Below are 57,101 nucleotides of genomic sequence, written 5' to 3'. Positions count from 1 at the left end.
ACTTCATCACCGGCCAGACGCGCGAGGGCCGGGTCAGCTTTGTCGGCGCCGCTGCCGCCTCGGAGACCCGCACCTTCCTGACCGAGATCGAGGTCGAAAATCCCGGCGGCGAGGTGCCCGCAGGTGTGTCGGCGCAAGTGACGATCCCCACCGGCGAGGCCACGGCCCATCGCATCGCCCCGTCGATCATCTCGCTGGACGAGGCCGGGCAGATCGGCCTCAAGACGGTCGAGGACGGGCGCGTCGCCTTCCACCCCATCCAGATCGTGAAAACCGAGATCGACAGCGTCTGGGCCACCGGGCTCGACGACGACGTCACGATCATCACCGTGGGCCAAGGCTTTGTGCGCGACGGCGAGGAGGTCCGCGCCGAGCCTCAGGAACAGACCGAGCAGGTGTCGGATGCAGCCGCGGGCGTCCCGCTCGAGATCGCGGAGGACAAGCCGTGAACAGCCTGATCGACGCCGCCTTCTCCCGTGGCCGGGCGATGATGATCCTGCTGGGGATGATCCTCGTTTTCGGTGCCGTGGCCTATATCTCGATTCCCAAGGAAGCGAACCCCGAGGTTCCGCTGCCGCTGGTCTATGTCAGCACCACGCTCGACGGCATCAGCCCGTCCGACGCCGAACGCCTGCTGATCGAGCCGATGGAGGCCGAGTTCGGCGCCATCGAAGGGCTCGAGAAAATGTCCGCCGAGGCCACCGAAGGCTTTGCCAGCGTGCAGCTCGAATTTGCCGCTGGCGGCGATATCGACGAAGCGCTCGACAAGGTGCGCGAGGCCGCCGACACGGTGCAGAGCGACCTGCCCGAAGATGCCACCACGCTCAACGTCACCGAGATCAACACCGCGCTCTTTCCGATCATCACCGCCGTGCTGTCCGGCCCCCTGCCCGAGCGCACCCTCAATGACGTCGCCGAGGCGGTGCAGGACAAGCTCGAAGCGCTGCCCGGTGTGCTGGAAGTGGATATCGGCGGCGCGCGCGAGGAATTCCTCGAGGTGCTGATCGACCCGACCGTCTTCCAGACCTACAACCTCAGCTTCGAGACGCTGACCAGCCAGCTGCAGCGCAACAACCAACTCATCGCCGCAGGCGCCATCGAGACCGGCGGCGGGCGCATCGTGCTGAAGGTGCCCGGGCTGATCGAAGACCTCGAGGACGTGATGGCCATGCCGGTGAAGGTCGATGGCACCACCGTCGTCACCTTTGGCGACGTTGCCACCGTGCGCCGCACCTTCGAAGACCCCACCGGCTACGCGCGCATCGACGGCCAGCCCTCGCTGGCGCTGGAGGTCACCAAACGCTCGGGCGCCAATATCATCGACACCGTCGCGGCCACCAAAGCGGTCATCGACGAGATGAGCGCCGACTGGCCCGAAAGCCTGCGCGTCACCTACCTGCAGGACCAGTCCGAGCAGGTGAAGACGCTGCTTTCCGATCTCGAGGCCAACGTCATGGCCGCCGTCATGCTGGTGATGATCGTCATCGTCTTCGCTCTCGGGCTGCGCTCGGCGATCCTTGTCGGTCTGTCCATTCCGGGCGCGTTCCTCGCCGGGGTCGCCATCATCTGGGCGATGGGGTTCACCATGAATATCGTGGTGCTTTTCGCGCTGATCCTCGTGGTGGGCATGCTGGTCGATGGTGCCATTGTCACCGTCGAGCTTGCCGACCGCCGCCTGCAGGAGGGCGACAGCCCCAAGGCCGCCTATGCCCATGCCGCCAAGCGCATGGCTTGGGCGATCATCGCCTCCACCGCCACCACGCTTTCGGTGTTCTTCCCGCTGCTGTTCTGGACCGGGCTCATCGGGCAGTTCATGAAATATCTGCCGATCACCGTGATCCTGACGCTGGGCGCCTCGCTCTTCATGGCGCTGATCTTCATCCCCGTGCTCGGCGGTATGATCGGGCGCAACCAGCCGCAGACCGCACAGGCAAAGGCCACGTTGCACGCCGCCGAGCGCGGCGACCCGCGCCGCATTCCCGGTTTCACAGGTGCCTACGTGCGCCTCTTGGAGCGCGCGATCCTGCGGCCCTGGACCACCGTGGTTCTGGCGCTGGCGCTGCTGCTCGGCGGGTTTGCCCTCTATGGTCAGTTCGGGCGTGGTATCTCGTTCTTCCCCTCGGTCGAGCCGGAATTCATGCAGGTGCAGGTGCGCGCCCGCGACAACCTGTCGATCTACGAGCGCGACGATCTGGTCCGCAAAGTCGAGGACAGGCTCACTGGCACCGAAGGCATCGAGAGCGTCTACGCTCGCTCGACCATGAGCGCGGGTGGCGGCGAGGAAGACGTGATCGGCACTCTGCAGCTCGATCTGGTGGACTGGCAGGCGCGCCGCACCGCCGCCGAGATCGGCGAGGACATCCGCGCCAAGATGGCCGACATCGCGGGCATCGACGTGCAGGTGGAGACCGAAAGCGGCGGCCCGTCCAGCGGCAAGCCGGTGAACCTGCGCGTCTCGGCCGAAGATTTCACTCAGCAGAGCGCGGCGGTCGATAAGGTGCTGGCTGCGATGGAGCGTGTCGGCGGCTTCACCGATGTGACCGACACCCGCCCGCTGCCCGGCGTCGAGGTGGCGATCAACGTCGACCGCGCCGAGGCCGCGCGCTTCGGTGCCGATGTCAGCCTGCTGGGACAGGCGGTGCAACTGCTCACCCAAGGCATCACCGTCACCGACTATCGCCCGCCGGACGCCGACGGCGAGCTGGACGTCCGGGTGCGCTTCCCGAACGACTCGCGCTCGCTGTCGGAACTGACCAACCTGCGCGTACCCACTTCGGCGGGGCTCGTGCCGATCTCCAACTTCGTGACCTTCGAGCCGGTGGAGCGCGTCGGCGTCATCCGCCGCATCGACGAGCAGCGCGTCACCACCATCGAGGCCAATGCCGCCCCGGGGCTGCTGGTCAACGATCAGGTCACCGCCCTGCGCGCCGCACTTGATCAGGCCGATCTGCCAGACAGCGCAAGTTATGAGTTCGCGGGCGAGGCCGAGGACCAGCAGGAGTCGATGACCTTTCTGGCGCTCGCCTTCGTCGCCGCCATCGTGCTGATGTTCCTGATCCTCGTGGTCCAGTTCAACAGCTTCTACCAGTCCTTCGTGGTGATGAGCGCCATCGTCTTTTCCATCGGCGGCGTGCTGCTGGGGCTGGTCGTCACCGGGCGCCCCTTCGGCATCGTCATGGGAGGGGTCGGCGTGATCGCCCTTGCGGGCATCGTGGTGAACAACAACATCGTGCTGATCGACGCCTATAACGACCTGCGCAAAGATGGGCTTTCGCCGCTGGAAGCGGCGCTGCGCACCGGCGCGCAACGTCTGCGCCCTGTTGTGCTCACCTCGATCACCACGGCGCTGGGGCTGATGCCGATGGTGCTGGGAATGAACATCAATTTCATCTCGCGCGAGATCGTCTTCGGCGCCCCCTCGACGCAATATTGGACCGAGCTGTCGAGCGCCATTGCCGGCGGGCTGGTGATCGCCACCGTGCTCACCCTCGTGGTGACCCCGGCGATGCTGATGCTGCGGGAAAAGCGCGAGACACGTTCGATCCCGCGCAGCCCTCAAGAGGAGCGGGCAGTCACCTGACAAACGGCAGGGCGCGTCTCACCTGTGACGCAGCGCAAGTGGCACGGGCGGGACCGCCTCCGGCGGGCGTATTTTCAAAGAGAAGAAGCGAAAGGCGAGGCGCTGGCTTTCATGCGCGGCCTGTGCACGGGCTCAGCGCAGGGCAAACACCGTATGCAGCGCGCGGCCCACGGCCACCGACAGCACGGACATATGGGTCTCGCCCGCGTATTCCTCGAAGCGCAGGGTGAGTTCGGGAAATCGCGCCAGTGCCGCATGCATCTCTCGGGCCGCCTCGAGCGTGCGGTGCCGCAGCAGGGCGGCGCGGCGCGCTTCGGCCTCTTGTGCATCTTCGGGGCGGGCCAGAAACGGCGCCAGCCGCGATCCCTCCCATTCCCCGGCCGAAAGGTGAACCGTCAGCGACCGCCCCGCCGGCGCAAAGCGCTCGAGATGGCGCAGCAGAAAGCTGTCTTCCCAAGTGATCGACGGGCTGGCGGCGATCCAGTGACTGAAGGCCTCGGGCCGGGTGAACATCAGCCACAGCGCAAAGAGCCCGCCAAAGGAATGCCCAAAGAGACCGCGGCGGCTGGGATCGAGGATCACCCCCTGCTCCGTCAGGAAGTCGCGCAGGTCTTCGAGAAGAAAGCGCGCCATCTCGGCGCCGCCGCCGGTCCGGACCTCGGGCGTGCCCGGCCAGAACGGCGGATAGGTGGCGCCCGGCGGCGGACCGAGGTCCCAGCTGCGCCGCAGCGGATCAAAGGCCGCTTCTGTCGGATAGCCCACCGCGATCAGCACGCCCGGCCCAAGGTTGCTTGCGGCGGGATAGGCCGATTGCGCCCGCATCGCGTCGACCGCCGTGGCGATGACCGCATTGCCATCGGTCAACACCAGCGAAGGCCAGCCGCGTTTTGGCATCTCTCCGGGCGGGACCCAGAGGAACACCCGGCGCAGCGCGCCGCTCACCCTGTCGCGCAGGTCGTACCAGCGCGTCCCAGCCACAAGGGCCTGCCCCTCGGCAACCAGCGCGCCGGTCATCGCCGCGCCCCCCGAACCGCCGGTTTGCGCATTTTGCGCGAAATGAGCTTAAAATCGTGTCTTTCTGGCATCGCCAGAAGCGTGCCGAGAGGTGTTTCACGCATTTTCGGCCACTGAGCCCTTCCGCTTGAAATTTTAACTTAGTAATATAGTAAGAAATAGCTATGCCAAGACCCAGAGCGCGCGTCAGCCGCGCGCTCCAACCTCAGCCAGCCGACCTTCCCACCAAAGACCGATAGGTACCGCTGGATGACCCCCTTCTCCCTCACCCGCGCCGGTGCGGCTGCGCGCCGCAATGTTCTTCGCGCAAATCCCCGGGTTCTGCTGCTGGCCAGCACCGCGCTGATGCTGCCGATTGCCGCCGTCGCACAGGATGGCGACACCCCCTTTGAGCTGCGCCCGATCCAGCTTGGCATCGCCGATGATGACGCGGCGACGACGGTGGCGCAGCAGACCACCGCCAGCACCAAGACCACCGCCGATATTCTCGACACCCCCGCCTCGGTCTCGGTGGTCACCTCTGCCGAGATCGCCAAACGCGGCGCGCAGAACCTCGAGCAGGTGATTGGCTACACCGCAGGCGTGTCGGTCAACGAATGGGGCGGCGACGACCGCTACGACGGCTTCCGCATCCGGGGCTTCGATCTCACGTCGCTTGGTCTGCTCTACCGCGATGGCCTGCCGCAGCGCGGCGCTGGCTGGACCTACGCGCGCCGCGAGCCCTATGGCATGGAGCGGGTCGAGGTGCTTAAGGGTGCCAACTCCTCGCTCTTTGGTCTCAGCGCGCCGGGCGGGCTGATCAACGCCGTCTCGAAGACCCCGAAGAGCTATCGCTTTGGCGAGATTTACAGCACCCTCGGCGCGGATCATGCGGAGCTCGGCTTCGACATGGGCGACACGCTGACCGAAGACAGCACCCTGTCCTACCGGCTGACCGGCAAATGGCAGGACAGCGAATATTCCTACGACCACTCCAACGACGACCGCGCCTATCTGCAGGGCGGGCTCACCTGGCGTCCGACCGAGGCGACCACGCTCACCCTGCTTGCGGAGTACAACAAACGCGAGGGCGTGCCGGGCAACGGCATCCCCTCGGGCTATGGCATCGACCGCGACACTTTCCTTGGCGAGCCCGAGTTCAACGAGATGGACTCGGTTGAACGCAGCATCGCGCTGCAGTTCAGCCATGACTTCGGCGGCGGGCTGAGCCTGCGCTCCAATGCGCGCTACAGCCTGTTTGATCTCGATTACGAGCAGGTCTACGGCGCCAGCCCCACGGACCCGGATGCGGCGCGCTCTGCCTTTGCCGTCTACAGCGACAGCGCGCAATTCGCGATGGACACCGCGTTGCAGTATGAGACCGAGCTCGGCGGCGCGCAGAGCCGCACGCTGCTGGGTGTCGAATACAGCCATATCACCGTCGACGAGGATGATTTCTTCGGCACCGTTGAGGGCATCGACGTGAACGATCCCGATTACTGCGACAGCGCCTGCACCATCTCGCTCGTGCCCTATTACGACTGGACCCCCGAGCAGACCAACAGCGCGCTTTACCTGCAGGAAGAGCTGACCTGGGGCCAGTGGATCGCCACCGCCGGACTGCGCAAGGACTGGATCGATTTTGACGTCGAGGATCACCTCGCGGATACGACCACCGAGGAAAGCTATGAGCATGTCTCGGGGCGTTTTGGTCTGACCTATAAGATCACCCCCGAACTGGCGATCTACGGCAATTACTCCGAGAGCTTCTCGCAGGATGTCTGGGGCCTTGGCAGCGAGCCAACCGAGGGGACGCAATATGAGGTCGGGGTGAAATACCGCCCCGAGGGCACCAATGCGCTGTTCACCGCCGCGCTGTTTGATCTGACGCAGACCAATGTGTCGACCGCCGTAAGCCCGACCGAATACCGGCAGATCGGCGAGATCGGCGTGCGCGGCCTCGAGTTGGAGGCCAAGCTGGACGTCACCGAACGCTTTGGCCTGCTCGCGTCCTACTCCTACTGGGATGCCGAGATCCGCGAAGACGGGATCGTCGGCAATGAGGGCAACCGCCCTGCCCGCACGCCCGAGCATCTTGCCTCGATCTGGGCCGACTACACGATCCCCGGCAGCGGCGCGCGCGGCGACATCGATCTCGGCGCTGGCATCCGCTACGTCGGCAGCACATGGGGCGATGACGCCAACACCGTCGAGAATGACGCCTACACGCTGGTCGACGCATCGGTTGGCTACGCGCTGACCGAGGATCTCGACCTCAACCTCAACGTCAGCAACCTCTTCGACGAGGATTATGTGACCACCACCTACTATGGCACCGACTATTACGGCGATGGCCGTACGGTGACCGCGACGCTGAAATACAGCTGGTAAGCGTCACGGCCGGACCGCCCCACAAACGCCGGGCGGTCCCGATCCTGCGCCCCCTTTGCAAGGAGCCCTCATGACCCGGCCACGCGCTCTTCTGTCCCGACGCGGCTTTCTGTCCTCAAGCGCCTGCCTGCTCGCCACGCCCGCGCTTGCGGCCACCGGATCCGGGCTGCGGTTCGACAATGTCTACGGCGAGACGCAGCTGCCCGCCCCGGCAAAGCGCGTCGTCTCGCTTGGCTACAACACCCATGATGCGCTGCTGGCGCTTGGCGTCGTCCCCGTCGGCATCCGCTATTGGTACGGCGACTATCCCTATGGCGTCTGGCCTTGGGCACAGGACTTGCTGGGCAGCGCGCAGCCCACGGTGATGACCGGCGAGGTTTCGATCGAGACCGTGGCCAGCCTCACCCCGGATCTCATCGTCGCCAGCGGCTCGGGCATCTCGCAGGACGAATACGCGCTCCTGTCGCAGATCGCCCCGGTACTGATGCAGGATCCGGCCTATTCCACCTACGGCAGCCCTTGGGACGTGGAACTGCAGCGGATCGCCCGCGCCACCGGAACCGAAGATCGGGCGAAACAGCTCCTCGCGCAGGTCCGTGAACGGTTCACGACTTTCCGCGAGGCGCATCCCGACTGGCAGGGCCAGAGCGCGGTCTGCGCGTGGCATGACGGTGGCCAGACCGGCGCCTTCATGGGCGGCGACACCCGCGCGCAATTCCTTGCAGAGCTGGGGTTCCGCCCGCCCGAGCGCCTGCAGCAGATGCAGGTGATCGACGGGTTCTACACCGCGCTCTCGCCCGAGGATCTGTCGCCCATCGACGCCGATCTGCTGATCTGGATTTCCTCGGACGAGCGCGCCTCTGACATCGCCAGCCTCGCCATGCGCCGCACGCTCAGCGCCTATGCCGAAGGCCGCGAGGTGTTTTGCAACGAGCTTTTGGCCGGGGCGCTGTCCTTCGGCAGCGTGCTGTCGATGCCCTTCGCCCTCGATCGGCTCGGCCCGGAATTCGCCGCCGCCCTCGACGGCGACCCAACGACCGCCGTGCCGACGGCACAGGCGGCGGGTCTGCTGCCCTAGCCCTTGCGGTCTGTCTCCGGAAACTTCGGGCATTCGCGGAAAATCCGCGCCTTGCAGGTCCGGCAGATCTCGGGATCAACATCCGGCACCACGCGTGCCAGCGCGTCGCGTTTGGACAGATGGATGTGGTCGCGCCCGAGCGATTTGAAGACCTCGAACCGCGCGAGCTTCTCGAAAGAGGTCAGCGTCAGCAGCTTGATGTGCAGCGCCCCGCCAAGCGCCTTGCGCCGCTCGGACTGCTCGACCAGCAGTTCGGCGGCGGGAAGGTCTATCTCGCCGCTGCCCGCTATGCTGAACAGCACGTGCTTCTGGCTTGGCCGTTCCAGTTCGAAGCGGCGGAATTCGCGGCGGATCGCCTCGACCGTGCCAAAGTAAAACGGCCCCTCAAGCATGGCGATCATCAACTGCGGGCATTCGTCGAGATGATACAGGCGCGCCGAGCGGATCACCCGCCCTTCGGTCGAGGGGTCGGGGGCGGAAATGGCGATGATCGGGCTGGCCGTGCGGCGCAGGAACAGAAACAGCGACATCATCACGCCGACGTAGATCGAGAACTCCAGATCGACGATCACCGTGGTCGCGAAAGTGACCAGCGCAATGGCCGTCTCAGAGGTTGAATGGCGGATCAGATGCGCGATTTCCCTCAGGTTTATCAGCCGCCAAGCAACCAGCATGATCACCCCGGCCATGCCCGCGATTGGCACTTCGGCAAAATAGGGCGCGACAAGCAGCAGGATCGCCGCAAGGAAGGCCACGCAAAACAACATGGACAGCGGCGTCTTGGCCCCAGCCTCAAAGTTCACACCAGAGCGCGTGAAGGAAAAAGTCGAAGGGTAGCACTGGAAAAACGCGCCGCCGATATTCGAAAGCCCCTGCCCCACGAACTCGCGGTTGCCGTCGATCATCTGACCGCTTTTCGAGGCCAACGCACGCGCCACAGACATCGCCTCAAGCAGTCCCACCACGCCGATGGCCAGCGCGCCCGGCGCGGCGCAGCGGCCAGCGCGGGGCGACGGGCCCGGTCGCATAGAAGAAACTTTCCAGCGCGATACAGGCGGCCCCATAGGCACCGGCGGGATCGGTAAAGCGCGCACGCTCGATCCGCAGGTTGTTGCGCTGCTGCGGCATCACCCTGCCGGGCAGCTCTTCGCGCAGCCGCGAGACGAAGGCCTCTGGCGCGCCGCTGAGATCGCCACCAAGGACGATCATTTCAGGTCCCAGCAATGTCACCGTGGTTCCCAGCGCCAGCAGAAACGCCTCGCTCACCTTGTCCCACTCCGGGTGGTTCATGGCCGCCGACAGCAGGGCGCTGCGCGACAGCTCCGGATTGCCGACCAGCGCGCGCAGCGGCTCTTCGGAAAAGAACCGCTCAAGACAGCCCCGCCCGCCACAGCGGCACGGACGTCCGCCCGGCTCCACCACCACATGCCCGATCTCGACGGCGCTGCGCCGGCCCATAGGGCCGGTCTGCGCATAGCCCGCGCCGATGCCTTTGCCGAGCAGCAGGTAAAGCAGGCTCTCCGCCTCTTTGCCCACGCCATAGCAGCATTCGGCCAGCGCCAGCGCGGTGGCGTTATGTTCAACGACCGCTGGCAGGCCAAGCTCGGCCTCGAACGCATCGGCAAAATGCACATCGTGCCATCCGGTCAGAATGGAATGGGTGTTCACCCGCCTGGTTTCATCGACACTGCCGGGCACGCCGATGCCAACGCCAAGGATCCGGTCAGCGGGCACCGCGCTCCGGGCGATCAGCCCCCGCGCAAGTTCTGCGATCCGCGCCACAAGCGCGTCGGTCGGCTCGCTCAGATCATAGGCAAGCGTCTCGGTCAGGCTCAGAGACAGCGACACATCCGACAGGGCCACATGCACCTGCCTTGCCCCAAGGTGAATGGCGAGCACATAGCGGCACTCTGAATTGATTTCGACGGTGACCGGCGGGCGCCCGATGGCCGCAGCCTCCGAGGCACTGCCCTCGCGGATGATCCCTTCGAGACGCATCTGCGCAGTGATCTTTGTGACACCCGCCGACGAGAGCCCGGTCTCGCGCGTCAGGTCGGCCCGTGACATCGGGCCTGCGTCTCGAAGACGGGTCAGAATCTCTCCGGCGGCGGTGCGTGTCATGTCTCTCTCCCTTACTTATCTTACTAAGTAAACTAACTACCACGCGTCAATGACTATCTCTGACTCTGTTTGTGTCAAAAGCGTGATTTACGCCTGCAAAAAACTTCTTAAGTCATTGTCTGGAAATGGAATTGTTGGTTGTTTTGGGAATCTGGGGGGATTTCGGAAGGTCAGCGCCGCGTTTCAGTCCCACAGACCGCGCTGACGGAGCCTTGCCCAGCGTCTTGCCCTGCGTATTGCCCCGCGATCAGCCACCCTGCCCAAGGACGTCCGGTCACCCTGCCCTGCGCTGATCGCCGGTCGTCCAACGCTCTCGGCGGCTTTCTGGCTTTGTACTGTCAGTGTGAGGCGCGGTCTCGTCGTAGCCGCTCAGGCCAGACCCAGACAAAATCATCAGCGGCGCCAGAGGCGCGGATGATCGGACACAGAGCAGGCATCACCCGTTCGACGCCTGCGCATTTGGTATGCGAGCCCATGGCCCGGCTTAGGCTCGCTTGCGGATCAGGACCAGACCGTCCAGCCGTCGCGCGCTCCGTGGCCGAAAAGTTCAAGGAACGGCCCCCAGCTGCAACGCTCGATGATATGGTATTGCGCGTCGGGCTTGCCGCTCTCTCCGGTTTGGCCAACAGCCGCAGGCGGAATGAAATTCACCGTGCTGCGCGCCGGCGCCAAGGTGCGAACGTTCTTGCCGCGAATACCGAAAAGCAAAAGCGCCGTCGTGTCGGCGAAGACCTCGCCGTCGTCGATCTGAAGCTGGGCCTCGTCGGTGGCCGACTTTTGCCACACGATGTTGCTCGTGTATTTGAAGCCCCAGGACTGCAGCACTTTCATGCCCTCGGGCAGACGTGCATTCGGAACCCAAAGATAGCAATGCGCCCGATCTTCCATATGGTCAGCGACCGGCAGAGCGCAGATTTCTTCAAACCTTTGCGCTAGAGGCTTGCCCGCCGGATTGGCCCGAAATGGGTCCGCAAGGACGCAACCAAATTTCTGGCCGTCAAGGAAAGCGTTCAGGTCTGCGGCGGCACTGGCGCTGGCGGTCTCGGTCATTGTCGTATCCTTGTTTCGCGGGTTGGGTATCTGCGGAATCGCGGTGGAAGTCGACCCATCAATCCAATTGCCTTGCGTCGCGAGAGTTCACAGCTGTGAACCTTCACGCGGCGCGGCGATCGAGGGCCATGACCATGCGGCTTGCCGAGAACGTCCCTTCGCGCGCCTTGCGGGTCAGATGGCGAAGGTAGCCGCCGGGATTGCGAATGTCTGAGAACCTCTGAAGCATCGCACAAAGCGTCGCCGCGGCCTGTTCCGGGCCCATGGCTTTCTTGGCGTCGGTCCAAGCAGAGTCTGAAATGCCTGTCATGGGTCTGATCTTCTCGGCAGCTCTGACCAGACTGTGCCAGTCGTGGATGGGATCTGGGGTGAATACCGCGATTTCAGAGCAGGTGTTCAGGATCAGGCGCAACGGTGGCGGAGGCACTTCCCGTTTCTCGGCAGAGTCGGGTGCATCGTCAGAGGTGGCGCAAGGCTCTTCTGCAGTCGAAGTCTCGATTACAGGGGATTCAGAGTCATAAGAGTCTTCTTGTGACTTCTGTTGATGCTGCTCATTCTGGGCGGCACTGGTGCTCATTTCGGGCGTTTCGAAGTCCAACAGACGGGTCGCGCGGGTGACGGCCTCGTGCAGAGTCTGGCCGATTTTTTCGAGCTCTTCGCGGTCGAGTTGGCGGCGCAGGTCGCGGGCGGTCAGCCGCGCAAGGTCAGAGAAGGCATCCCAAGGGCCTTGGACCTGTTCGGCTCTGCCAAGGTCGGCAAGCGCGGCAAGGTCACGGCGCAGCAGGCTGGCGGTGTCGCGGAGGGCTTTGATCTGCGCGGCGTGCTCGCGGGCTTCGGAGGCGCGTTCCGCGATTTCGGCGGCACGGTGGAGCAGGGGGCTGAGATCAAAGCCGAAAGCGATCTTTTGACCGGAAACGCGGCGCGCGTACCGTTTACCGTTGGGGCTGTCGCGGCGGATGAGGAGCCCGGCCGCAACCAGCCGCGCGAGATGCCGCCGCATGGTGGAGTTCGGCATACCGTTCGCGCGGGCGCAGATCGTCTCGTTGGAGGGATGAATGACCAACCCCTGCGCGGCGTCGAGCCGGGCCTCGGGATGAAAGCTCAGAAGCGCCTGCAGCAAGGTGATGTCACGGTCCGACAAATCGAAGCTTTTGCGCGCGGTGGTCAGATCGCGAAGGATTTGCCACTTGTCGATGGCGCAGGGGGCATTGCTGGCCGAGGGCCGCGCTCGGACAGAGGCCAGAACAGCCTCTGCCGATCGCCCAAAAGGCGTGATGGGGTGATAACCCATGTTTTCTATTCACGAAGACAAAAAATACCCGTGCCGCGAATCGATTTCGACTTGCGGACAATGGCTCCGGACACTACCTTGAGGGTGCTAAGAACAAGTCAGGGTCTCGTGGAGCAAATGCTTTGCGGGGCTCTTTCTTTGTCGGCTCGTGCCTCCTATCTCTTTGTCATCGTTGACTGCTCAGTCTTCCGCGCGGTTTTTCCAGCGCGCGTGAAGCTCTTCGAAGACGCCCTGCGCTTCGGACTCGATCCAGTCCGCGAAACGGGGGTCATCCAATTCCATGTTCAGCCCTTTGGCGGTGCGCTTGAGCGTTCCGGCCTTGCGCCCATCGGCCACCAGCGTCTGACGGCGTGGTTTTTCGGCCACTTTGGGTTTTGCTGCGGCGGGACGGGCAGGGGCGGGGGCCAGATGGCCCATCACCGCCTCGAAGGCGGCGACAGAGACATCTTCGGGCGGGGTCCGGCCATGGACCACATCGACCTGAGCCCGGGTGTGTATGTCATCGGCGAGCTTGGCCAATTCGTCGCGGTCCGCACCGGTCTCTTCGATGGCGCGCGCCATCGCCTCCCAGCGGGGACGGCCGATGCCATGGGCGGCACCGATGGCGGTCGCCAGATCGCGGCCGATCATCTCGGCCACGGACAGGGCCATGGAGACCGACGATTTGGTGACGGTCAGCACTTCGGCCACTTGGCTTTGGTTGCCGAACCCGCTTTCGACCAGTTCGCGGGCAAAGAGCGCCTTTTCGATGAACGACAGATCGCGCCGCGCCATGTTCTCGGAGATCTGCGCGGTCATGGCGTCGCGCTCGTCGAGCGAGGCCACCAATGCGCGGACCTTGGTGACCTTGTCAGAGGCGCGGATCGCTTCGAGGCGGCGGCGGCCATAGACGAGCAGATAGCGCCCGTCTTTTTCAGGGTCGCGGCGCACGAGGATCGGCACGGTCTGGCCATTGGCCTCGATCGCGTCGCGCAGATCATGCACATCCGACGGGTCGAGACGGTCGCGGGTGCGGGTGTCTTCGATCTGCGTCGGATCAAGCTCCCAGACGCGATGGCTGTCGACCGCATCGCGGGCCGAGCGAAGCGCCCGGTTGGTGGTCATCATCGGCGAGCCGGTCCCCGCCTGTTTGCCCGCAGCCGCAAGGCTGTCGAGCATGGACATGCGTTTTTTGCGTGTGTCGCTCATCGGTCAGATCCTCAATTTCCCCACATCGTCCGCAGCGCGGCGCCTCAGCGTCCCCATGTTTTCTGGATCAGCGCGGCGATCTCGTCGTTGACCGCGTTGAGGCTTTCGAGCGCGCGGTCGTAGGTGGCGCGGGTGAAGGCGCTGCGGTCGACCTCGTAAAGCGTCTGCTTGGTGAGGCCCGCGTCAGAGATGGCGGTGGATTTCAGCATTGGTGCGTTCAGCACCTTCTCGGCGTACATGGTGCGCAGGAAGGCGACGATGCGGTTCTGCGGCGCGTCGGTCGGCTCGTAGCGGGTGAGCAGGTAGCGCATCCAGTCGTGTTTCATGTTGGCGCCGCTTTCCGCGATCACATCCATGAGGTCGGCGGTCATGCGCAGGAACTGCGACATGGACATCACGTCGAGCATCTCGGGGTGGATGGTGACCAGCACGCCGGTGGCGGCGGAGAGCGCCGACATGGTCAGGAAGCCCAGCTGCGGCGGGCAGTCGATCACCACCACGTCGTAGCGGTCGTCGACCTGCTCGAGCGCTTCCTTGACCCGGAAGAAGAAGAGCCCGGCATTGCCCTGCGCCAGCGCGCGGGGGGTTTCATGCTCGAATTCCATCAGCTCGAGGTTGCCCGGAATCAAATCGAGGCCGGGGATATAGGTCGGGCGGATGATCTCGGTGATCGGCACCGGATCGTCATAGCGGATGGCGTCATAGAGCGTGCCGCCGTCGGTCAGGTCAAACTCGGGCTGGACGCCGTGCAGGGCAGTGAAAGACGCCTGCGGGTCGAGGTCGATGGCCAGAACGCGGTAGCCCAGAAGGGCAAGGCGCTGCGCGAGATGCGCACTGGAGGTCGTCTTTCCCGAGCCGCCTTTGAAGTTCATCACGCCGATGACCTGCAGGTGATCGCCATCGCGGCGTCCGGGCAGGTAGTCGCCGGGCTTGCGGGCGGTTTTCTCTAGCAGGATGCGCAGCGCGTGGATGTCATGCACCGAATAGAGCCGGCGGTTGCCGGGGGTCAGCTCGGGCGAGGGGCCCTTGCCGTCCAGATGCAGTTTGCGCAGGTAAGAATCATTTACCCCGAGGAGCGCGGCGGCTTCCCCGGAGGTGAATTTGCGCATTTCCTTCGACGCGTCGGGCGGAAACAGGCTTTCGGCCTGAGCATGGAGCTGCGCCGTAAGCCGTTCGGAATGCTCACGAATAACCGAGTTCAGGTCTTCGTCTTCTGTGGTATCGTGCATAGGCGCGGTATCCTGCTCACTGTCTTGCCTCGATGCCTCGCGCTGCCCCGTTGGACGTCTTCGGCGTCCTATCGTGTTCACGGTTTTTGGCGTGTTCCGGCTCTTTTTCGTGACTATTGCCGAAGGGACGCGAGTCGCGCAAGAAGTTTTCCACAATGATCAGTGGCATGGCCCTTGTTGTGCGGCGAGATTGACCGAGGTCTGTGCGGCGAGATTGACCGAGGTCTGCGCGGCGGGACTGACTGCGGCAGGGGAGGGGGCTCCACCGCGGCGGGTCCCTGTGGATAACTTGCAACATCCGCTTTCAGAAAGATCGCGCAACCTGAATACCTTTTCGTGAACGCCGGGACGCGCCTTAGCCTTGGTGGATGGGGAACAGGTGAGACAGGGAGTGTAGTATGAAGAGGATCGTGGCACTTTCGATGATCCTGGCGCTTGGCGCGTGTGAGAATGCATCGTTCAGCGACCGGACATTGTCGACGAAGGACACCTCGAGCCTGAGCTTTTATCCGGATGATCAGCTTTTGGTGTCGGCCAAGATGCAGTTCCGGGACGGCAATTATGGTAAATCTTACAAGATGTTCAAAGAGGCGCTGGACGTGGTGCCCGACGACACGGCGGCGTGGCTGGGCTTTGCCGCAAGCTCGGATATGCTGCGGCAGTTCGAACGTTCGGATTACGCCTACCGCCGCCTTCAGCCGGTGATCGGCCATCGCGTCGAGTTCCTGAACAACTACGGCTACTCGATGCTGCTGCGCGGCGAGCTGGTGGCTGCGCGGAAGTACTTCCTTGCCGCCTACGAGAAGGATCCCTCCAACCCGGTCACGGCGAACAATCTTGAACTTCTGCGCAACTCGGTGAACTCGCCGAAGCGCGCGCCCGGAGACCTGCGCGGCCTCTGATCGCGACCGCTATGGAGATGATCTCGACAGGTGCGCAATGGGCCGCCATCGGTCTGCTTGGCTGGGTGGCGGTCTATGACGCGCGGCATTTCCGCATTCGAAATGCCGAAGTGCTGATCATGCTCGCCCTCTACGTGCTGGCGCAGGGGGCGCTTTTGTTTCCGACCTTCCTTGGCGATCTGCTCGCGGGCGGCCTGCTGTTCGGGATCGGCTTTGTGATGTGGCTGCTTCGCGGGCTTGGGGCAGGGGATGTGAAGCTGATGCTTCCGCTGGGCATGATGCTGGGCGTATCGGGGCTGCTGCCCTTTGCGGTGCTGCTTATGGTGCTGTCTGTGCTGCTGTATCTGCTGATCGTCATCGCGCGGGCCTGCCGGGCAGAACGGGGGCTTTGGGGCTGGTTCGCCCGGCGCAAGACCGAGGGGCGGATCCCCTATGGCGTGATACTCGCCCTTTCCGCGATTCCGGTCATCTACATACAATCAACTTTGAATATTTGAGATTTCCGGAAACTGCGTTAAGGTATTCTGGCTTTTTAATGTGATCTTTTGCCATGAGTTCTGGCCCGACGGTGTTGGTTACCAGTGCAGAAAGGTGAATATGTTTAATGGTTTCCGCAGCGCTGAGGATGGATTCGTCTTCGTATTTTCGCTGCTGCTTTTGCCAGTTTTTCTTGGCTTCGGGCTGATTCTCTTTGACATCAGCCGCGGCAACAACGCCCATGGCGACCTTCAGGCCGCTGCCGACGCTGTCGCACTGGCCGGGGCGCGCGAGCTTGATGGCGGCGCCGATGCGCTGGTCCGGGCGCGCACCGCGATGGCGGAGCTCGACAACTCGGTGTCGCTGCTGCGCTTTGCCAGCACCACGCCGATTTCGCTAATCTACAACGAGACCGATGCGCCCTTCCTCGTCCGGTTCCTAAGCGAGATTCCAGAGCTCGACACGACGCCGATCGACGCGGCATGGCTCAATTCCTATCAGACGGCCGACCCGGCCGAGGCGCAATATGTCTATGTTCAGGCGCAGTCTTCGGACCTCGAGACGCTGTTTGCCCGCGCGCTGGAACTGGTGACCGGAGGGGTGCCGGTGGCCGCCGTCGCGGTGGCGAAATCCGAGTCCGCGGCCTGCGACATCCCGCCGGTCTTTATCTGCAACCCGTTCGAATATGACGCGCTTGGCCAATATATCGGCGATGGCCTGCAGACCGCGTTCCAGCGCGGCGACCTGCACGGGCGCCTGATTCGTCTGCATCCGGCGGGGAACGAGACGCCGATGCCGGGGAATTTCGGATTTCTCGACGTGAGCGCGGCGGATGTGTCCACCGAGGCGAGCCCGACCGGCGGCGCAAGATCGATCAACGACTATTTTGCCGGGCGGCGGAACCAGACCTGCTATTCTTCGGAGCGGGTGACCACGAAGCCGGGGGCCAGCAACTCTATCCGCACGGGGATCAACACAAGGTTCGACATGTTCGGCGGGGCCTATGGGTCTGGCAGCGTGAACGGCCAAGAGCCGTTTGACGTGCGCACGGCGCTGAACGTGCGCAAAGGAATCTTGCCGCCAAGCCAGGGCGCAAACGTCAATGACTGCGTCATGAACGGCAACACGGTGAGCAATCAGGCGGTGATCGGCGACGATCACGTCTGGACGCCGGGCGTCGGTTTCAACGCCAATGGTGTTACCGACTACGCCTATGGTCTGCCCGACAATCTTTCCATGGCATCGCCCGCCACCGGCGGCTCGGTCACCAGCGAAGACGTGGCGGGGGCCTATATCGGCAGCGGCGCATGGAGCGCGCAGACCTATCTTGACCGGAACTACGGAAGCCTTGCGCCCGATTATGCCGATATTCCCAGCTCGTTCCCCGGAACGGTCGAGGGCTATTCGGGGCCGGGCACCACCGGGGCCTCGCGCTATGATGTCTATGAGTACGAGCTTGGGACCGAAGTGACCGTCGACGGCGAGGCGATGCAGCTTTACGAGGTGCGCGCGCCGGGCGATCCATCGGTCACCAATCCCACGCCCAACGGCGAAAGCGGGGGCGCGCTGTGCCACCCGGACAATGTGGTGAGCGCCGAGCTGCCGGACCCACGTGTTCTGGTCGCGGCGATCATCGACTGCGGCGAGAACGCTGACGAGACCGGACGCAGCGAGCTGCCGGTGAACAGCTATGCCAGCATCTTTATGACACGTCCGATGATGAGCTATGCGCCCGGCGTCGATATGACGATCGACGTCGAGATCATCGATATCACCGGATATGGCGGCAATGGGACGCTGGAGACCTTTATTCGGCAGGAATCGATTCTGGTCCGCTGATATTCGGATTCGCTTTGGGAGGGGCGAATTATTTCAATTGCCTATATCAAAACACACCCGGTGGTTGAGTTTCCCTCAATTAATGCGCCAATTATGAACTGAGCGCGCCTCGATATTGTCTGTGAATCAGCGACAAAATATAAGACTCATCTTTATAGTCGCATGTTCACATTGTTTGATAAAAAAGCCTTTACGCACCGAAAATATTGTGGCAGGTTTTTGTTCATAGGGCGGCGATTTTATGACCCCCTCATACCTGAATGACCTTTAACGATCTTGCGCCATTTTAACGCGCATATTTTTGGAGAAAGACATGTTTGCACGTTTGAAAATGACTTCCGTTTTCGCCAAGGATTTCGCCCGCCGCCTCCGCGATGAGGACGAGGGTCTGGCGCTCACCGAATACCTCGTCGTTCTGGGCCTGATGATCGGTGGCGTGATTTTCGCCGTCATGCTGTTCGGCCTGAACCTGAACCTTGCATGGTCGCAATGGGCCGACTGGCTTGCGGACAGCCTCTATGTTGACGGCTCCACCGTTACCGCTGCGACCACCACCGAGCCCACCGCTCCGACGCAGTGATCTAAGGCTCTTTCGAGCAAACCCGATGCGGCGCCAATACTTCAGCAGTCATTGCGCCGCATCGGGCAACCCGAAAAGAACAAGTTTCCCGGCGGCCATGCTTTAGGGCCGCCATGGCGGTTTACCTATCGCTTTGGTTTTTAAAGCAAAGGCATTTTTCTTCAGGAGAAGTCCCATGCGTTTCTCGGTAGTTCTGAGTTTCTTTGTCGCGATCGCGCTTGCCGCACTGGCCGTTTTCGGAACGCGCGGCTGGCTGAACGAGCAGCGCCTCCTGTTGATGTCCTCCGACAGCGAGCCAGCGGTTGCAGCCCCCGAAAACACCATCGTCGTCGCGGCCGAGCCGATTTCTTTCGGTGAGCGCCTGAGCCCCGTCAAGCTCCGCGAAATCGCCTGGAGCAGCGACATCATCCCCGAGGGCGCCTTTACCTCGGCGGAGGCTCTGGTCGCCGATGACAGCGACGAGAACGCGCGGTTCGCGCTGACCACCATGTCGGTGGGCGAGCCGATCCTCGCCAGCAAGATCACCATGCCCGGCCAGCGCGCGAAACTGTCGACCGCGCTCAGCCCGGGAATGAAAGCCATCTCTATTCGTGTGAACGATGTATTGGGTGTGGCCGGATTTGTTCTTCCCGGAGATCGTGTTGACGTATTGCTGACCCGCCGTAATACCGGCGAGGGGTCCTATGTCGATGTTTTGCTTCAAGGTGTTCGGGTCTTGGCAATTGACCAGATCGCCGATGAGTTGAAGGATAAACCCAGCGTTGTGCGGACGGTCACTTTCGAGGTGAATACATCCGAAGCGCAAAAGCTGGTTCTGGCAGGAAATGTCGGCACGCTTTCTTTGGCGCTGCGCAATGTTGCCTCGAACGATGTCGAGAGCAATGAGAGAATTACGCTTTCCGATCTGTCGGATGTCGACATTGCGGAGGATCTGGTGCCGGTTCCCGTCAAGGAAGTGCCTGACGCGAATTCGCAGCAGCTGGAGGCGATGCAGGTGTTGCTTAAAAGCACGCTTGACGGAATTTCCGACCGGATCAGCAGCGTCGAGGACAAAATTCAGAAGCCAGACCCGGTCGAAGTTGAGAAACTCGTGGAGCGTGTCGTGATCGCACCACCTCCGGCGCCGAAGAAAGCGACGGTGGCTGTGATCCGCGACGGACGACGTGACGAATATAAAGTCCAGCCGGGTTTTGCTGGCTCCCAGGGCGTGACGAGGGGCGAACCGCAACTTCTGACGGTTCAGCTGAAGGAGTAGGCGGGGGAGTGCTGCAGGGCGGAGGGCCGGGCGAGAAAACAGAGCAGCGGGACAAAGTCATGATGTGGTCGAGTTCAATATCGAGGGTGTTGGTTCAAAGTATAAGGACACCAGCGGTTCTCCTTGCGGTCGGGATTATGTCCCTCACCGCGATCCCCGGAGAGCTTGCGGCGCAGAGCCGGGACATCTCCATCGACGATGGCACCGTCTCGAAGGTGGTCCTTGCGCCCAGCACGACCCTCACGGTCAATACCGACGGACCCTTCGCGGATATCGTCATCGGCGACACGAACGTTGCCGACGTTTTCCCGCTGACCGACAATTCGCTCTACATTCAGGCCAAGGCCTCGGGGCTGACCAACGTCACGCTCTATTCCACCGAGAAGCAGCTTCTCGAAGTGATCGACGTGCGCGTGCAGGCGGACTTCAGCGACCTCGAGAATGTCATCCGCCGCACGGTGCCGAGCGCACGGGTAGATGTGCTTAACGTCAACAACCGCATCCGCGTCTCGGGCGTGGTCAAAGACAATGTGGACCGTCAGCGCATTCTGCAGATCGCGGCGCAATATTCGACGGACCCGGTGGTGGATGCGATCAAGGTCGCCAGCGCGCAGCAGGTCGAGCTTGACGTGCGTATCCTTGAGGTCGAGCGCAATTCGGGCCGCAGCCTTGGGGTGGACCTGACCGGAACACGCGACGATGGCTCGACAGCCTTTGTCACCAATGGCGCAACCTTCGCGGCGCAGTCGGGCACACCCTTCGGCTCGGCGGTTGGGGAACTGCTCGAGATCTCGGGCTTCCAGATCGACGTGGTGATCAACGCGCTGGAGCAAAAAGGCCTCGCCCGCCGCCTCGCCAACCCCAAGCTGGTGACCACCAGCGGCATCGAGGCCAACTTCGTGGTCGGCGGCGAGGTTCCGATCAGCGTTGCGCAGGTGAACGAGAACGGCACCGCGGTGCAGAGCACCGATTACCGCGAATACGGCGTGCGGCTGAACTTCGTGCCGGTGGTGCTGGACGATCAGCTGATCTCGCTGCGCATCATGCCCGAGGTCAGCGACATCGACCCTTCGGTCACGGTGAACGGCCAGCCCGCCTTCATCTCGCGCAAGGCCGAGACCACCGTCTCGCTGCGCAACGGTCAGAGCTTTGCCATCGCCGGTCTGCTGCAGGCGAACAATGCGCGCAGCGTCGATCAGGTGCCGTGGCTGGGGCAGATCCCGGTGCTGGGCACGCTGTTCAGCTCGCGCAGCTTCGAAAAGCGCGAGTCCGATCTGGTGATCCTGGTGACGCCGCGTCTGGTGGCGCCGGTGGGTCCGGACACGCCACTGCGCTCGCCGCTCGACAACACCCGCTCGTCCAACGACATCGAGCTTTTCCTGCTCGGCATGCTGGAGGTCGACCGTGACCTGCTGCGCCGCTTCCGCGAGGGCACCGGCGTTGTCGGTCCCTATGGCCACATGATTGATCTGGAGTTCGACGATGCCGTCATTGCAAAGAAGTAAGCCTCTCTTCGCCGCGATCCTTGCGGGTCTGACGCTCTCGGCCTGCGGCTCGGCGGATTACCTGAACAACTGGGACACCTCGGCGGCCCGATCGGGCGATGCCATAATGGCCAATACCGCGATCCAGGAACTCGAGGCATGGCCGCCCGCCGCCTATAAGACCACGGTGGGCTCTGGCGGATGAGCTGACAGATACAAGATCGCCGGATCCGGGCGCGTTTTTCATTCCGGTTCCGGCAGGGCATTTTTCCCGCCCGTAGAAGACTTTTTATGCGAGTATTCAGATGTTTAAGTGGCCACGCGCATTTGCGAGCGACGAAAGGGGCAGTGTCATTGCGGAAACGCTCATTGCGTTCCCGATCCTGACGCTGGTCACCTTCGGCCTGATCGAGGTCGGCAACATCATGTGGGAGCGCGAACAGATGCAGGCGGGGCTGCGGGATGCAGCACGCTATTGGTCGCGGTGCCGACCGGCGACGGCCAATTTCGCCTCGACCTGCTCTGAGGACTATGCCCGGAATATCGCCTTCTACGGCGGGCCAAGCAGCAGCGATACGCTGCGCGTGCCCGGTTGGAGCGATCCGTCGCAAATCACCTTCACACCCGCCAAGGCGGATCTGCCGACAAATCCCGCGCCGGACGATCTCGTGGTGGTGTCGGGGGAGGTCACATACTCGCGGCCGGGCGCGATGACGCTGCTTTTTGGCGAGTCTTTCACCATCGCGCATTCGGTCGAGCTGAGGCACATCGGATGGTGAACCTGCTGCGTCTTCCACGGCGGTTCATCGCCCAAACGTCAGGCTACGCCATGACGGAGACGATGATGATCGCGCCGCTGCTGATCGTGCTCTGCGGCACGCTGGTTGAAACCACTCTGATGATGTTTCAGTGGAACCAGACGGTGAAGGCCTTGCAGGTCGGCGCGCGGCGGGCGGCGGTGTCGACGCCACTGACCGATATCAGCGCCCTGACGAGCTATGACAGCGCGGTCGGGCAGGGGGATCCGGTGCCGATGCCCGGGTCGAGCGGAACGCCGCGATCGGTGTCCTGCGGCGCCGGGGCCGATCCCTGTGACACGGATGCTTTGGCGCGGTTGATGAACGGCAGTGGTCTCACCGGGATTCAGGACATCGCGCCGTTCATCGGGCCCGAGAATATCAGGGTCACCTATCAGGAATCCGGTCTGGGCTATGTGGGTCGGCCCTTTGGCCCGGTTCTGACGGTGACGCTGGAGGTTCGCAACCTCGCGTTCGACCTGCTGCTCATAGACGATCTGGTTCCGGTCAACATCCCGGCGCACCCGGTCGCGATCACAAGCGAAGATCTCTCCGACTGCGAAGGAACATGCTCATGAACATGACAGTGGATGGTCCCAAGGCAATCGCCAGCATTCCCATGACGCGCATAATGGTGCTGACCGGGGAGGGGGCGGACAGCGCCGAGGTCGCGGCGCTTGTGGAGTTCTCGCCGCGCCTGACGGTGACGCAGCTTGCGGCCGCGCACATCCGCGAGCAGCTTTCGGGCGGCGGCGGCGATCTGATCATTGCCAACCTGCAGACGCTTTCCGACGCCGAGATGACCGTGCTTTCGGACATCAGATCGCTTGCGCCGCAGCTGCCGCTGATCGTGGTGACGCCGCAGCTCTCTCCCGAAGAGACGCGGCGGCTGTTCAAGCTCGATATCCACGACTGGCTGCCCAAGCCGCTGCAGGCCGGAGACCTGATCGAAAGCATCCAGAAATCGATGCGCGCGCGGCAGACCGGCAGCAACAGTGTGCATGCGGTGGTCTCATGCGTCGGCGGGGCAGGGGCCACGACGCTGGCGCTGAGCATGGCGGACAGGGCGGCGACGCAGCTGGTGCGCAAGCGCGGATCGGTCGCGCTGTTTGATCTGGATTTCTCGCTCGGCAATTGCGGCTACGCGATCAACATGGTCAACGAATTCAACCTCGGCAGCGTTGCGGCGACGCCCCGGCGCGTTGATCCCGAGTTCATGAAGGTCATCCAGAAGAAGCATCCCAACGGCTTTTTCCTTTACTCCTTCAAGCGCCCGGAACTGAACACCGAGCTGAACGGCTATGAGCTGGTGCTGCGGATGCTGGACGCGGTGAGCGCCGAGCATGACCACACTTTTCTCGACATCCCCTATTACGAGACCGAGTGGAAAGAAGACGTCTTCTCTGCGGTCAACAGTTTCACGCTGGTGTGTGAGCTGAACCTGCCGTCGATCAAGCACACGCTTGACCAGATCGAACGCATCCGGGCGCTGCGCGGAAAGGACGTGCCGGTGCATGTGCTGATCAACAAGCATGAATCCAGCCTGTTTGGGCAGCGCATCGGCACCCGCCGCCTGCGCGAGCTGTTCGAGGAAACGCCGTTCCACTTCGTGCCGCTTGCCAAGGGGCAGATCAGTCAGGCGCTGGATCGCGGCGTGCTGCCCAGCGAGGTGAGCAAGCGGTCGCGTTTCCTCAAGGCGCTGACGAAATACATGAAGGCGGTGCAAATGACCGCGGAGATTGCGAAATGACGGGATACAGGCTCACACGGCGGCACCTCTTCGTGCTCACGCTGGGCGGCGTGCTGACGGCGCGGGCGGCGCTTGCCGAGAGCGCGAGCGTGCCGCGCAGCCACGGGCCGAGCAGCCGCGAGATCGTGCGCTATGACGGCGGCGAGCCTGCGGGCACGATCCTCATTTCCAACAAGGGCCGGACGCTTCTGCGCGTGCTTGGGAAGGGTCGGGCCGAGCGCTACCGCATCTCGGTGGGGCGCGAGGGCTTCACTTGGGTTGGCACCACCTATGTGGGCCGCAAGGAAGAATGGCCGGGCTGGCGTCCACCGTCCGAGATGCGGCAGCGCGATGCCTCGCTGCCCGACTATGTGCCGCCGGGCCCCTACAACCCGCTCGGCGCGCGGGCGCTCTATCTCTACAGCGGCGGCAGCGACACGCTCTACCGCATTCACGGTACGAATTCTTCCGCCACGCTTGGCGGTTACGAGACCTCTGGCTGCTTTCGCCTGTCAAACGCGGATGTGCTCGAGCTCTTCGGGAAAGTTGCGATTGGAACAAAGGTGATTGTGCGTTAGCGCAGGGAGGGTACCCCTATGGCAGGTCGGTTTTTCAGAAAGTCGGAGGCGCCCACGCCGGCGTCTGACACGGTTGTCGCGCTGAAGACGACCGAGCCGGTCAGACCGGCGCAGGTGGCGCAGGCCGCCTATGAGCCGCCGGATTTCGTCAATGAGCGGGTGACCCTGCACCGGTTCCTGATCGACAAGATCAACCTGTCGATCCTCGACACGATGGAAGAGGACGAGATCCACGAGGAACTGCGCCCGCTGGTGCGCAGCTACGCCAAAGAGCACAACTTCCCGCTCAGCGCCTCGGAGCTTGACGCGCTCATCGTCAGCATTGGCGACGAGATGCTCGGGCTCGGTCCGATCGAGCCGCTGCTGGATGACGACACGATCAGCGACATTCTGATCGTCGGGGCGGGCACGGTTTTTGTCGAACGCTTCGGGCGGCTGGAACGCGCCAAGGTGCGCTTCAAGGACGAGGACCACCTGCTGCGCATCATCAACAAGATCGTCGCCTCGGTGGGGCGGCGCGTGGATGAATCCTCGCCGCTGGTGGATGCGCGCCTTGCCGATGGCTCGCGCGTCAACGTGGCGATCCGCCCGGTGGCGGTGGACGGGCCGCAGGTCTCGATCCGCAAGTTTGCCAAGCGGCCCTATTCGCTCGACCGGCTGGTGGACAACAACGCGCTTGCGCCGGGCATGGCGGCGCTGCTCGCCGCGGCGGTCGAGGGCAAAGTGTCCATCGTCGTCTCGGGCGGCACGGGCTCGGGCAAGACCACGATGCTCAACGCGCTGTCGTCCTTTATCCCGCATGACGAGCGTCTGGTGACCATCGAGGACGCGGCGGAACTGCAGCTGCAGCAGCCGCATGTCGTGCGTCTCGAGACGCGCCCGCCGACGGTGGACGGGCGCAACGAGATCCTGCAGCGCGACCTTGTGAAGAACGCGCTGCGGATGCGCCCGGACCGGATCATCATCGGCGAGGTGCGCGGCGGCGAGGCTTTCGACATGCTGCAGGCGATGAACACCGGCCATGAAGGGTCGATGTCCACGATCCACGCCAACAACCCGCGCGACGCCATCGCCCGTATGGAGCAGATGGTGGGCATGGCGGGCATGCCGATGAGCCAGACCAGCATCCGCGCGCAGATCACCTCGGCGATTGATCTCATCGTGCAGCTTGAGCGTCTGCGCGACGGCTCCCGCCGCGTCACCTCGATCGCCGAGATCACCGGCATGGAAGGCGACGTGGTGCAACTGCAAGAGATCATGGCGTTCAAGCGCACCGGCGTCGACGAGCACGGCAAGGTGCTCGGCAGTTTCCGGGCCACCGGCATCCGCCCGCGCTTCCTCGAGGATCTGCAGTCGATGGGGCTCAAGCTGAACTCCGATCATTTCGATCCGTCGAAGGAGCTGTGAGATGCTGAACGCACCCATTGCCATCTATGCCCTGATTTTCGTCGCGGTGCTTCTGGTCACCGATACGGTGCTGCGTGCGGCTTTTTCGGCCCGGCGCAACTCTTTGGAGGTGCGCAACAGGCTTGAAGCGCTGAAGCTGAAAAGCGGTGCCGAAGTCGCCTATTCCGAACTGCTGCTGCGGCGCGGGGTGGGGCGCGGAGAAGGCCGCGAGTCGATGTTTCAGACGCTGCGCCGCTTCTATGCGCAGACCGGGCTCGACATGCCGCTGACCAAGCGGCTGCTCATTCTCACCGGGCTCTTTCTGGCGGGCGCCCTGCTCGGGAGGGCCTTCGTCGGGCTGGGCGGCGTGCTCAATCTGGCCTTCGCCTTTGGCTTCACCTTCGTGCTGACCGGCGTGCTGCTCTACCGCCGCCGCCAGTCCCGCATCAAGAAGCTGACCGCCCAGCTTGCCCCGGCGATCGACATCATCGTGCGCAGCCTGAACGCCGGTCACCCGCTTGGTTCGGCGATTGCGTTGGTGGCCCGCGAGATGCCCGATCCGCTGGGCTCGGAGTTCGGCATCCTGAACGATCAGATGACCTTTGGGCTCGAACTGGATCAGGCGATGCTGAACATGATCGAGCGGGTCGGCGCGCCCGAGCTTAACCTGCTGGCGGTCACCGTCAGCGTGCAGCGCGGCACCGGCGGGAACCTTTCGGAAATCCTCGACAACCTTGCGCAGATGATCCGGGCGCGCCTGCTGATCAAGGCGAAGATCCGGGCAATCTCGGCGGAAGGGCGCATCACCGCGTGGATCATGATGGGCTTTCCTTTCTTCCTTTTCTTCCTGATCCGCAGCATGGAGCCGGCCTATTTTGATCCGGTCTGGGAGAGCGGCCACGGCCCGACGCTGATCACCGTCGGTCTGGTGATCATGGCCATCGGCATGATCATCGTCCGCAAGCTGGTGAATTTCGATTACTGACCGGCGAGGGTGCCGGGGAGGTGTGTGATGAATGAGACCCTGATCCTGATCGCGATTTTCGTCGCGGTGCTTATCGCCAGCTTTGCGCTGATAAATGCGCTGATCCAGCGCAAGGACGTGCAGCGCAACATCGACGACACGCGGCGGCGCAAACGCAGCGACACCGAGATCGACGAGTTGCTCGGCACCGGAAACGAGCGCCTGCGCTACTATCTCGATGTCGTTCAGAACGGCCATAAAGACAGCCTGAAGATGCGCCTCGTGCAGGCCGGGTATCTGTCGCGCTCGGCGATCGCCAAGTTCAACCTGCTGCGTCTCGCCGCCTCGTTCTCGGTCTTTCTGCTGGCGCATCTTCTGCTGCAGAAGTTCGCACCCGAAGCGAGCCGGACGCTGCTGCTGGTGCTGGCCGCCATGGCGGGCGGGCTGGTCTTCATCCTGTGCTCGATGGTGCTGGAGCGGATCGGCGCCAAACGCATGCGCGAGTTCCGCAAGATCTTTCCCGACTTCATGGACCTGCTGCTGGTCTGCGTCGATGCGGGTCTCAGCATCGACGCGGCGATGGATCGGGTGACCCGCGAGTTTCTGCAGTTGGTGCCGGATTTCGGCGTGCAGCTTTCGATCATCAACCTCGAAATCCGCGCCGGGCGGCCGCTGCATGAGGCGCTGAACAACTTTGCGACCCGCGTCCGTATTGATGAGGCTCGCACGCTTGCCGTGCTCTTTCGTCAGTCAGAGGAACTGGGATCGAGCGTCAGCCGCACCCTGCGGACCTTTGCGCGCGAAATGCGCGATCAGCGTCTGGTGAAGGCCGAGGAAAAGGCCAATGCCCTGCCGGTGAAGATGCTGTTCCCGATGGCCCTATGCATGTTCCCGGTCAGCATTCTGATCGTACTGGTGCCGATCATGATGACCATCCTCGAGATCTTCCAGACCATGGCGCCGGGCTGAGACCCTTCGGCCAGCGCCCGCGTCGGGCAGCGCGCAAAAAGAAGGGCGCCGGTTGCGAGACCGGCGCCTTTGCTGTGTCAGAGAACGCCCGCTCAGCGCCGGTCGCGCCGCTTGCTGGCCGCGACGTTGCGCCAAGCCAGTTCCAGAAGGTCGAGCGACAGTTCCGGCTCGCGGTCGAGATAGCGGCAGGCGGCAAGGATGTGCCGCATCAGAAAACCGGGATGCGCGCCCGACGTGACAAAGCCCGCCTCTTCGTATTTGCGGTTAAAAAAGACCTCCATCACCTCTGGCTGCCATGCGATCTGCAGGCTGTCGCAGGTGTCGCGGAAGATCTGAAGGTAGTCTTCCTTGGTCGGCGAGGGGACGTGGATCTTGAAGTAGATCCGGCGCAGCGCCGCGTCGTCCCCCATCTCCTCGGGCAGCATGTTCGACGAGAAGACCACCAGCTGATCGAAGGGCACGCCGAACTTCTTGCCGGTGTGCAGCGACAGGATGTCGAAGCCTTTCTCCAGCGGCACGATCCAGCGGTTGAGATAGGCCTGCGGCGGCTCTGCCTGCCTGCCGAAGTCGTCGAGAACGAAGACCCCGCCAAGCGCCTTGAGATGCATCGGCGCCTCATAGAAGCGCGCCGTATGCTCGAAGGAGAGATCCAGCATATGCAGCATCAACTCGCCGCCCGCGATCACCACCGGGCGATGGCAGGGCACCCAGCGCAGATCCGAGCGCGGCAGATCCGCGGGCAGATCCGCGCTCTGGTGCAGCGTTTCGTCGTAGAAACGGATGATCTGATGGCCGACGAGGATAGCATAGGGAAAGCTCACCACGTCGCGGAACGACATCCCCAACGCCTCGGCAAGCGAGGTCTTGCCGTTGCCCGGCTCGCCGTAAAGCAACATCGAGCGTCCGGAGTTGGCCGCGGGCCCAAGCTGCGCCTTGAGAATATCCGGGATCACCAGATGCGACAGCGCGCGGTCAAGCTCGGTGCGGTGGATCTCTTCGTGGCTGATCGACTGCCGCCGGATTTGCGCCTCGAACGCCTCGAGCGTCACCGGCGCGGGCCCGATGTATTGCGACACGTTGAGCGCATCCAGCGCCCATGCCTTGCCAAGATCGGTCAGCGTGTAGCGGATGTCGGACTTGATGTCGGCGCTGTCGAGCCCCTGCGCCTCGACCAGCATCAGCGCGCTCATCTGCTTGATGAGCTGGCGGCAGACCAGCTTGGGCAGTTTCACCACATCGGCGATCTGCGCCGGGGTGAGCGTGCCGCCCGCGTGCAGGACCTTGCACAGGTGGTTGATCAGAAAACTCTCGGAAAGCCCGGTCTCTTCAACGGTCTTGGGCGCGGGGCCGGGGAGAAAGAACTGGCCTTGGGGATCCGCGCTGCCTTCGGCATCCAGCGGCGCGCTGGCTGCGGCGGTTTCGGGCTGGCCCGTCTCAATCGGCGGGCTTGTCTCAATCGGCTGGGGTGTCTGAACGGGCTGCTCTGAAACGGTCTCCTCCGGAGACTTTGAAAACAGTTTCACAATGGACTCCTCTCCAAAATGTCACTCGCTAAATAATCGTCAGTGAAAATGCACTCGCGGCAGTCTACCCCGCATCGGCGCAATTAAGTAGCAAAATCTGCATGTCTGCCATGGGCGAATTCGCGCCCGAAAAATGATGGCGCGGGGCACCCGGCGCGACGACAAAATCACCCGCGCGGAAACACCCGCCCGTCGAAAAGCTTGCGCGCGGTGCGCAGGGTGCCAGCGCGGATCACACTGCCGTGACGTTGTTGCAGAAATGCTGAGGGGTGAGTGTCCCTTTCCCGTTCAGGTTTAGGCCACGCGGACGACCTCGGCGGTGCCGAGCGCGTTGAAGCGGTTGATGAGTGCGACGCGGATGTGGATTTCGGCGGTCTGGCGGTCTGGGTCTCTCGCGGCGATGCGGTCGCCGAAGGCTTTCAGGCATCGCATCTTGGCCTCCACGCGGCTGCGGGCGTGGTATCCGGTCCACCGCTTCCAGAACGCCCGACCGAAGTGACGCGTGGCGCGGAGGGTTTCGTTGCGCGCCTTGGCAGCCGGGCAGTCTTCTTTCCAAGCCCGACCGTTCCTTCGGATGGGTATGATTGCCGTGCCGCCACGTGCGATGATGGCGCCATGGCAGCGACGCGTGTCGTAGGCTCCATCGGCAGTTACGGTGCCGATGTCCTCGTCCTCGGGGATCTGGCCCAGCAGGTCCGGCAGGACGGGGCTGTCGCCTTCCCGGCTGGGGGTGAACTCGACGGCCCGGATATCCGAGGTGGCGGTGTCCATCGCCAGATGCACCTTGCGCCATTGGCGGCGACCCTGAATGCCATGCTTGCGGGCCTGCCATTCGCCGTCGCCAAGAAACTTGATGCCGGTGCTGTCCACTAGCAGGTTCAGCGGCCCGCCGGCGCGGCGATAGGGGGTCTGCACCTTGAGGGTCTTCTGTCTGCGGCACAGCGTCGAGTAGTCCGGAACGGGCCAGTCCAACCCTGCCAAGCGCAGGAGGCTCGCGACCATCCCGGCTGTCTGCCTGAGCGGCAACTTAAACAGAACCTTGATCGATAGGCAGAACTGGATCGCGGCATTCGAAAAGACCGGCGGGCGCCCCGGGCGTCCCTCATGCGGCGCGTGCCAGGTCATCTCCTTGTCCAGCCAGATCAGCAGTGACCCGCGCTTCCTGAGCGCATCGTTGTAGGTGGACCAGTTCGTAGTGCGGTAGCGGGCGGGCTTGGGCTTGCTCATGCCGCTCGTCTAACCGCATGGATTCGTGATGTGAATCCTTCACGGTAGGAGTTCTGCAACAACACCGGTGACATGAGCAATCTCTTCTGACTGACCGACGCGCAGATGGCACGTCTTGGCCCCTTCTTTTCCAAGTCACATGGGAAGCCCCGGGTTGACGACAAGCGGATGCTGAGAAGGATTATCTTCATCAACCGCAATGGTTTGCGCTGGCGCCACGCTCCTGTGTACCGACCCGGTGAACACCTGCTCATGCTACAAGGGAGAACGTAGCAAGGAGGACGACGATGGAAGATAGCATCAAGAGTTGGACGGCGAAGCGGAAGACGACTCTGGTGATCGAGATCATCCAGGGCGAGACGACCGTGTCTGAGGCAAGTCGATCATTCGACCTCACACCCTCTGAGATCGAGGGCTGGGCAGAGGATGCGAAACGCGGCATGGAGAACTCGCTGCGCGCCAACCCGCCCGACATCCGCCAGCAATACGAGATGCAGCTCAGTAAACGGCAACTCTTGACCGAAGTGCGCAGCAACGCGGAGGCGGGCTGCAGACCAGTTTGGGCCGCTTCCTGCGCTGTCCTGTCGACCAGAGGCAGCACACTGACCAGCAGCTACCTGCGCCTAGCCGCCGGCCGGGCGAGGCGCTTTGCATGACCGGAGCCAGCCCGAATTTGCCGTTCGAGCCGACTTGGGGGTGTTGATAGCGGACTTTCGTCAGAGGTTCCCTGATATGACTTGCCTCTGGCGGTCTCTCACTCCGGCCCGGTGATCTCCAGCTGTACCTGCGCGTACCAATCCGCCACGGCGCGTATCTCTTCGTCGGTCATATCGGCAGCGATGGTGGACATGATGTCGTGCTTGCGCTTGCCGGTCCGGAAGGCCTTGAGTTGGGTGTCGATGTAGATGTTGACCTCGCCTGCAAGGTTGGGAGCTTCGGGAAGTAGCGCGATACCGTCCGCGCCGTGGCAGGACACGCAAGCGGCGGGCGCATCGGCTTCGGTCACGCCGCCCGGGAGGGTGGCGCTGGCCGTGTGGGCGGCATACCAGGCGGCAACGTCCGAGATTTGCTGCGCTGTGAGGCCTGCCGCCACAACCGACATCATCTCGTGCTCGCGCGCGCCGGTCTTGAAGGCCATGAGCTGGCTTTCAAGATAGAGCTCGGGTTCGCCGCCGATATTCGGGGCGATGGGGATTTGCGCTATGCCATCAATGCCGTGACAGGTGCGGCACATATTGGCGACCTTCCGCCCCGCCGCCGGATCGCCAGCGGAGAGCGGAGAACCCCCGGCGAGCATCAGCCCGCCGAGGATCATCAAGGCAGCAGCCCTCATTCGGATGCCTTGGGCGCATAAGCGATGCGCCAGATAGCCCCGGCGAAATCGTCCGACACCAGCATTGAGCCATCGCGGAGGAAAGCGATGTCCATCGGGCGACCGCGATACTCGCCGGTTTCCTCGTCGAGCCATCCGTCTGCGAAGACCTCGGTCGAGGCGGCGTTGCCATCTTCGTCGAGCGCGGTGAACATCACGCGCGCACCGACCGGAGTGGTCCGGTTCCACGAGCCGTGCTGCGCCGAGAAGATCCCGCCCTGATATTTGCCGGGGTAGGAGCTGCCGCTGTAAAAGCTCATTCCCAGATCAGCCGCATGTGCCTGCATGTTGACCTGAGGCTCGACGAATTCCACTCCCTCGGGCCGCTCGACATCCGAGTAGTCGGGGATCTCGGTGCCGCCGTTGGTCCAGGGGAAGCCGAAGTGCTGACCGGCTGCGGTCTGGCGGTTCAGCTCGCCGGGGGGGATGTCATCGCCCATGCCATCCACTTGGTTGTCGGTGAACCATAGCGTGCCGTCGGCGGGGTTGAAGTCATGCCCGACCGAGTTGCGGATGCCGCGGGTGTAGACCTCGCGCCCGGTGCCGTCAGTGTTGATCCGAATGATGCCGCCGATGCCGATCTTGTCGTACATCTCCAGCTTGTCCTTTGGCTGGACGTTGTGCGGCTGGCCGAGCGAGATGTAGAGCTTGCCATCTGGTCCGACTCGACAGACCCTCGCTGTGTGGTTGAAGCTCTCTTCCTCGGCGGGGATCAGCTCGCCTTTGGGGATCACCTCACCCACTGCCGGATCAGGACCTTCGAAGAAGAACTCCGCCGCAGGGAAAGTCAGCACCCGGTTGCGCTCGGCGATGTAGAGAAAGCCGTCGGGCGAGAAGCATGGCCCGTTCGGCACGTCGAAGGTGATCGAAGGGGCGAAATCCTTCACCTCGTCCGCCACGCGGTTGCGGTCACGGTCGACGATTGACCAGACCTTGTCCTTGCGGGTGCCGGCAAAGACTACGGTGCCCTGCGGCGCGACCGCCATCGAGCGTGCGTCCGGCACGACGGCGTAGAGACTGACTTCGAATCCGTCGGGCACGTTGATGTGCGGCACGATTTCCTTCAACGCCTCGGCGCGCTCCCCCTCCTGATCGATAAAGGTGAAGGTGGCGTCGGTGCGCTGCATGTTGGACAGCTTGTCCATGTTGTCCTGTGCCAGAACGGGTGTCGTCATGGCCGTCGACAATAGTAGACTTAACACAAAGTGCTTGGTTTGCATGGGTTCCTCCCTAAAGCGACCCTCCACACTCCGCGCGGCGGCGAAGCTCCTCCGGGAGAGCCTCAAAGAGGCTGCGGGCTGCCTAGACAATTTGTCAAGGATTCCTCCCAATTCACAGCGGCAACTCATGTGATGCTTTCACGTGACTTGCGCCACCGTGCTTTGTGTTGGCAAAAGAGCCTTCGATTCCGGCTGCCGTGGCGCAGGCGAGTCGATGTCCCGCCAGACCTTCGAGTCCTACCAGACTGCGAGCGGCACCTTTGTGGATACTGCCGAAATCTATTTCGACGGCGTCAGTAAAGAACTTGTCGGCATTTTCATCCGAGATTCCAAATCGCGCGTCGACATCGTTCCGGCTAAGAAGTTCGACTTCGACGGATCGAGCATCCCGCAGGCCAGTACTCCGGGTGGGGGCGGCAAATCCGATTCAGGCGAGGCGCGATGAAGCAATTTCAATGCACGCTGAAAGCGCGGCCGGAGTTGATGTGATACTTGGGAACTTCCTCACTGTGATGTAGAGGCTACGCTCCTACTGAACGGCAGCTTTCGGGAAATAATCTGAGCGGAGGGACATCCGCTTCCTGCGCATTGCCGCGGCTGCTCGCGACCAACGTTGCGCATGCAGCGAACGGCAGGAAGGTCCGCACTATACCCCGTCGGCGACCGCGCGGCGAACGTCAGCAAAGTGCAAACGGAATGGTTGCGCGGTGTGCCAAGGTATTCATCCCCAGTTGCAGGGGGCAGCCCTGTGGATAAAGGCCCCGGCGGACCTTGCTGCGTTGACCCTGGCCCAGCCTGCCCAAAAATCAGGCATTGATCTTAAGGGACGCTCTACGGCCTCTATGGCACCGCTGCCCTGAGCCCCCCTGACGCCACCCGCCCCGCCTTCGGCCGGGCATCAAGCCAGACCTTCCCACAAGCCGGCTCGCCATCCTTCGCGATATGGGTGCGCGTCCCGCTCGCCGCCTGCAAGGCCCGCCCCGTCCCCTCGGCCGGGGGCGGGCTGGAAAGCTCTGGCGGATTGATCAGAGGAGAGCCGCGCGGGGCGCGCGTCTCGCATGGGGCCGAAGGACAGGGCAGGGGCTCGACGGGCTGCGCCCGCTCACCCCCGCCCTGGCATGATCCTGTTTGTTTGTCCGCCCAACAGACCGGCCCCGGAAAGTCAAAAGACAAGCGCCGCGTGCCGCGCGTCGTCTCCGCCGGGTCCGTGTCCTCGCGCTGCGCGCTGCGGGCCGCACCACCCCCGTCTCCGATCCTTTGACTGTCCGTGTCCGGCCCGTGGGTCGGGCTTCGCCCTCTCCCACTCTGTTCCGCCAAAAACATGCGTTTCCGGTCAGACAGATTGGCCGAGGCGCAGCCCATCGGCGGAAGGCGGGCTCGCAGCCCCCACCGTCTCCACCACAAAGGAGGCCACAAATGGCAAAGGCGAAGTTTGACGTTTACCAGCACGTCACAGATGAGATCATTGCGCAGATCGAGGCGGGCACACCGCCCTGGCGCAAGCCCTGGACCGGAGGCGCAGGTGGCGCGCAGATGCCGGCCCGCTTCAATGGCGAGGACTATCGCGGCATCAACGTGCTGATGCTCTGGGCGACGGCGGCCAGCAAAGGCTATGCCTCGGCCCGTTGGATGACCTATCGGCAGGCGCAGGAGCTTGGGGCGCAGGTGCGCAAGGGTGAGACGTCGGCCACGGTGGTGAAGTTCGGCACGGTCGAGCGCGAGAGTGACGACGGCGACGAGCAGAAGATCCCCTATTGCCGCGCCTACCGCGTGTTCAATTCCGACCAGATCGACGGCCTGCCGGAGGAGTTCTACACCCGCCCCGAGCCGCCGCGGGATCTCGGCACCACGGCCGATCCGGACCTCGAGGCGTTCCTCGCCCGCACAGGCGCGGCGATCCATTCGACCCCGGAGCCGCGGGCCTACTATGACATCCGGGCGGATCGCATCCACATGCCGCCGATCGAGACGTTTCTGAGCGCGCAGGCATTTTACGGGACCGTTCTCCATGAGTTAACGCATTGGAGCGGTTCGGAAAATCGTCTCGACAGGTTCAAGAGGTTTTCCGACCGCACGGCGCACGCCTTCGAGGAATTGGTCGCCGAGATCGGCGCCTGCATGCTCGGCGTGCAGATCGGCGTGGCGCCGGAGTTTGACCAGAGCGCGAGCTATGTTGAAGGGTGGGTTGCTGCCATGAAAGGCGACACTCGCACGATCTTCCGCGCGGCGTCGGAGGCGCAGAAGGCGGTGGACTTCATTCTGGCGGAGGCTGGGCGAAACGACGCCGAGCAAGCCGCCTAAGACGTTTGCCACCTTGGAGCTGATGATGGGGCCTCGCTCACGCGGGGCCCGCCAAATTTCGCGGGTTGGTCTCAGCGTCTGCGCCGCCGAGTCCAACCCGCGCGGGCCGGGTTTAGGCCCGGCCCGGGGAAGATGAGACAGGGATCGGCTCCTCAATGATCAGGCCCATCTTGAAGGCGCCGGGGTTCTCCCAGGCAATTTCTGTCTCTCCTGTGTTCCACCGAAATCTCAGTCCCAGGAAATGTTCTTCTCCTGCGGCATCGAGGTGAAAAACTTTGGAGATCGGGAAGGCATAGAGTTTCTTTGCCAGCATGGTTCTTGTCCCAAATAGTTGAAGCCGGATAGCGCGCTATCCGGCCTGCCCGCTGGCGAGGCCGGGGGTAGCAAGGGCAGCAGAAATCGACAGGGGTGGTGCGGCCCGCAGGCCTTCGGCCGAGGACACGGCCCTGGCTATTTCTGTTGACCGCGCGAGGGGCTGCGCCCCTTAGCCCTGTCCATGCAGTTTTGCTTGCGGGCTTCGGTTTTCATTCTGGATGGGATGCCCTAGCGTAAGAGATGTACGCTTTGTGCTAAAAAGGAGTGTTTCATGCAACATTCATCATTCGCTGCATTCTTCGTCTCTGTGCTGATGCCGCTCACCCTTCAGGCGCAGCAGGAGACCGTGACGCAGAAGGGGACCGTGGCGGGCGCTGCACCGGTGGTGATCTCGGACGTGACCTGGTCTCACAGCCTCCAGCGCGGATTGCCGGTGCATGATCTCGAGGGCCCCGGCGCTTCGCTGCAGCTCGTCTGCGACCCGGATCGTGTCTTCGGCCCGCAGCCGAATGGGTCATTTGCTGTCACCCTGCCGCAGGAGCGCGCGCCGACGCGGATCGTGGTCCTGGCACAGACCGGCGAGCAGGCGGCGTTCGAACTCGAAGACGGCCGCGCCCTGCAGACGAAGGCCGATCCCGACGCGTGGGCGACGCTGGTCGCCATCCTTGGATCGAACACGGAATTCGCCGTGGTCAGCGCGCATGATGCGGTGACCTGGAATGTGGGCGAGGTCCTGACTGGCCCGTGTGAGTGAGCCGGCACCGCGGGCAGTAGCGCGCGTTGACGCTTATCCCGCCGCCTTCCGCTCGTAGAGCGCGAGCGCGTCGAGACCGTAGAGCCGGAACAGCGCGCCGATGATCCGCGCGTCGGCGATGAGATCGAGCGGATCGCCGATCTCCGCGCGCAGGGCTCGGACAATCTCGGGGTCCGAATAGGCATTCACGAAAAGCCCGCCGCTGCCCTCGGTCCGCGTCAGCTCGAGATGCGTCTTGAGCCGCGTGCTGTCGCGCAGCGCGCTTGCGTGATCAAGATCCAGGTATCTCTTGCGTGCCTGCTTCATTAGCGCCTTTTCGAGATAGTCGACGCTGGTGCCGAGCCGGACCGCCAAAGCCTCCAGCCGCGCCATGTCGGCCGGCAGCCAGACCACGAAACCGCGGACGTTCTTCTTCGCTGACGCCCCGGCCTCTTCGGTCGCCGCGGCTTGCCACGCCGCCGCCTTCGGCTGCGCCCGTCGCTTCGGCTGAGGTCGCTTTGAGGTCGCGGGGCTCTCCTTGCTGGCCGGAGCCAGGGCAGGGGAGACGCCGGCGTTGGCGTCGGGTTCGCCCTTCGGCTCTTGCGGCTCGGGAGTGGCGCGGCCCGCGTAGCGGGCCGTGGCCCCTGCGAGCCGGCTGCTCGCCTTTGCGTGCTCGGCGGCGTTTGGCAGCGCGTGGGAGGTGCGCACGACACGGGACCTCTTGCGCTTCTCTGGCTTGGGATCGTCGCTCATTCTGCCGCCTCCCTCACGTCGATGACGGCAAGGAGTTCGTCGAGCAGCGCGTCGCCGCCGGCCAGGATGTCCAGCATGGCGCTGCCCTGCAGTCGCCCGGCGGGCTGGGCGTTTGCTGCCTCCGCCGCCACGCCGAGCGGACCCCAGGCCGCGATCTCGCGCCAGTATTTCGAGTTGGGGATCACGGTCAGCGCATGCGGCATGTCCATGACCGCCTGCAAGGCGTCGCGATCGCGCGGGGTCAGGCTGGCAATGTCGAGATCCCCGGTCAGCACCGAGATCATCTTGGCTGGCACTGCGGTCAGCACCGTGCGCAGCGCCGGGGTCGGGGAGTCGGGTGTGACAGTTTTCAGGATGTCCTCGAACCACTCGAGCGTCCGCTCGGCGATCGAGTAATCCGACTGCTCGGGCCGGGTCGGGATCAATACGAGATCGGTGGCGAGGATCAGGTCCTCGGTGTCGGCATTGGCCCCCGGGCGGGTGTCGATCAGCACGAGATCATAGCCCTCGGCTTCCATGCGGTCGTAGCTGTCGTAGATCTCATCCATATCCGCGACGGCGCCACTGATGGTCAGCTGGTCGTGACGCCAGGCGGGTTTGTCGATCTTGCCCCAGGAGGCGCGGTTGAAGCTGGCCTCCCAGCCAAGCGCCTGCGGGTCGGTGTCGACGTCAAATATGTGGACCTTCATGCCGCGGGCGAGGGCGGCCGAGGCGAGGATGCGGGTCAGCGTGGTTTTCCCGCTGCCGCCTTTCATCATCATTGTCGAGATGGTCTTCAAGCCCGGTCCTCCCAGTCCTGCGGTCCACACATTCAGCACGCCAGAACTCCGGCGGCCCAAGCCTCCAGCGATCAACATCGCCACGGCTCCTGCACTCAAGCTCTCATCTTCTCAATGAGTTAAAAACTCAATATTTCAATATCTGCAGCATTCCGCCGATCCAGCATTCCTGCAATCGTGCAGTCATTCATTTCTGCTCTCCTGCTCTCCTGCTCTCCTGCGTTCCAGCACCTGCTGCGATTTTTTGGCCCGGAGATTGCGCGCGGAGCGCACATGGGGCTGGGGGCCAAAAACCGCACATTGGCCCTCTCCGCCTGGCGTGGGGCGCGTGCGCCCCACGCCAGGCACATCGGGACGGGTGTGATCCGCGGACGGCCCCGGCGGCAGCTCTCGCAGGGGCGAGATTGCCGCCTCCTGGCCTGCGGATCACCGCGCCCTGTCAGCGGGACCCTGACGGGTCCCCGGGCGCGAGACGGAGACCATGAAGGCTGATCGGTTTCCGCAAGCGGAAATCCCCCGAAGGGGCGAAAACCGGCCTTCATGGTCGGTTGGCTGGAACGGTATTGTGTTGTACATCTATAGAGCGTGTTTGAATTTTGATTGCTGCTTGAGGTTGCGATATGCCCCGCGGGCCCCGTCTCACCCACAAGGATATTGCCGAGATCAATCGCCTCCTGGGCGAGGGATTTCCCGATGCCGAGATCGCCCGGCGCTGCGGTCGGTCGCGTCAGACGGTTGCGCGGGTGCGAAACCAGGCGGCCTCCTCGCACACCACGACCGAGGGCGCGGTGGTCGGCACCCGGGTCAGTGTCGAGGAATACGCGGCCTTCAAGGCGCTGATGGAGGCCGAGGGGCTGACGCCCTCGGACGGCATTCGTCGTCTCATGCGGCTGGCTATCGGGGCGCTCGACCTGCGGTCCGAGGAGATCGAGGCGCTGGCGCAGAGCCGGCGCGAGCTCGTGGCGGTGGGGCGCAATCTCAACCAGATGACTCAGCTTGCCAACTCCGGGCGGCTCAAATGGAACGTCCGCGACGGCAAGACCGTGGCGCAGCTAGACGCGCGGGTGGGGGATTTGACCGAGGCGCTGACCAATTTCATCAACGTCGCGCGCCGCCGGACGCTCGCGGATGTGGCCTTCCCGGAGGCGGACAAATGAGGGCAGGGTCGCTGTCGATCGAGGAGGCGGTCCTCGGCTATCCGCTCGAGGACCTTGCGCGCCGCAGCCGGAGCGGCGGGACGGGCACGCGCGTTCCGGGCGCGGGGCAGAGCAGAGTGCAGGCCCGATCCTTCAGGGCCTTTGCCGGCAATGCGCAGCGATCGCCGCAGTCGGTGGTGAAGCGGATCCGGGCTGGGGGCTGTCACTCGAGGGAGGAACTGACCCGCCAGCTCAACTACATCACCCGGGAGGACGCGGCACATGCCACCTGGACCAACTTCGCCGGGGTGGACCGTGATCTTCGGCCCAATACTCTGTCGCGGGCGGTCGAGGACTGGTCTTCGTCCTGGCGCGGCGCGCCCCGGCGCGGGCATACCGACCATATCATCCTGAGCTTTCCCAAGGGGACGGGCATCGAGGCGGCCGAGGCGGTGGCACGGGAGTGGGGGCAGGCGATCTTTGCCAGCGGCGACTATGGCGATCAGTGGCGCTACGTCGCCGCGGTGCACCGCGACCCGGATCACATCCATGCGCATTTTGTCGTCGACAAGGTCGGCTGTGACTGGGGCAACTTCCTGTCGATCAGCATGAAGTCGGAGCTGAACTACGACGTGATGCGCGAGTGCCATGCCGAGCTCTCCCGGGCGCATGGCATCGAGATGGTGGCCTCCAACCGCCTGTCGCGCGGAATCATCGAGAACCCGCCGCGCGAGACCGAGTACCGCGCGGCGCATGACAAGACGGGCCGGGGGGACCTGGTCCCGCCGCCCCCGATGTCGGACGCGGAAAGGGCGCACCGCCGCGCGGTGGTGCAGGACTTTGCGCGGCAGTATTCCAGCCTCGGTCTGCTGGCTTCGCTCTCCGGTCCCGGAAACGCGTTCATGGAAAAGCTGTCGCAGGCGTTCTTTGCGTCGGCGCAAACCCTAGAAGAAGGAGGACGTCTCATGCCCGAGGCAGACACCCTGATGCCGTCCCAGACCCACGCCGCCGAAGAGGACCAGAGCTTTGATCCCGTCGCGGCCATGACGCAGGCGCGGGACCAGTTGCTGGCCGAGGCGCGGGAGACTTGGGAGAGCATTCAGGCGATGGAGGCCGGGCCGGAGCGGGTGCGGATGGAGGCGGAGTTCTCCCGCACCAGCACCGAGCTCTTGGCGGCGACCCAGGCCGATCCCTTTTTCAAGGACCACGCGATGGTGGCTGAGACGCGCGACGATGTCTTTGCGCATCTGACCCCCGCGTCGCTGCAGCACGTACGGGACGGTCTCGAGGCGGATGACCGGCGCATAGGCCAGATCGACAGCACGTTGGACGATCTGCGCGAAGCGCTGATCGCGGCGTTCTCGAACGAGTCCGAGCTGATGGCCCAGATGGGCACGACGCCCGAGGAGCTGGCGGAATACGCGGCGCAGGGGGACCATTCCCGGGCGCAGGCAGCGCTGTGGCAGGGCCGCGCGGAAAACCTGGACGAAGGTGCATCCGCGCGGCTGGCCGCGGTCTTCGAAGAGGGGCATCGGATCATCGACGGCGTGGCGGTGCCGCGGGACCTTGTCGAGCAGCTGGCGCTCGACCAGCTGCTGACCGTGGACAAGCACCACCAGCTTGCCGATGTGCCCGCCATCGAGAGCCTCGTTGATCGGATGGCGGATACGCTCTCGGACGCGGAGCTCGCACAGGTCCTCGAGGGGGACAGCACTCCGCTGCAGGACGAGATCCGCGATCCCGCGGTTCGGGCGGCTGTCGCCGCCGAGCTGAAGAACGAAGCCGACCTCGTGGTGGGGCAGGGGGCCCGCGAGCGCGAGACCGTGGAGGCCTACCAGGCCATGGCGCAGGTCCGGCAGGCCGAGCTCGCGGCCGAGCATGCCGCTGAGCGTGGCTTGGACATTGAGGACGGGCACGAGCTCTAAGCAGACGGGAGGATCCCTGACGATGATCCAGAATCTAGATACGGCGTGGCGCTACCCGCTCGCGGTCACGGGCGGGGTGCTGGCCGGCGGCTACATCGGTTCCATGCTCGCGACGATCTACGGCGCGCTCGTATTTCGCGAGAGTTTAAACAGTCTCGATCCGCTTGAGCCCTGGTTCCTGCGCTGGAGCTGGCCCGCGCTTCAGGCCAATCCGGACGCGCTGCAGGTGATGGGTCTTATCAATGGATCGGTGACGCTTGGTCTCGTGACCGTGGGGGTCGCCGGGGTCTACCGCGGCCGGCTCACCAGCTATGATGACGCGCATTTCCAGTCGCGGCGGGAGATGCGGCGCAACAAGATGGTCAAACCGATCTCCGAGGAGGGGTTCGTCTTCGGCAAGACCACGGGGCCGGAAAAGCAGGGGCTCTACATCTCTGCCACGCCAAACCGGTTTCCTCATTTCATCATGGTGGCCCCGTCGGGGCGCGGCAAAGGTGTGGGTTTTGTCAGGCCGAACCTTCTGCATCATGGCGGCAGTGCCATTGTGCTCGACGTGAAGGGCGAGAACTTCGAGAAAACCGCGATCCATCGCCAGAAGGGGCTCGGGAACCGCATCTGGTATTTCTCACCCTTCGATTACGTGGAGACGGAAGACGGGCCTTCGACAAGGACGCATCGCTTCAACCCGCTGGCGCGGATCGCGGCCATGTCTTCGCCGGACCAGCAGTATACCGCGCTCAATATCCTGGCCGACCAATTCCTGGTTGTGCAGGGAGATGCGGCCAAGGGCTTCTACCAGGCCGGCAAGCGGCTCTTCGTCGCCTCCTGTCTCTTTGCCATCGAGCAGGGCAGGCCGAACCTCGGTTTTGCCAAGGAGGTCTTCGGGGGCGGCGGCAAGACCGAGGAGACGTACCGCGAGTACGCCGAGATGACCGACATCCCCATCGTCGCGACGATCTTTTCCGAGATGGCGGGGATGAGCCAGAAGATCACCGACAGCTACCGCTCGGTGATCAATGGTGCCGGCTTCCAGCTCTGGGATGATCCTTCGGTGGTCCGCGCGACGCTGGAGAACGACTTTGATCTGACCAGCTTCCGCCGCGAGGCGCAGACGCTCTACATCACCACGCAGTCCGAGCACCTGACCACACTGGCGCCACTCGTGCGCCTACTCTTCGCCGAGGGCATCGCGTCGCTGCAGCGCGCCGAGCCGCGATCCGACGAGCCCTACACGGTCATGTTCCTGATGGACGAGTTCGACCAGCTCGGGCGCCAGCCGCTGGTCGAAAACAGCATCAAGACCATCCGCTCCTTCGGGGGACGCTTCTTCATCATCACCCAGTCGATCGCCGGTCTTGACAACCCGTCGCTCTATGGCGAGGCCGGGCGCCGCGCGCTCATGGCCGGTGCCGGGGTGAAAATATTCATGACGCCCCAAGAGGACCACACGGCGACGGTCCTGTCGGACATGCTGGGCAAACACACCGTGGTGTCGAAGACCGAAAGCCAGAGCCGTATTCGCGAGCTCGACGACAGCGCCAGTATCAGTCGCCGCAGCGAAGAGCGGGCGCTGCTCTCACCGGGCAAGCTCCTGCAGTTCCCGATCGACGAGGTGCTGATCCTGCCGGAGGGTCAGTATCCCATCAAGGCGCATCGGATCACGTCCTACGAGGACCACCATTTCGGGCCGATTGAGGCGGCGCGACATGGGCATGCGCTGCCCTATCCGCCGCTGACCGCCAAGCCGAAGCGCAAGGTCGCGAGCCTGGCGCAGATTACGCAGGCGGAGGAGACGGTCGAGACCTGCCAGCACTACGGCGCGCGGTTTGCCGAGATGCGGGCGCGAGCGGAGGCCAAGCAGAAAAAGGGCGGGGAAAGCGGAGTGGCCTCCCGGCGGCGTCCCAAACGGGCAGGGGCCACGGATTTGTCGAAGTTTGAGGATGCCGATGGGGGCGTGCAGAAGCAGGAGAGCGAGAAGGTCTAGGAAGCCTTTTCCCCGGTCGGCCGATCCTTCTGTCCTCACCGCCCACCGCCGGACCTGAAAAACGATCTTTGGCCCTGAAAAACTGTACCTGCTGCGGCGATGGCATGAATTTTGTCACCGGGTCCGCGAGTTCGAGGCTGGAGATCTCCAGCCCTCGAGCTCCGCTTCTCAGCCGATGAAGGCTGAACCCGGTGACCGGGCTCATGGCCGCCTGCGAGCACCTTCCGCATCGGCTCTATGAGATTTGGCGATCACTCCTCGCTGTCAGTTATCGGGTAGGCACTCGCTGCTACCCCTGCTGGCCTTGGCGGCACGTCAACCCAGGCTTCCCCGCTGGCCACGACGCAGGCGAGCCCATCGGGATGCACGGCAAGGATCGTCCAGTTTCCCTCCTCAGCCGCGCGCCAGACTTCCACCATCCGCGTCGCAGACTGAAGTCCACGCCCGACAAGAGCTTCGTCGTAGGTGCTTTCGAGCGTTCCGGTGATGGTCTCGTGGAGTCCGCAGACCATCTGCGCCGAAGCTGGCGGCCCGGCGGCGGCCAGTCCAAATGTCAGGCTGAGACTTATCAGACGTTTCCACATGATCTTCTCCTTCCCTTTCCCGGGGTCGGAGAACTCAAGGGCAACGACCCCAGCTCCAAGTTGCGTCATATATATGGTGTCTGAGCACTGCGATTACACCGAAACCTGCCGAAGATTTGATCTATTTCGACCTGAGGGGCGGACGGCAGGGCTGTTCTTGAGTGGGTCAGGACTGCGCCCATGTTGCGCTCCTTCAGCCTGAAGAAATGTCGTTGCACGGCGGGGGAGGGGGATCACAGCACGCCACCGAGTTTGCGTCCCACATGCGCGCGTCGCGCTCGCCAGCACCACACGCCAAAGTTGATTTCGCAGGCAGTTAGGTTGCTCTAAACGAACAGGACTTGATCCGGGCGCTCGCAGAGGTGCCGAAGTCATTGGGTAGGAGAAGAGATACGATATGACCGTGAGAATGTTGTCGGACGCCGCACTGAGACGCCGAATAGGGCGCTGCCGCGAACTCGACGAGCTTGTTTCGAACCGATACGAGCGAAATGCCACGCGATTGCATGACTTTTATCAGATGATCGCGGCCGGTGAAATCTTTGACGATCCCGACGTCGGTTGGCGGGAATGGAAGCTTGGGCGGCACGGCCACTGGTTGCAAACCATAGACGACATGAAGACGACATACCTCGGTGAGCTCAAGCGCCGTCGTTTCCGGTCATTGGATGACATGCAACTCAGCGCGCTGTGCGCGCGCCGCGAGGGTGAAGCAACCGGACTGATGGACAACGATGCGGGTCCTCTCCCATCGGCCGAGGTGGAAGCTTATGCGGAGGTAAGCGACCACGACCTTGCCATCGAACTCGCAAGGCGGGCTGATTTGTCGGCTGACGACACGATTGCGGAATATAAAGAGCGGCTCTCGCGATCGGGGTGAGCTGCTTTGGCGCGCTGAAAGGCGGTGGCGCAAGATCTTGAGGGTGTAGGGTCGGCAGCTCCATGAAGCCTCGAAGACCAGTGGCCGGCTCAAACCGTTCATATCTATGTCGTGCAGGCCCTGATATCCGGCTTGGTTGCATAGCGGGGGCACGGTGAGTAGTTTGGCGATACCAGAAACAGGTTAGGTCGGTGCGGTTGGCCCGGCCCCCGCGAACGGGTCCTTTCGCGCATCGGCGCTCCGATTGCCGCGTCCCATGGTCCAAGCGCCTGCGCATGTTGCGCAGGCGAGCTTAGAGGACATGGACATGCAGCAACAGATCTCGGTGATCACCCTTGGAGTTTCTGATCTCGAAAGATCCAAAAGGTTCTATGGCGACGGCTTCGGCTGGACCCCGGTATTCGAGAACGCGGAGATCGTCTTCTACCAGATGAACGGCGTCCGTATTCGGGACATGGCTGAAGGCATCGCTCGAAGAGGATGCCAGGGCAAGCGATCTGCCCCCGGCGGGAGCCATGTCGCTCGCCCACAATGTGCCTGAGGAAGGGGATGTGGCGAGCGTCATGAAAACGCTCGTGGCTGCGGGGGCGACCGTCCTCCGAGAGGCCGATGCGCCACCCTACGGGGGCGTCCGAGGCTACGTCGCGGACCCCGATGGCCACATCTGGGAAATCGCGTGGAATCCAGCCTGGCCGATCGACGAAGAGGGTCACGTCGTCTTCGGCGTGTAGCGATGCCTGGCGCTGGTCGGAGGGACATATCCAGCGGCGCGCCTCAATGCGCCGACATTTCCGAGTTCACGTCCCCGCCAACGAACTCGGGCCGGGCGATCGCATTCGGCCGATGCTGAGCCGAAGCAATACATCTCCCGCCAGAACTAACCCCGCCTTTTCGGTCGGGGTTAGTTCCAAAATCGATATGCTTACTTAGCGATTGCCAATGCTTCGAGATCACCCCCAGCAGCAAGGTGTTCCTCAACCCATTTCGGCTTTCGACCTCGGCCAGTCCACGTTTGGGCCGAGTTCTCGGGGTGTGCGTACTTGGGCGTGCCTTTCGAGCCTTTGGTGCTGCCGGCCTCCATCAATTCCGAGAGGGAATACCCGGCTTCCTTTGCAAGAGCCTCGGCGGCGGCCCGAGCCTCGGCTTTCTTGCGGACGTCATAGTCGGCGAGAGCTTTGTCAACTTTCTTGCTCAGCGCCGTCAGATCTTCTTTTGACATTGAGAGTAGATCGAGTTGCGGGGTCATTGGTTTCTCCAAATTGGGATCGACCCTATGTCGTCGGAATGAAAGCTGACCGCAAGTCGCGATAATGTGACTGTGATCGCAAGAGCTGGATTGCGCTTGACGCTGACATCCGTTCTCGGCGGTTTTTGGGTGAAAATAAGGCGCCAACAGGGAAAAAAATAACTGCGCCATTTAGAAGTTCTAGGCCAAAGGGATCAGCTGAAAGAAAGAGAAGATGGGGGCGACTTTTTCTCAACATATTGGCGCACTGAAAGAGAAACGAATTTCGTGGGTCGCCTGCTGAAGAGAGAAGGGCGCCGAAAATCGGGGGAGGATAAATGCGATTTTGAACCGGGCTCTTTAACTGCCGGTCCCTGGCCGCAGTGCCGCGTCGATGCAGCTTCAGCTCTTATGCCTGAGCGCGCTATCCTTTTCATGAAGGGCTACACCGTGTTCGACGTCGCGCAGATCGAGGGTTTCTGGGTTTCGCGGAGGCCGGCAAGGGGGGGCGTAAGCGGCGGCCTCCCATCCCCAGAAAAAATGTTCTCCGGCCTTCGGCGGACGCAGGCCCCTTTAGGTTTCTAGGCGAGGGGCTTTGCCCAACGCTGTGGGAGTACGCGGCGAAGTTCCATCAAAAATGTGATGTCGAATAGTGCATCAACGCGAGCTGAGATGTAGAAATGTGCATCAGGACTTCGGGTCGCCTTGCGTGATGATGTACGTAAAGATATCATAGGCAAGAGTTGATGCAGAGAAGAACATTGAGATGAGCTACGACGTTGTAGACATAGCAGGGCGGTTGCAGGCTGCGCGCAAGGCCGTGGGATTAAGCCAACGCGAGTTGAGCGATCTGGCTGGCGTGCCCCAAGCACAGATTTCTCGCATCGAGGCTGGCACGGTCGACCTACGCCTCTCAAGCTTGGTCGCGCTTGCCCATGCCCTTGATCTGGAACTCACCCTTGTCCCGCGCAAAGCCGTGCCGGCCGTCCGCTCCATCAGCCGTGACGCAATAGGTGCAAACCGCCAAAACGTCTTCGCGATACAAAAGGAAATGCAACGCATTGGCGAGACCGTGCGTGGCCTCCAGGTCACCATGCCAAAGCTCGAAGGCCTCAACCAGCTTCAGAAGACCTTTTCTGAGCTGCGCAGCGTCCGCGTTCCCACGCTCGATCCCGAAACGCTCAAGCAGCTTCGAAAGACGATCGAGCAAATCAGCAAGCCCACGAAGGAACTGACAGCCCTGAACGAGAGCATCAAGCTGATGACCTCCATCCGCAACAGGGCTATGCATGAGCAGGATCCCGACACCGGCACCGCACCATCTCGTCCGGCCTACTCGCTTGATGAGGAGGATGACGATGCCTGATATTTCTGTTTTGACCGTCAAGCTCTATGGCGAGCCAATCGGGACGCTCACCCATCTTGGTGATGAGCGATCGATTTTTGCCTTTACCGACGGATACATCAACGACCCGGACCGGGCGACGCTCGGCCTGCATTTTAAAGACCAGTATGGCGAGCTCATCACCGATTTCTCGCCGGTCAAGATGAAGCTTATGCCCTTCTTTTCGAACCTCCTCCCTGAAGGGCATCTCCGACACTATCTCGCAGAAAGGGCCAGCATCAACGAGAAGCGCGAGTTCTTCCTGATCCAAGCTCTTGGTCGAGACCTGCCGGGCGCCGTGACCGTCGAAGCGTCCGATGATGACCCATGGCCGTTGATCGATGATCTTGATGCTGCCGCCGAGGGTGATGGTGACAACGCGCATGAAAATGCTCTCCGGTTCTCGCTTGCTGGCGTGCAACTAAAGTTTTCGGCCGTCATCGACGCCGCCGGTGGACTGACCATCCCGGCGAGCGGCATCGGGGGAGGTTGGATCATCAAGCTGCCGTCTCAAGAGTACCGTGGGGTCCCCGAAAACGAATTTTCCATGATGTCGCTTGCCCGTATGGTCGGGATAAATGTCCCAGCCATTGATCTGGTGGATATCGGCGGTATTAAAAACTTGCCAGATGGTATCGATCGCCTTGGCGACAAAGCTTTTATTATTGAACGTTTTGACCGCCGCGAAGATGGCACGTCCGTCCATATCGAAGACTTTGCTCAAGTCTATGGTGTCTATGCCGAAAACAAATACAAGAAAGCGAGCAACCGCAACATTGCTGCGGTCATTGCCGCCGAGTCCGATCACGCGGATATCGCCGAGTTCATCCGCCGCCTGACTTTCAATACCCTCATTGGCAATGGTGACATGCACCTGAAGAACTGGTCACTCATCTACCCTGACCAGCGGAATGCAAAGCTTTCACCTGCCTATGATTTCGTGTCGACGATCCCCTATCTCCCGGGCGATCAATCGGCCCTGAATTTCAGCCGCACGCGGCGGTTTGATGGATTCACGGAAGACGAGCTTCTACATCTTTCCAGCAAGGCTGCACTGCCAAGAAAGCTGGTCATCGAGACCGCACGCGAAACTGTCGAGCTCTTCATGGATCGATGGGCGACTGAGAAGGCGCATCTTCCGATGGGGAGTGACGTGGTGGAGGCCATCGACAAACACCTGACGACTTTGCCGATCTTATGCGAGGCGCTCACCTGAGAGGCAAAGCAGCATGCAGCATGATAGTCCCTGACGCAAAAGTTCAAACATTGGCCGGCTGCCATCCGAGGCAGCTGGTGCGCGTGATACGAATGTGCGCCGTTGGTTTACGCCAGGCAAGCACGGCGAAAAAGATAGGCTCGAGCTTCTCTCCCACGGCACTATCGCGCTTTGCGAAGTCGCGCGGCCGAGAGCGTTGCGGGCTTTACGGCATGACGCTCGAATGAGAAGAGACCCGCGAAGGCGCCGGTGGTAACGGTTGTCCCTCGATCCCGGAGCGAGCATGGCCAAGGAAATTGAGCGGAAATTCCTTCTCATAGCGGACACATGGCGCGACGCCGTTACCCACACAGTCGAGATCCGGGACGGTCTATTGGCCTTCCGCGATGGTCGAAAAATCCGCGTGCGCTTCAGCGATGACAAAGCCACGCTCAGTGTGAAGGGGCCGAAGAAGGGGTTTACGCGGGACGAATTCGAGTACGAGATCCCCGCAAGTGATGGCTTGGTTCTGCTGGAAGATCATTGCGACGGCACGATCTTGAGAAAAACCCGGCATTTCGTGCCTCACGACGGTTTGGTTTGGACCGTCGACGAGTTCCACGGTGTTCATTCAGGTTTGGTTCTGGCCGAAGTGGAACTCGAGAGCGAAGATGCGGAGTTCTCCAGGCCACTCTGGTTAGGTCGAGAAGTGTCGGGCAAGCGCCAGTACCGACAGTCCACCCTCTTCAAGAAGCACTGAGCCGTTTTCTCCTGAATGGACGCCAAGCGGCGCCGGCTTGGTCTTGCGCCTGCGGCAGCGTGGCTGATCCCTATCGCCGATCATTCCGCTCGGGCGTGTGTGGTGCGACAAACTGCCGGTGGATGCGAGGTTGTTGGACGCCCAAAAGCCGCGGGACATATAAAACAGTCACATACTTATGGAAGGTGAACACTCGTCAACTCGGATTGGGGGAAGATCAGTGAGCAATCAGACTTTCTGGACTGCGTCGAAGGAGAAGTCCTCCAAGCGCGGCACCGAAGTCATCTTCGGCGCTTTCGGCGATGACCAGATCAACACCGACAGCGCATTCGCCATCGTCCATGGCGGCCTTGGCGACGACACGGTGTCGGTCGGCGGTAGTGGCATCGTGTTCGGCGGCTGGGGCGATGATCGTATCATTGCGGGCAGCGGGCCCGTGCGCGCCTTCGGCGGCCTCGGCGATGATACCATCGAACTTGGCGGCGGCGAGGATCGTGTCGATGGCGGCTTGGGCTTCGACACGGCGGTGCTGGCAGGCTCGATCAACGAGTATGTCTTTTCCGAGGTCGGGCGCAAAACGCTCACGCTGACTTCGGCCAGCCAGACGGCGCATCTGGCTTCCATCGAGGTGATCCGGTTCGACGATTTCACCTACTATACCGACGGGCGCAACAACGCGGTGCTCGCCGGCGACGACATGTTCGCGACCGGCGAAAACGACCCGTTGGCAATCAGCCTCGAGGTGCTGCTCGCCAATGACCGGGATTTCGACGGCGACACGCTGACCATCGCCTCGGTCAACGCCATCAGCGCCGCAGGGGCCACGGTCAGCTTCGACGGCAGCGCCGTTGTCTACGATCCGGGCACACTCTTCGACGTGCTGGCCGAAGGGCAGCAAGCCAGCGACAGCTTCAGCTATGTGGTGACCGACAGCGCCGGCAGTACCGTCAGCGCCACGGTCACGATCACGATAGAGGGCCGCAACGATGCGCCGGTGCTGAGCGTGGCATCGGCCATCAGCGTCGCCGAGAACGCAACTCTGGTCCCCGCCGCCATCTCGGCGGGCGATGCCGACGGAGATGTGCTCGGCTTCAGCCTTTCTGGGGATGACGCGGCGCTTTTCACTATCGACGCCGGGACCGGTGCGCTGGCCTTCGCGGTGGCACCAGATTTCGAGGTGCCGCAAGACGCGGATGGCGACAATGTCTATGACCTCACCGTTACCGTGAGCGACGGGGCGGGCGCCAGCGACAGCCGAGATATCGCGGTGACGGTGACCGACGTGGTCGAGATCGAGGCCCGGATCAACGAGTTGCACTATGACAACGCTGGCACCGATACCGGCGAGTTCGTCGAGGTCCGCGTCGGAGCTGGGCAGGATGCCTCGGTGCTCGGCGTGGTTCTCTACAACGGCTCGAACGGCAGCGTCTACAACACGCTGGCCCTGCCCGGGAGCCCGGCCTCGACCTCAGGTGGCTACGACTACTACCTGCTCGAGCTGCCAAGCAACGGACTGCAGAACGGTAGCCCGGATGGCATCGCGCTGGTCAACGGCGATACGGTGATCGAGTTCCTGTCTTACGAGGGCAGCTTTGTCGCCAACGATGGGCCGGCCGAGGGCATGACGTCAACCGACATCGGCGTCTCCGAGGTCGCGGACTCGCCGGTGGGCACTGCCCTCGAACGTGCTGAGAACGGCGAGGGCTGGAGTGTCACCGAGGCCGACACGCGCGGGCTGAGCAACGATTACACGCCGCCCTTCGTCGGCCGAATCAACGAGTTTCACTATGATAACGCTGGCATCGATGCCGGCGAGTTCGTCGAACTGCGCGTGGTCGAGGGCACGGATGTCTCCGCAGCCGCGGTCGAGCTCTACAACGGCTCGAACGGGGCTCGCTACGGGGCCTTCTCGCTCAGCGGTCTGCTGGCCTCCACTTCGGGTGGCTACGACTACTACCTGCTCGAGCTGCCAAGCAACGGGCTGCAGAACGGTAGCCCGGATGGCATCGCGCTGGTCAACGGCGATGCGGTGGTCGAGTTCCTGTCCTACGAGGGCAGTTTTACCGCCGCGGATGGAACCGCAGCGGGGCTGACCTCCACGGATATCGGCGTTGCCGAAGGCTCCTCGACCGCTGCGGGGCTGTCGCTGCAACGAGACGAGGCGGGCGATGGCTGGGCCGACCCCGCCACCGAGACCCCCGGCGCGGCCAACGACGGCGGCAGCGGCACGGGCGGCGGCATCGCGGCACCTTACAGTTTCGATTTCGAGACCGAGATCGCCGGGGCCGACTGGCAGGTGGTTTCGCGCGATGCCGACACGGCCAACAGCTGGTATGACTCGAGCTACGGCGGCGACGGTTTTGCCGCGGTCAACGCCTATGGCGACGCCGCCGCAGCCGATGACTGGCTGATCTCGCCGCTGATCGACATCTCGGCACTCGAGAACCCGGTGGCGCGCTTTGCCAGCGCCAAGAACTACGACGACGGCGGTATTGCCGATCCCGAGGTCACCTTCCTCTATTCCACCGACTACAGTGGCAGCGGCGATCCGGCGGCGGCGACATGGACCGAACTTCCCTACACCGCCTCCGCTGGCAGCTTCGCCGAGACCGCGTCGGGCGAGATCGACCTGTCGGGCATTGCGGCAGGCAGCGTCCACTTCGCCTTCCGCTACCAATCCTCGGGCACCGGGTCCGGCGACAGTTCGCTTTGGCAGATCGATGACTTCGCGGTGGGCGAGGCGGCCAGCACGCCCGTGCCGACCGAGACGACGCTGATCTCGGAGGTGCAGGGCACGGGCGCGGCCTCGGCTCTCGAGGGACAGGTGGTCACCATCGAGGCCATCGTGGTCGGCGATTTCCAGAACGGGGCGTTCGGCACCGACGGCGATCTCGATGGCTTCTACCTGCAGGAACAAGACGCCGATGCCGATGGCACCGCGCTGAGCTCGGAGGGCATCTTCGTCTACGAGGGCAGTGCGCCTTTGCTTGACGTCCAGGTGGGCGACCGGGTTCGGGTGACCGGCACTGTGGCGGAATACTTCGGCGAGACGCAGCTTTCGGCAATCAGCTCGATTGAGGTGACGGGCAGCGGCATCACGCTGCCGACCGCCGCCGAGATCAGCTTCCCTGTGGCCGGGGTGACCACCAACTCGGACGGCGCGCTGATCGCCGACCTCGAGGCCTATGAAGGCATGCTGGTGACCGTGCCGCAGGAAATGACCGTCACCGATCTCTACACGCTCGGTCGTTTCGGGGACATGGGGCTGAACGCGCAGGGGCTGGTTGAGACCTACACGCAGGCGAACACGCCCGATGCGTCGGGCTTCTCCGCCTTCATCGAGGAGCAGGTTAAGAACACGCTCATCATCGACGACGGATCGACCGAGCAGAACCCCTCGGTGATCCCGTTCGAGATCGACGGCGAGACCGGCCGGATCGCCGGGGAGTTCGATGCGGAAGATGCGCTCGGCGCCGGTGATACGGTCGTGGGCCTGACCGGCGTGCTGCGCTACTCGCGTGGGTCGGGCGGCTCCGGGGATGAGATCTACCGCCTCAACCCGACCGAGACGCCGGAGTTCGAGGACACCACTCCGCGCGAGACCGAGGCTCCGGACGTGGGCGGCAGCATCACCGTTTCCTCCTTCAACGTGCTCAACTTCTTCACCTCGCTGGAAGACGAGGGGCTGACCGCTGGGCCAGACGGGGCCGAGGTGCGCGGCGCAAGCAATGCCGAGGAAATGGCGCGGCAGCTCGACAAGCTGGTCTCGGCGCTGACCGCGCTCGACAGCGATGTCATCGGGCTGCTCGAACTGGAGAACGAGATCGGTGATCAGAACGGCGACGGCCAGTTCGCCATCGGCTACATCGTCGATGCGCTCAATATCGCGATGCCCGATGCCGACTACCAGTACGTCGATCCCGGCGTACCCTACGTCGGCGGCGACGCGATCATGGTGGGCATGATCTACGACGCCAACGCAGTGCGGCTCGCCTCGGGCACCACGGTCGAGATCCTGACCGATGCCGACCTTGCTGCGCTCGGGGTCGATCCCGGCAACCCGGTGTTCGAAGGCTCCGGTACCAGTCGCGTGCCGCTGGCCGCGACCTTCGAGGAGATCGCCAGCGGCGAGACCTTCACCGTCGCGGTCAACCACTTCAAGTCCAAGGGCTCGGTCAGCCCCTTCGGGGATAATGCCGATACCGGCGATGGCACCGGCAACAACGACGAGGCCCGCACCCAGGCGGCCGCGGCGCTGGACGCTTGGCTTGACTCCGACCCCACGGGCTCGGGCGACAGCGACGTGCTGATCATCGGCGATCTCAACTCCTACGCCAAGGAGGACCCGATTGCGCTGCTCGAGAGCGAAGGCTACCAGAACCTGATCGCGGCCTTCCTCGAGGACGACGCCTTCGAGTATTCCTATGGTTTCCCCGTCGATCTCGACGCGTCGCCGCAAGCGCAGACCTTTGGCGCGCTCGATTATGCGCTGGCCAGCAGCTCGCTCGCCGCGCAGGTCACTGGAGCGGCGGAGTGGCACATCAACTCGCTCGAGGCGGCGGTGTTGGACTACACGACCGACTTCCTGCCGGAGGATCAGGTGGATGATCTCTACGCGCCGCATGCCTTCGGCTCGTCCGACCATGATCCGCTGACGATCGGCCTGTCGCTGGGCAGCGACGCGGGGCTGCTGGCTTAAGGACACTGCCTGTCGCGAGCGCGATGTGCGTGCGCTCGCGGCAGGCGCGGTGTTGGTCGATGGTTCACCGCAATATCGCGGGTTTTCTTCTGTATTGCGTCCAGCGGATGTGTGGCCAAGAGAGTGGAGCAAGCCTTCGCGCCAGATGCCGCTATGGCGGCACTGAGCCCATCAACCTGGAGCTTCCTTAGCCGTCGTGCCCGTCAGACAGGGAAAAGGCCTGAAACGGATGCATCTTGCAGATACAGCACTGTCAGATGCCAGTTCATTTCAAGGGTGAAGGACAGCAGGTTCCTCGTGATCGGAACGGGGCGTTCGCTCGATCGTGGCGGGGTCGATCTCACGCATGGTCAGTTGAGCATTCACGCGGCGTGCAGCGGGTCCCGCGCGAAACCACTTCGAAGCGGAAGCGAGGTTAAAACGAGGACGGCGCTGGCCCTCTCTCGGCATGGAGGCCTCCATTACCACCTCGATCATCTCATCAATGCGGTACAGGCCGCCCGCGACGGGGAGGGGCATCTGGCGCTGCTGAAGGGCCTGACGCTTCACTTCGAGCTTTTCGGCAACATCTGCGAGACTCACCAGGTCAGGGCGGACCTCGCGCAGGACCGTGCCCGCCGGCAGCGCCTTGATCAGCGCCCGCGCGGTCTCAAGGATCACGCTCTCTGCATCGTCCCCTTCGGCTTCCAGCTCTACACCCAGCAGACCGGCATGACCGGTGCCCACGAGAGCATCCTCAAAGCCCGCTTCGAAGACGGCGTCGGAAAGCGCAAATGCGTCGTGCGCACCTTCCGGGAGCGCGAAGACCAGTTCGAATTCGAATTCTTCAGCCATCGGACTTTCCTTCGTCTTTCTTCTCAAGCCTCACGCAGGCCAGAGCCTTCTGCCGGATCTTCTTCGCAAACTGCTGTGGGTTCTTGGGTGTCGACCACACAGACATCTGGCAAAACTCGCCGCAGCGGCATTCTTTATCGTTCGCAGGGCACCGGAGGATCCCCCACGCGTGCCCCTTGCCTTCGACAAGAGCCCATCCCAGCGCTTCGAGCTCTTGGATGACGGCCTCGATTTCCTTCGACGTGTGCTTCTTTCTTGGCACTGAAGATATTCCTCTCCACTAAATTGTCAATGGACAAGATAACTGACGGGCGAGTCCACCACTGCACCTCGTCGTCTACCCCGCCACGCCTCGGTCAGCGGATTCCTCGGACGTTCATCCGACGGCATCAGTCCCGTAAGGCGGCGACGGCGCGAATTTCGTCCTTCAGCTCCGGCCGGCTCAACCCCGATATCCCTATGATCGACCACGCCGGGAACGGGCTCTTGATGAAGCGCTGCTTGACCGCCACGAAGTCCGAAAGCGTCGCTTCGATGTCGACGTGGTAACTGGTGACATCGACAAGATCGGCAAAATCGAGCCCGGCGATCCTCAGGAGTTCTTCGATGCGCTTCAACGCCCATTCAGTCTGCCCGGCGACGTCTTCGGGGGCACTGCCATCCGGACGGGCGCCGACCTGTCCGGAAATGAAGAGAAACCCTCTGGATTTGACGGCTGGCGAGAAGCCGTATTTCTCGAAGGTCGCCCGATAGCCTTCGAACATCTCATTACCCTGCGGTATCTCTAGGGCCTCTTGCGCCATGATCTTGTCTTCCTACTGGGACGCAAATGCATTGGAGCGGCATTTGCTGGTCTGCGAACGCTATCTCTCGCCGATCCAGGCAGCAACCGAGCCCCACAGCGCGGCGTCTGGACCTGCGCCCAGAAATCGCCGCGAAGAGGATGGCGGCGTAGACGGCGCTCCAACCTGGCATGGGTCAGACCCCGACGCTGCCGCACCGCGAGGTAGCTCCGAATTCAAAGCGGTCGCACATTGAGGCTCGCCGGTATATGGCGTGCGGAAACATCGCCTGGGGCCGGCAGCCTTGGATTTCTTACCGATTTAACACGTGACGACTGTCGCGCGGGACCATTTGCCTATGAGCTACACAATAACCGGCGTCCTTCTGGACATGGACGGGCTTCTCCTGGACACGGAACGTCTTCAGATGGAGGTTGGCCCCGATATTGTAGCCCAGTTCGGCCACTCCCTTCCTCTTGAGTTTTTTAGACAATTGGTGGGCGTCGCTCGACTTGATGCGGCTCGTATTATCAGCAACGAAGTTGGGGAAACCATCGATCATTCGGCGCTCGATCAGGCTTGGGATGAAGCCATGGACCGGCGCATGAAATCGGGTGTCCCTCTGCGGCCCGGCGTAGCCGCGCTCTTTGACGCTTTGGACAGATTAGGCCTGCCTAGAGCTGTTGCGACCAATAGCATGACCGCGCGAGCAGAGTGGAAACTCGAACACGCGAGTTTGTTGCATTGGGTCGATGCGGTCGTAGGTGTCGACCAGGTGGAACTCGGGAAGCCAGCTCCGGACGTTTATCTCAAGGCTGCGGAGCTGATCGGCCAGCCACCAGCTGCTTGTGCCGCGTTTGACGATAGCGATCTCGGTGTCCGTGCGGCGCTGGAGGCCGGCGTCGGAGTGGTGTTTCAGATACCCGACTTGGCGCAAAGCAAAGACAGTCGCGCCCATCACGAGGTGCATTCGCTCGACGATGCTCGAGCCGTTCTCGGGATGTGATGGTCGGCTCTGCCTTTGAAGGGTTTGGTTCACGGAGAGACCGCGCGCCGCGCACTCATAGCCGGGGCAGCAGGGGGCAAGGTATTCATGACGTCCCAGGATGATCGGACCGCCTCAGTTCTGGCGGACATACTCGGCAAGCGGAGCGTCGTGTCGAAAAGCAAAAGGCGGCCGAATTCGCGAGCTTGATGACAGTGCCCATGTAGACTTTTCTGACGGGGTGGGAACGCGTCGCACTGACGCTGCGGGCCTTGCCGTTGCGCGCGGGGCGCGCCTCCAGAAATAGCAAAGTGCGCCCCGCGCTGAATGCTCCGTGAGTGGATGTTCTGCATTCAAGATACAAGATAGGAGTGCGGCGCTGTTTGCACAACCATTCCGGGAAAGTTCTGGAAATGCGAGGCGAAAACCCGCCTCCCCGCGAAGATGCGTGCTGCGCCAGTGGCGCGTCGCGCCTGCTTCCGAAGGCGCGCGAATGATTTCTGGCGCAGACCGGTTCCGGGCCAGAGCTTGCAATGCGCGGGAGACACACCCTCGGGCGGCCTAAGGCACTGATAGTGCCCCGCGGCGTGGTGTAGGAAGCCGTGAGCGTCGCTGATCGCGAGG

Annotated in this window: 52 protein-coding genes and 1 pseudogene (1 of these 53 running past the window's edge); 34 read left to right on the top strand and 19 right to left on the bottom strand. The window is 63.0% G+C overall.

The genetic code is table 11. The features are described 5' to 3' along the window. Together G0A00_RS17675 and G0A00_RS17670 are read left to right on the top strand one after the other, a co-directional pair. On the top strand, window positions 1–449 hold the end of the coding sequence (locus G0A00_RS17675) for an efflux RND transporter periplasmic adaptor subunit (protein WP_235953145.1). The gene continues 730 nt to the left of window position 1, outside the view; 449 of the gene's 1,179 nt are visible here — the last part of the coding sequence; the start codon falls outside the window, past its left edge; its stop codon occupies window positions 447–449. Continuing rightward, a complete protein-coding gene (locus tag G0A00_RS17670; RefSeq protein WP_164183001.1) occupies window positions 446–3,580 on the top strand; it encodes an efflux RND transporter permease subunit in 3,135 nt (1,044 codons plus the stop codon). The genes G0A00_RS17675 and G0A00_RS17670 overlap by 4 nt, the downstream gene beginning before the upstream one ends. A gap of 132 nt (window positions 3,581–3,712) precedes the next feature. Here G0A00_RS17670 and G0A00_RS17665 read toward each other — a convergent pair whose 3' ends face one another. Further along, a complete protein-coding gene (locus tag G0A00_RS17665; RefSeq protein WP_164183000.1) occupies window positions 3,713–4,594 on the bottom strand; it encodes an alpha/beta hydrolase in 882 nt (293 codons plus the stop codon). Between the two features lie 249 nt (window positions 4,595–4,843). Between G0A00_RS17665 and G0A00_RS17660 the strand changes: the two genes are divergently transcribed. Together G0A00_RS17660 and G0A00_RS17655 are read left to right on the top strand one after the other, a co-directional pair. Further along, entirely contained in the window at window positions 4,844–6,964 is a 2,121-nt protein-coding gene (locus G0A00_RS17660; protein WP_164182999.1) for a TonB-dependent siderophore receptor, read from the top strand. Between the two features lie 70 nt (window positions 6,965–7,034). Beyond that, on the top strand, window positions 7,035–8,042 hold the full coding sequence (locus tag G0A00_RS17655; protein ID WP_164182998.1) for an iron-siderophore ABC transporter substrate-binding protein: 1,008 nt from the start codon (window positions 7,035–7,037) through the stop codon (window positions 8,040–8,042). Here G0A00_RS17655 and G0A00_RS17650 read toward each other — a convergent pair. The 6 genes from G0A00_RS17650 to repA all read right to left on the bottom strand — a co-directional run bounded on the left by G0A00_RS17650 (window position 8,039) and on the right by repA (window position 14,921). Then, window positions 8,039–9,070: a SulP family inorganic anion transporter gene (locus tag G0A00_RS17650; protein ID WP_164182995.1), complete on the bottom strand. Its 1,032-nt coding sequence runs from the start codon at window positions 9,068–9,070 to the stop codon at window positions 8,039–8,041. The genes G0A00_RS17655 and G0A00_RS17650 overlap by 4 nt on opposite strands. Further along, entirely contained in the window at window positions 8,991–10,163 is a 1,173-nt protein-coding gene (locus G0A00_RS17645) for an ROK family protein (protein ID WP_203595423.1), read from the bottom strand. Before G0A00_RS17645 ends, G0A00_RS17650 begins: the two co-directional genes overlap by 80 nt. 501 nt (window positions 10,164–10,664) lie before the next feature. Continuing rightward, window positions 10,665–11,213, bottom strand: coding sequence for an MT-A70 family methyltransferase (locus tag G0A00_RS17640; protein ID WP_164182993.1), 549 nt, complete (start codon window positions 11,211–11,213; stop codon window positions 10,665–10,667). Between the two features lie 103 nt (window positions 11,214–11,316). Beyond that, window positions 11,317–12,504 carry a plasmid replication protein RepC gene (repC, locus tag G0A00_RS17635; protein WP_164182991.1) on the bottom strand — a complete coding sequence of 396 codons (1,188 nt, stop codon included), beginning with the start codon at window positions 12,502–12,504 and terminating at the stop codon, window positions 11,317–11,319. A 180-nt stretch (window positions 12,505–12,684) separates the two neighbouring features. Further along, a complete protein-coding gene (repB, locus tag G0A00_RS17630; RefSeq protein ID WP_164182989.1) occupies window positions 12,685–13,692 on the bottom strand; it encodes a plasmid partitioning protein RepB in 1,008 nt (335 codons plus the stop codon). 44 nt (window positions 13,693–13,736) lie between these two features. Then, window positions 13,737–14,921, bottom strand: a complete 1,185-nt coding sequence (gene repA / locus G0A00_RS17625; protein ID WP_164182987.1) for a plasmid partitioning protein RepA — start codon at window positions 14,919–14,921, stop codon at window positions 13,737–13,739. 398 nt (window positions 14,922–15,319) lie between these two features. On the opposite strand from repA, the gene G0A00_RS17620 reads away from it, so the two are divergent. The 14 genes from G0A00_RS17620 to G0A00_RS17555 all read left to right on the top strand — a co-directional run bounded on the left by G0A00_RS17620 (window position 15,320) and on the right by G0A00_RS17555 (window position 27,881). After that, a complete protein-coding gene (locus G0A00_RS17620; protein ID WP_164182985.1) occupies window positions 15,320–15,823 on the top strand; it encodes a M48 family metallopeptidase in 504 nt (167 codons plus the stop codon). A gap of 17 nt (window positions 15,824–15,840) precedes the next feature. Beyond that, window positions 15,841–16,320 carry a prepilin peptidase gene (locus G0A00_RS17615; RefSeq protein ID WP_164182984.1) on the top strand — a complete coding sequence of 160 codons (480 nt, stop codon included), beginning with the start codon at window positions 15,841–15,843 and terminating at the stop codon, window positions 16,318–16,320. Window positions 16,321–16,420: 100 nt separating this feature from the next. Next, window positions 16,421–18,139, top strand: coding sequence for a pilus assembly protein TadG-related protein (locus tag G0A00_RS17610; RefSeq protein ID WP_164182982.1), 1,719 nt, complete (start codon window positions 16,421–16,423; stop codon window positions 18,137–18,139). A 313-nt stretch (window positions 18,140–18,452) separates the two neighbouring features. Next, on the top strand, window positions 18,453–18,719 hold the full coding sequence (locus G0A00_RS17605; protein ID WP_164182917.1) for a hypothetical protein: 267 nt from the start codon (window positions 18,453–18,455) through the stop codon (window positions 18,717–18,719). A gap of 175 nt (window positions 18,720–18,894) precedes the next feature. Then, a complete protein-coding gene (cpaB, locus tag G0A00_RS17600) occupies window positions 18,895–19,974 on the top strand; it encodes a Flp pilus assembly protein CpaB (protein ID WP_164182980.1) in 1,080 nt (359 codons plus the stop codon). A 137-nt stretch (window positions 19,975–20,111) separates the two neighbouring features. Continuing rightward, a complete protein-coding gene (locus G0A00_RS17595; RefSeq protein WP_203595422.1) occupies window positions 20,112–21,479 on the top strand; it encodes a type II and III secretion system protein family protein in 1,368 nt (455 codons plus the stop codon). Then, complete coding sequence (locus tag G0A00_RS17590; RefSeq protein ID WP_164182978.1) at window positions 21,466–21,663, top strand: hypothetical protein; 198 nt, start codon at window positions 21,466–21,468, stop codon at window positions 21,661–21,663. Before G0A00_RS17595 ends, G0A00_RS17590 begins: the two co-directional genes overlap by 14 nt. Before the next feature lie 100 nt (window positions 21,664–21,763). Beyond that, window positions 21,764–22,237 carry a TadE/TadG family type IV pilus assembly protein gene (locus G0A00_RS17585; RefSeq protein WP_164182976.1) on the top strand — a complete coding sequence of 158 codons (474 nt, stop codon included), beginning with the start codon at window positions 21,764–21,766 and terminating at the stop codon, window positions 22,235–22,237. Next, complete coding sequence (locus G0A00_RS17580) at window positions 22,231–22,833, top strand: TadE/TadG family type IV pilus assembly protein (RefSeq protein ID WP_164182974.1); 603 nt, start codon at window positions 22,231–22,233, stop codon at window positions 22,831–22,833. Before G0A00_RS17585 ends, G0A00_RS17580 begins: the two co-directional genes overlap by 7 nt. Beyond that, window positions 22,830–24,005, top strand: coding sequence for a response regulator/pilus assembly protein (locus G0A00_RS17575; protein ID WP_164182972.1), 1,176 nt, complete (start codon window positions 22,830–22,832; stop codon window positions 24,003–24,005). The genes G0A00_RS17580 and G0A00_RS17575 overlap by 4 nt, the downstream gene beginning before the upstream one ends. Then, the gene (locus G0A00_RS17570) at window positions 24,002–24,562 is read left to right on the top strand and encodes a L,D-transpeptidase (RefSeq protein WP_164182969.1); all 561 of its coding nucleotides are present in this window, start codon (window positions 24,002–24,004) and stop codon (window positions 24,560–24,562) included. The genes G0A00_RS17575 and G0A00_RS17570 overlap by 4 nt, the downstream gene beginning before the upstream one ends. An 18-nt stretch (window positions 24,563–24,580) precedes the next feature. Beyond that, window positions 24,581–25,969, top strand: a complete 1,389-nt coding sequence (locus G0A00_RS17565) for a CpaF family protein (protein ID WP_164182967.1) — start codon at window positions 24,581–24,583, stop codon at window positions 25,967–25,969. Between the two features lies 1 nt (window position 25,970). Then, entirely contained in the window at window positions 25,971–26,933 is a 963-nt protein-coding gene (locus tag G0A00_RS17560) for a type II secretion system F family protein (RefSeq protein ID WP_164182965.1), read from the top strand. 27 nt (window positions 26,934–26,960) lie between these two features. Further along, entirely contained in the window at window positions 26,961–27,881 is a 921-nt protein-coding gene (locus G0A00_RS17555; RefSeq protein ID WP_164182963.1) for a type II secretion system F family protein, read from the top strand. A 92-nt stretch (window positions 27,882–27,973) separates the two neighbouring features. Here G0A00_RS17555 and G0A00_RS17550 read toward each other — a convergent pair whose 3' ends face one another. Both G0A00_RS17550 and G0A00_RS17545 read right to left on the bottom strand, forming a co-directional pair. Continuing rightward, a complete protein-coding gene (locus G0A00_RS17550) occupies window positions 27,974–29,404 on the bottom strand; it encodes an AAA family ATPase (protein WP_164182961.1) in 1,431 nt (476 codons plus the stop codon). A gap of 294 nt (window positions 29,405–29,698) precedes the next feature. After that, the gene (locus G0A00_RS17545) at window positions 29,699–30,631 is read right to left on the bottom strand and encodes an IS5 family transposase (protein WP_164182959.1); all 933 of its coding nucleotides are present in this window, start codon (window positions 30,629–30,631) and stop codon (window positions 29,699–29,701) included. Window positions 30,632–30,721: 90 nt separating this feature from the next. Here G0A00_RS17545 and G0A00_RS17540 point away from each other — a divergent pair. Further along, a pseudogene (locus tag G0A00_RS17540) lies at window positions 30,722–30,856 on the top strand (transposase); the annotation flags it as partial. 62 nt (window positions 30,857–30,918) lie between these two features. Beyond that, a complete protein-coding gene (locus G0A00_RS26560; protein WP_235953144.1) occupies window positions 30,919–31,287 on the top strand; it encodes a DUF1153 domain-containing protein in 369 nt (122 codons plus the stop codon). A gap of 98 nt (window positions 31,288–31,385) precedes the next feature. Here the strand turns inward: G0A00_RS26560 and G0A00_RS17530 are convergent, their stop codons facing one another. Next, window positions 31,386–31,964, bottom strand: coding sequence for a cytochrome c (locus G0A00_RS17530; RefSeq protein WP_164182957.1), 579 nt, complete (start codon window positions 31,962–31,964; stop codon window positions 31,386–31,388). Continuing rightward, window positions 31,961–33,178 (bottom strand): sorbosone dehydrogenase family protein, encoded by a 1,218-nt coding sequence (locus G0A00_RS17525; protein WP_164182955.1) that lies wholly within the window; start codon window positions 33,176–33,178, stop codon window positions 31,961–31,963. The genes G0A00_RS17530 and G0A00_RS17525 overlap by 4 nt, the downstream gene beginning before the upstream one ends. A 187-nt stretch (window positions 33,179–33,365) precedes the next feature. On the opposite strand from G0A00_RS17525, the gene G0A00_RS17520 reads away from it, so the two are divergent. Then, window positions 33,366–33,668, top strand: a complete 303-nt coding sequence (locus tag G0A00_RS17520) for an aldo/keto reductase (RefSeq protein ID WP_164182953.1) — start codon at window positions 33,366–33,368, stop codon at window positions 33,666–33,668. Between the two features lie 971 nt (window positions 33,669–34,639). Continuing rightward, a complete protein-coding gene (locus tag G0A00_RS17515) occupies window positions 34,640–35,524 on the top strand; it encodes an ArdC family protein (RefSeq protein ID WP_164182951.1) in 885 nt (294 codons plus the stop codon). 112 nt (window positions 35,525–35,636) lie between these two features. Here G0A00_RS17515 and G0A00_RS17510 read toward each other — a convergent pair whose 3' ends face one another. Beyond that, a complete protein-coding gene (locus G0A00_RS17510) occupies window positions 35,637–35,837 on the bottom strand; it encodes a hypothetical protein (protein ID WP_164182949.1) in 201 nt (66 codons plus the stop codon). Window positions 35,838–36,110: 273 nt separating this feature from the next. Here G0A00_RS17510 and G0A00_RS17505 point away from each other — a divergent pair, with 273 nt between their 5' ends. Then, a complete protein-coding gene (locus G0A00_RS17505; RefSeq protein ID WP_164182947.1) occupies window positions 36,111–36,593 on the top strand; it encodes a hypothetical protein in 483 nt (160 codons plus the stop codon). A gap of 33 nt (window positions 36,594–36,626) precedes the next feature. Here G0A00_RS17505 and G0A00_RS17500 read toward each other — a convergent pair whose 3' ends face one another. Both G0A00_RS17500 and G0A00_RS17495 read right to left on the bottom strand, forming a co-directional pair. Beyond that, window positions 36,627–37,325 carry a hypothetical protein gene (locus tag G0A00_RS17500; protein ID WP_164182945.1) on the bottom strand — a complete coding sequence of 233 codons (699 nt, stop codon included), beginning with the start codon at window positions 37,323–37,325 and terminating at the stop codon, window positions 36,627–36,629. Beyond that, a complete protein-coding gene (locus tag G0A00_RS17495) occupies window positions 37,322–38,104 on the bottom strand; it encodes a ParA family protein (RefSeq protein ID WP_164182943.1) in 783 nt (260 codons plus the stop codon). Before G0A00_RS17495 ends, G0A00_RS17500 begins: the two co-directional genes overlap by 4 nt. 620 nt (window positions 38,105–38,724) lie before the next feature. Here G0A00_RS17495 and G0A00_RS17490 point away from each other — a divergent pair. From G0A00_RS17490 to G0A00_RS17480, 3 genes are read left to right on the top strand one after another with little or no spacing between them, the layout of a single operon-like run. Further along, window positions 38,725–39,261 carry a helix-turn-helix domain-containing protein gene (locus G0A00_RS17490; RefSeq protein ID WP_164182941.1) on the top strand — a complete coding sequence of 179 codons (537 nt, stop codon included), beginning with the start codon at window positions 38,725–38,727 and terminating at the stop codon, window positions 39,259–39,261. Continuing rightward, on the top strand, window positions 39,258–41,165 hold the full coding sequence (locus tag G0A00_RS17485) for a relaxase/mobilization nuclease domain-containing protein (protein ID WP_164214218.1): 1,908 nt from the start codon (window positions 39,258–39,260) through the stop codon (window positions 41,163–41,165). Before G0A00_RS17490 ends, G0A00_RS17485 begins: the two co-directional genes overlap by 4 nt. Window positions 41,166–41,187: 22 nt before the next feature. Then, a complete protein-coding gene (locus G0A00_RS17480) occupies window positions 41,188–43,149 on the top strand; it encodes a type IV secretory system conjugative DNA transfer family protein (protein ID WP_164182937.1) in 1,962 nt (653 codons plus the stop codon). Between the two features lie 251 nt (window positions 43,150–43,400). Here the strand turns inward: G0A00_RS17480 and G0A00_RS17475 are convergent, their stop codons facing one another. Then, complete coding sequence (locus tag G0A00_RS17475) at window positions 43,401–43,733, bottom strand: hypothetical protein (protein ID WP_164182935.1); 333 nt, start codon at window positions 43,731–43,733, stop codon at window positions 43,401–43,403. Between the two features lie 397 nt (window positions 43,734–44,130). Here G0A00_RS17475 and G0A00_RS17470 point away from each other — a divergent pair, with 397 nt between their 5' ends. The 3 genes from G0A00_RS17470 to G0A00_RS26890 all read left to right on the top strand — a co-directional run bounded on the left by G0A00_RS17470 (window position 44,131) and on the right by G0A00_RS26890 (window position 45,344). Next, window positions 44,131–44,613: a hypothetical protein gene (locus G0A00_RS17470; RefSeq protein WP_164182933.1), complete on the top strand. Its 483-nt coding sequence runs from the start codon at window positions 44,131–44,133 to the stop codon at window positions 44,611–44,613. 307 nt (window positions 44,614–44,920) lie between these two features. Continuing rightward, entirely contained in the window at window positions 44,921–45,154 is a 234-nt protein-coding gene (locus G0A00_RS26400) for a VOC family protein (protein WP_203595421.1), read from the top strand. Next, on the top strand, window positions 45,129–45,344 hold the full coding sequence (locus tag G0A00_RS26890; protein ID WP_203595420.1) for a VOC family protein: 216 nt from the start codon (window positions 45,129–45,131) through the stop codon (window positions 45,342–45,344). The genes G0A00_RS26400 and G0A00_RS26890 overlap by 26 nt, the downstream gene beginning before the upstream one ends. A 191-nt stretch (window positions 45,345–45,535) precedes the next feature. On the opposite strand, the gene G0A00_RS17460 is transcribed toward G0A00_RS26890, so the two are convergent. Then, window positions 45,536–45,859, bottom strand: coding sequence for an H-NS family nucleoid-associated regulatory protein (locus G0A00_RS17460; RefSeq protein WP_164182932.1), 324 nt, complete (start codon window positions 45,857–45,859; stop codon window positions 45,536–45,538). Window positions 45,860–46,604: 745 nt separating this feature from the next. Between G0A00_RS17460 and G0A00_RS17455 the strand changes: the two genes are divergently transcribed. The 4 genes from G0A00_RS17455 to G0A00_RS17440 all read left to right on the top strand — a co-directional run bounded on the left by G0A00_RS17455 (window position 46,605) and on the right by G0A00_RS17440 (window position 53,876). Next, entirely contained in the window at window positions 46,605–47,204 is a 600-nt protein-coding gene (locus tag G0A00_RS17455) for a helix-turn-helix domain-containing protein (protein ID WP_164182929.1), read from the top strand. After that, a complete protein-coding gene (locus G0A00_RS17450; RefSeq protein ID WP_368667712.1) occupies window positions 47,191–48,438 on the top strand; it encodes a type II toxin-antitoxin system HipA family toxin in 1,248 nt (415 codons plus the stop codon). The genes G0A00_RS17455 and G0A00_RS17450 overlap by 14 nt, the downstream gene beginning before the upstream one ends. A gap of 283 nt (window positions 48,439–48,721) precedes the next feature. Beyond that, a complete protein-coding gene (locus G0A00_RS17445) occupies window positions 48,722–49,177 on the top strand; it encodes a CYTH domain-containing protein (protein WP_164182925.1) in 456 nt (151 codons plus the stop codon). Window positions 49,178–49,397: 220 nt separating this feature from the next. Further along, complete coding sequence (locus G0A00_RS17440; RefSeq protein ID WP_164182923.1) at window positions 49,398–53,876, top strand: ExeM/NucH family extracellular endonuclease; 4,479 nt, start codon at window positions 49,398–49,400, stop codon at window positions 53,874–53,876. Between the two features lie 270 nt (window positions 53,877–54,146). Here the strand turns inward: G0A00_RS17440 and G0A00_RS17435 are convergent, their stop codons facing one another. From G0A00_RS17435 to G0A00_RS17425, 3 genes are all read right to left on the bottom strand, one after another. Then, on the bottom strand, window positions 54,147–54,710 hold the full coding sequence (locus G0A00_RS17435; protein ID WP_164182921.1) for a hypothetical protein: 564 nt from the start codon (window positions 54,708–54,710) through the stop codon (window positions 54,147–54,149). After that, the gene (locus tag G0A00_RS17430) at window positions 54,703–54,972 is read right to left on the bottom strand and encodes a hypothetical protein (protein ID WP_164182919.1); all 270 of its coding nucleotides are present in this window, start codon (window positions 54,970–54,972) and stop codon (window positions 54,703–54,705) included. The genes G0A00_RS17435 and G0A00_RS17430 overlap by 8 nt, the downstream gene beginning before the upstream one ends. Window positions 54,973–55,099: 127 nt before the next feature. Further along, a complete protein-coding gene (locus tag G0A00_RS17425; protein WP_203595419.1) occupies window positions 55,100–55,513 on the bottom strand; it encodes a RidA family protein in 414 nt (137 codons plus the stop codon). A 337-nt stretch (window positions 55,514–55,850) separates the two neighbouring features. On the opposite strand from G0A00_RS17425, the gene G0A00_RS17420 reads away from it, so the two are divergent. After that, window positions 55,851–56,498, top strand: coding sequence for an HAD family phosphatase (locus tag G0A00_RS17420; protein WP_164182918.1), 648 nt, complete (start codon window positions 55,851–55,853; stop codon window positions 56,496–56,498). Window positions 56,499–57,101 lie beyond the last annotated feature (603 nt).

Source organism: Salipiger sp. PrR002, from assembly GCF_010500775.1.
Classification (GTDB): domain Bacteria; phylum Pseudomonadota; class Alphaproteobacteria; order Rhodobacterales; family Rhodobacteraceae; genus Salipiger.
The sequence above is the reverse complement of the archived record's forward strand: the minus strand, read 5'-3'. Positions and strand labels throughout refer to the sequence as shown.

Bases quoted from the DNA above. Each gene is read 5' to 3' on its own strand.
- G0A00_RS17665 (WP_164183000.1), bottom strand. From the start codon at position 4,594: ATGACCGGCGCGCTGGTTGCCGAGGGGCAGGCCCTTGTGGCTGGGACG.
- G0A00_RS17660 (WP_164182999.1), top strand. From the start codon at position 4,844: ATGACCCCCTTCTCCCTCACCCGCGCCGGTGCGGCTGCGCGCCGCAAT.
- G0A00_RS17655 (WP_164182998.1), top strand. From the start codon at position 7,035: ATGACCCGGCCACGCGCTCTTCTGTCCCGACGCGGCTTTCTGTCCTCA.
- G0A00_RS17650 (WP_164182995.1), bottom strand. From the start codon at position 9,070: ATGCGACCGGGCCCGTCGCCCCGCGCTGGCCGCTGCGCCGCGCCGGGC.
- G0A00_RS17645 (WP_203595423.1), bottom strand. From the start codon at position 10,163: ATGACACGCACCGCCGCCGGAGAGATTCTGACCCGTCTTCGAGACGCA.
- G0A00_RS17640 (WP_164182993.1), bottom strand. From the start codon at position 11,213: ATGACCGAGACCGCCAGCGCCAGTGCCGCCGCAGACCTGAACGCTTTC.
- repC (WP_164182991.1), bottom strand. From the start codon at position 12,504: ATGGGTTATCACCCCATCACGCCTTTTGGGCGATCGGCAGAGGCTGTT.
- repB (WP_164182989.1), bottom strand. From the start codon at position 13,692: ATGAGCGACACACGCAAAAAACGCATGTCCATGCTCGACAGCCTTGCG.
- repA (WP_164182987.1), bottom strand. From the start codon at position 14,921: ATGCACGATACCACAGAAGACGAAGACCTGAACTCGGTTATTCGTGAG.
- G0A00_RS17620 (WP_164182985.1), top strand. From the start codon at position 15,320: ATGAAGAGGATCGTGGCACTTTCGATGATCCTGGCGCTTGGCGCGTGT.
- G0A00_RS17615 (WP_164182984.1), top strand. From the start codon at position 15,841: ATGATCTCGACAGGTGCGCAATGGGCCGCCATCGGTCTGCTTGGCTGG.
- G0A00_RS17610 (WP_164182982.1), top strand. From the start codon at position 16,421: ATGTTTAATGGTTTCCGCAGCGCTGAGGATGGATTCGTCTTCGTATTT.
- G0A00_RS17605 (WP_164182917.1), top strand. From the start codon at position 18,453: ATGTTTGCACGTTTGAAAATGACTTCCGTTTTCGCCAAGGATTTCGCC.
- cpaB (WP_164182980.1), top strand. From the start codon at position 18,895: ATGCGTTTCTCGGTAGTTCTGAGTTTCTTTGTCGCGATCGCGCTTGCC.
- G0A00_RS17595 (WP_203595422.1), top strand. From the start codon at position 20,112: ATGTCCCTCACCGCGATCCCCGGAGAGCTTGCGGCGCAGAGCCGGGAC.
- G0A00_RS17585 (WP_164182976.1), top strand. From the start codon at position 21,764: ATGTTTAAGTGGCCACGCGCATTTGCGAGCGACGAAAGGGGCAGTGTC.
- G0A00_RS17580 (WP_164182974.1), top strand. From the start codon at position 22,231: ATGGTGAACCTGCTGCGTCTTCCACGGCGGTTCATCGCCCAAACGTCA.
- G0A00_RS17575 (WP_164182972.1), top strand. From the start codon at position 22,830: ATGAACATGACAGTGGATGGTCCCAAGGCAATCGCCAGCATTCCCATG.
- G0A00_RS17570 (WP_164182969.1), top strand. From the start codon at position 24,002: ATGACGGGATACAGGCTCACACGGCGGCACCTCTTCGTGCTCACGCTG.
- G0A00_RS17565 (WP_164182967.1), top strand. From the start codon at position 24,581: ATGGCAGGTCGGTTTTTCAGAAAGTCGGAGGCGCCCACGCCGGCGTCT.
- G0A00_RS17560 (WP_164182965.1), top strand. From the start codon at position 25,971: ATGCTGAACGCACCCATTGCCATCTATGCCCTGATTTTCGTCGCGGTG.
- G0A00_RS17555 (WP_164182963.1), top strand. From the start codon at position 26,961: ATGAATGAGACCCTGATCCTGATCGCGATTTTCGTCGCGGTGCTTATC.
- G0A00_RS17545 (WP_164182959.1), bottom strand. From the start codon at position 30,631: ATGAGCAAGCCCAAGCCCGCCCGCTACCGCACTACGAACTGGTCCACC.
- G0A00_RS26560 (WP_235953144.1), top strand. From the start codon at position 30,919: ATGGAAGATAGCATCAAGAGTTGGACGGCGAAGCGGAAGACGACTCTG.
- G0A00_RS17530 (WP_164182957.1), bottom strand. From the start codon at position 31,964: ATGAGGGCTGCTGCCTTGATGATCCTCGGCGGGCTGATGCTCGCCGGG.
- G0A00_RS17525 (WP_164182955.1), bottom strand. From the start codon at position 33,178: ATGACGACACCCGTTCTGGCACAGGACAACATGGACAAGCTGTCCAAC.
- G0A00_RS17515 (WP_164182951.1), top strand. From the start codon at position 34,640: ATGGCAAAGGCGAAGTTTGACGTTTACCAGCACGTCACAGATGAGATC.
- G0A00_RS17510 (WP_164182949.1), bottom strand. From the start codon at position 35,837: ATGCTGGCAAAGAAACTCTATGCCTTCCCGATCTCCAAAGTTTTTCAC.
- G0A00_RS17505 (WP_164182947.1), top strand. From the start codon at position 36,111: ATGCAACATTCATCATTCGCTGCATTCTTCGTCTCTGTGCTGATGCCG.
- G0A00_RS17500 (WP_164182945.1), bottom strand. From the start codon at position 37,325: ATGAGCGACGATCCCAAGCCAGAGAAGCGCAAGAGGTCCCGTGTCGTG.
- G0A00_RS17490 (WP_164182941.1), top strand. From the start codon at position 38,725: ATGCCCCGCGGGCCCCGTCTCACCCACAAGGATATTGCCGAGATCAAT.
- G0A00_RS17485 (WP_164214218.1), top strand. From the start codon at position 39,258: ATGAGGGCAGGGTCGCTGTCGATCGAGGAGGCGGTCCTCGGCTATCCG.
- G0A00_RS17480 (WP_164182937.1), top strand. From the start codon at position 41,188: ATGATCCAGAATCTAGATACGGCGTGGCGCTACCCGCTCGCGGTCACG.
- G0A00_RS17475 (WP_164182935.1), bottom strand. From the start codon at position 43,733: ATGTGGAAACGTCTGATAAGTCTCAGCCTGACATTTGGACTGGCCGCC.
- G0A00_RS17470 (WP_164182933.1), top strand. From the start codon at position 44,131: ATGACCGTGAGAATGTTGTCGGACGCCGCACTGAGACGCCGAATAGGG.
- G0A00_RS26400 (WP_203595421.1), top strand. From the start codon at position 44,921: ATGCAGCAACAGATCTCGGTGATCACCCTTGGAGTTTCTGATCTCGAA.
- G0A00_RS26890 (WP_203595420.1), top strand. From the start codon at position 45,129: ATGTCGCTCGCCCACAATGTGCCTGAGGAAGGGGATGTGGCGAGCGTC.
- G0A00_RS17460 (WP_164182932.1), bottom strand. From the start codon at position 45,859: ATGACCCCGCAACTCGATCTACTCTCAATGTCAAAAGAAGATCTGACG.
- G0A00_RS17455 (WP_164182929.1), top strand. From the start codon at position 46,605: ATGAGCTACGACGTTGTAGACATAGCAGGGCGGTTGCAGGCTGCGCGC.
- G0A00_RS17450 (WP_368667712.1), top strand. From the start codon at position 47,191: ATGACGATGCCTGATATTTCTGTTTTGACCGTCAAGCTCTATGGCGAG.
- G0A00_RS17445 (WP_164182925.1), top strand. From the start codon at position 48,722: ATGGCCAAGGAAATTGAGCGGAAATTCCTTCTCATAGCGGACACATGG.
- G0A00_RS17435 (WP_164182921.1), bottom strand. From the start codon at position 54,710: ATGGCTGAAGAATTCGAATTCGAACTGGTCTTCGCGCTCCCGGAAGGT.
- G0A00_RS17425 (WP_203595419.1), bottom strand. From the start codon at position 55,513: ATGGCGCAAGAGGCCCTAGAGATACCGCAGGGTAATGAGATGTTCGAA.
- G0A00_RS17420 (WP_164182918.1), top strand. From the start codon at position 55,851: ATGAGCTACACAATAACCGGCGTCCTTCTGGACATGGACGGGCTTCTC.